General features: G+C 45.9%; 44 protein-coding genes. 22 read left to right on the forward strand and 22 right to left on the reverse strand.

Going from position 1 to position 57,671, the window contains the following annotated elements; translation table 11 throughout:
- The 3 genes from ABW391_RS10345 to ABW391_RS10355 all read right to left on the reverse strand — a co-directional run.
- Window positions 1-1,394 (reverse strand): RtcB family protein (locus tag ABW391_RS10345; RefSeq protein ID WP_353481784.1); only part of this gene is annotated, 1,394 nt, incomplete at its 3' end.
- Between the two features lie 75 nt (window positions 1,395-1,469).
- Complete coding sequence (locus ABW391_RS10350; RefSeq protein ID WP_353481785.1) at window positions 1,470-3,140, reverse strand: ABC transporter ATP-binding protein; 1,671 nt, start codon at window positions 3,138-3,140, stop codon at window positions 1,470-1,472.
- Between the two features lie 21 nt (window positions 3,141-3,161).
- The gene (locus ABW391_RS10355; RefSeq protein WP_353481786.1) at window positions 3,162-4,337 is read right to left on the reverse strand and encodes a ribonuclease D; all 1,176 of its coding nucleotides are present in this window, start codon (window positions 4,335-4,337) and stop codon (window positions 3,162-3,164) included.
- 117 nt (window positions 4,338-4,454) lie between these two features.
- Here ABW391_RS10355 and ABW391_RS10360 point away from each other — a divergent pair, with 117 nt between their 5' ends.
- The 3 genes from ABW391_RS10360 (at window position 4,455) to ABW391_RS10370 (ending at window position 7,137) form a co-directional block, all read left to right on the forward strand.
- Window positions 4,455-5,015, forward strand: a complete 561-nt coding sequence (locus ABW391_RS10360; RefSeq protein WP_353481787.1) for an RNA polymerase sigma factor — start codon at window positions 4,455-4,457, stop codon at window positions 5,013-5,015.
- 1 nt (window position 5,016) lies between these two features.
- Window positions 5,017-5,505 carry an anti-sigma factor family protein gene (locus ABW391_RS10365; protein ID WP_353481788.1) on the forward strand — a complete coding sequence of 163 codons (489 nt, stop codon included), beginning with the start codon at window positions 5,017-5,019 and terminating at the stop codon, window positions 5,503-5,505.
- A 147-nt stretch (window positions 5,506-5,652) separates the two neighbouring features.
- Window positions 5,653-7,137, forward strand: a complete 1,485-nt coding sequence (locus ABW391_RS10370; RefSeq protein WP_353481789.1) for an arylsulfatase — start codon at window positions 5,653-5,655, stop codon at window positions 7,135-7,137.
- Between the two features lie 112 nt (window positions 7,138-7,249).
- Here ABW391_RS10370 and serC read toward each other — a convergent pair whose 3' ends face one another.
- The 3 genes from serC to ABW391_RS10385 form a co-directional block, all read right to left on the reverse strand.
- Complete coding sequence (gene serC / locus ABW391_RS10375) at window positions 7,250-8,320, reverse strand: 3-phosphoserine/phosphohydroxythreonine transaminase (RefSeq protein WP_353481790.1); 1,071 nt, start codon at window positions 8,318-8,320, stop codon at window positions 7,250-7,252.
- A gap of 62 nt (window positions 8,321-8,382) precedes the next feature.
- Window positions 8,383-9,777 carry an aminopeptidase P family protein gene (locus tag ABW391_RS10380; protein WP_353481791.1) on the reverse strand — a complete coding sequence of 465 codons (1,395 nt, stop codon included), beginning with the start codon at window positions 9,775-9,777 and terminating at the stop codon, window positions 8,383-8,385.
- A gap of 132 nt (window positions 9,778-9,909) precedes the next feature.
- Window positions 9,910-10,266, reverse strand: coding sequence for a hypothetical protein (locus tag ABW391_RS10385; RefSeq protein WP_353481792.1), 357 nt, complete (start codon window positions 10,264-10,266; stop codon window positions 9,910-9,912).
- Between the two features lie 292 nt (window positions 10,267-10,558).
- Between ABW391_RS10385 and tesB the strand changes: the two genes are divergently transcribed.
- From tesB to ABW391_RS10400, 3 genes are all read left to right on the forward strand, one after another.
- Window positions 10,559-11,416, forward strand: coding sequence for an acyl-CoA thioesterase II (gene tesB / locus ABW391_RS10390; RefSeq protein ID WP_353481793.1), 858 nt, complete (start codon window positions 10,559-10,561; stop codon window positions 11,414-11,416).
- Between the two features lie 90 nt (window positions 11,417-11,506).
- Window positions 11,507-12,679: a glycoside hydrolase family 130 protein gene (locus tag ABW391_RS10395; protein ID WP_353481794.1), complete on the forward strand. Its 1,173-nt coding sequence runs from the start codon at window positions 11,507-11,509 to the stop codon at window positions 12,677-12,679.
- A 274-nt stretch (window positions 12,680-12,953) separates the two neighbouring features.
- Entirely contained in the window at window positions 12,954-15,662 is a 2,709-nt protein-coding gene (locus ABW391_RS10400; protein ID WP_353481795.1) for a TonB-dependent receptor, read from the forward strand.
- A gap of 302 nt (window positions 15,663-15,964) precedes the next feature.
- On the opposite strand, the gene ABW391_RS10405 is transcribed toward ABW391_RS10400, so the two are convergent.
- A complete protein-coding gene (locus ABW391_RS10405) occupies window positions 15,965-17,212 on the reverse strand; it encodes a DNA/RNA non-specific endonuclease (RefSeq protein WP_353481796.1) in 1,248 nt (415 codons plus the stop codon).
- Window positions 17,213-17,385: 173 nt separating this feature from the next.
- Between ABW391_RS10405 and ytxJ the strand changes: the two genes are divergently transcribed.
- Window positions 17,386-17,766: a bacillithiol system redox-active protein YtxJ gene (gene ytxJ / locus ABW391_RS10410; protein ID WP_353481797.1), complete on the forward strand. Its 381-nt coding sequence runs from the start codon at window positions 17,386-17,388 to the stop codon at window positions 17,764-17,766.
- A gap of 178 nt (window positions 17,767-17,944) precedes the next feature.
- Entirely contained in the window at window positions 17,945-18,865 is a 921-nt protein-coding gene (locus ABW391_RS10415; protein WP_353481798.1) for a hypothetical protein, read from the forward strand.
- A 20-nt stretch (window positions 18,866-18,885) separates the two neighbouring features.
- Here the strand turns inward: ABW391_RS10415 and ABW391_RS10420 are convergent, their stop codons facing one another.
- Window positions 18,886-20,157, reverse strand: a complete 1,272-nt coding sequence (locus ABW391_RS10420; protein WP_353481799.1) for a DUF5690 family protein — start codon at window positions 20,155-20,157, stop codon at window positions 18,886-18,888.
- Between the two features lie 205 nt (window positions 20,158-20,362).
- Between ABW391_RS10420 and ABW391_RS10425 the strand changes: the two genes are divergently transcribed.
- From ABW391_RS10425 to ABW391_RS10435, 3 genes are all read left to right on the forward strand, one after another.
- A complete protein-coding gene (locus ABW391_RS10425; RefSeq protein ID WP_353481800.1) occupies window positions 20,363-20,719 on the forward strand; it encodes a YciI family protein in 357 nt (118 codons plus the stop codon).
- A gap of 30 nt (window positions 20,720-20,749) precedes the next feature.
- The gene (locus tag ABW391_RS10430; RefSeq protein ID WP_353481843.1) at window positions 20,750-21,985 is read left to right on the forward strand and encodes an RNA polymerase sigma factor; all 1,236 of its coding nucleotides are present in this window, start codon (window positions 20,750-20,752) and stop codon (window positions 21,983-21,985) included.
- Window positions 21,986-22,050: 65 nt separating this feature from the next.
- A complete protein-coding gene (locus tag ABW391_RS10435; RefSeq protein WP_353481801.1) occupies window positions 22,051-22,431 on the forward strand; it encodes a glyoxalase in 381 nt (126 codons plus the stop codon).
- 221 nt (window positions 22,432-22,652) lie between these two features.
- Here ABW391_RS10435 and ABW391_RS10440 read toward each other — a convergent pair whose 3' ends face one another.
- Window positions 22,653-23,291, reverse strand: coding sequence for a hypothetical protein (locus tag ABW391_RS10440; protein WP_353481802.1), 639 nt, complete (start codon window positions 23,289-23,291; stop codon window positions 22,653-22,655).
- A 230-nt stretch (window positions 23,292-23,521) separates the two neighbouring features.
- Between ABW391_RS10440 and ABW391_RS10445 the strand changes: the two genes are divergently transcribed.
- The gene (locus ABW391_RS10445; protein WP_353481803.1) at window positions 23,522-24,739 is read left to right on the forward strand and encodes a hypothetical protein; all 1,218 of its coding nucleotides are present in this window, start codon (window positions 23,522-23,524) and stop codon (window positions 24,737-24,739) included.
- Window positions 24,740-24,982: 243 nt separating this feature from the next.
- Window positions 24,983-25,579: a 2OG-Fe(II) oxygenase gene (locus ABW391_RS10450; protein ID WP_353481804.1), complete on the forward strand. Its 597-nt coding sequence runs from the start codon at window positions 24,983-24,985 to the stop codon at window positions 25,577-25,579.
- Between the two features lie 206 nt (window positions 25,580-25,785).
- On the opposite strand, the gene ABW391_RS10455 is transcribed toward ABW391_RS10450, so the two are convergent.
- The 3 genes from ABW391_RS10455 to ABW391_RS10465 form a co-directional block, all read right to left on the reverse strand.
- Window positions 25,786-27,393 carry an OmpA family protein gene (locus ABW391_RS10455; RefSeq protein WP_353481805.1) on the reverse strand — a complete coding sequence of 536 codons (1,608 nt, stop codon included), beginning with the start codon at window positions 27,391-27,393 and terminating at the stop codon, window positions 25,786-25,788.
- Between the two features lie 87 nt (window positions 27,394-27,480).
- Window positions 27,481-30,657, reverse strand: coding sequence for an AsmA-like C-terminal region-containing protein (locus tag ABW391_RS10460; RefSeq protein WP_353481806.1), 3,177 nt, complete (start codon window positions 30,655-30,657; stop codon window positions 27,481-27,483).
- A 199-nt stretch (window positions 30,658-30,856) separates the two neighbouring features.
- A complete protein-coding gene (locus tag ABW391_RS10465) occupies window positions 30,857-31,507 on the reverse strand; it encodes an outer membrane beta-barrel protein (RefSeq protein WP_353481807.1) in 651 nt (216 codons plus the stop codon).
- Between the two features lie 122 nt (window positions 31,508-31,629).
- Between ABW391_RS10465 and yihA the strand changes: the two genes are divergently transcribed.
- The 3 genes from yihA to ABW391_RS10480 are packed head-to-tail and all read left to right on the forward strand — an operon-like array spanning window position 31,630 to window position 34,548.
- Entirely contained in the window at window positions 31,630-32,250 is a 621-nt protein-coding gene (gene yihA / locus ABW391_RS10470) for a ribosome biogenesis GTP-binding protein YihA/YsxC (RefSeq protein WP_353481808.1), read from the forward strand.
- A 15-nt stretch (window positions 32,251-32,265) separates the two neighbouring features.
- The gene (locus tag ABW391_RS10475; protein ID WP_353481809.1) at window positions 32,266-33,981 is read left to right on the forward strand and encodes a 1-acyl-sn-glycerol-3-phosphate acyltransferase; all 1,716 of its coding nucleotides are present in this window, start codon (window positions 32,266-32,268) and stop codon (window positions 33,979-33,981) included.
- 24 nt (window positions 33,982-34,005) lie between these two features.
- Window positions 34,006-34,548: a 3'-5' exonuclease gene (locus ABW391_RS10480; RefSeq protein WP_353481810.1), complete on the forward strand. Its 543-nt coding sequence runs from the start codon at window positions 34,006-34,008 to the stop codon at window positions 34,546-34,548.
- Window positions 34,549-34,551: 3 nt separating this feature from the next.
- On the opposite strand, the gene sufU is transcribed toward ABW391_RS10480, so the two are convergent.
- Complete coding sequence (sufU, locus tag ABW391_RS10485; RefSeq protein ID WP_353481811.1) at window positions 34,552-34,986, reverse strand: Fe-S cluster assembly sulfur transfer protein SufU; 435 nt, start codon at window positions 34,984-34,986, stop codon at window positions 34,552-34,554.
- A gap of 34 nt (window positions 34,987-35,020) precedes the next feature.
- Window positions 35,021-36,217: a molybdopterin molybdotransferase MoeA gene (locus tag ABW391_RS10490; protein ID WP_353481812.1), complete on the reverse strand. Its 1,197-nt coding sequence runs from the start codon at window positions 36,215-36,217 to the stop codon at window positions 35,021-35,023.
- Between the two features lie 141 nt (window positions 36,218-36,358).
- Here ABW391_RS10490 and ABW391_RS10495 point away from each other — a divergent pair, with 141 nt between their 5' ends.
- The 4 genes from ABW391_RS10495 (at window position 36,359) to ABW391_RS10510 (ending at window position 39,494) form a co-directional block, all read left to right on the forward strand.
- On the forward strand, window positions 36,359-37,570 hold the full coding sequence (locus ABW391_RS10495) for an aminotransferase class V-fold PLP-dependent enzyme (RefSeq protein ID WP_353481813.1): 1,212 nt from the start codon (window positions 36,359-36,361) through the stop codon (window positions 37,568-37,570).
- A gap of 48 nt (window positions 37,571-37,618) precedes the next feature.
- Entirely contained in the window at window positions 37,619-38,866 is a 1,248-nt protein-coding gene (locus ABW391_RS10500; RefSeq protein WP_353481814.1) for a serine hydrolase domain-containing protein, read from the forward strand.
- An 89-nt stretch (window positions 38,867-38,955) separates the two neighbouring features.
- Entirely contained in the window at window positions 38,956-39,147 is a 192-nt protein-coding gene (locus ABW391_RS10505; RefSeq protein ID WP_353481815.1) for a cold-shock protein, read from the forward strand.
- A 155-nt stretch (window positions 39,148-39,302) separates the two neighbouring features.
- Window positions 39,303-39,494: a cold-shock protein gene (locus ABW391_RS10510; protein WP_353481815.1), complete on the forward strand. Its 192-nt coding sequence runs from the start codon at window positions 39,303-39,305 to the stop codon at window positions 39,492-39,494.
- An 83-nt stretch (window positions 39,495-39,577) separates the two neighbouring features.
- Here ABW391_RS10510 and ABW391_RS10515 read toward each other — a convergent pair whose 3' ends face one another.
- From ABW391_RS10515 to gatC, 3 genes are all read right to left on the reverse strand, one after another.
- A complete protein-coding gene (locus tag ABW391_RS10515) occupies window positions 39,578-45,232 on the reverse strand; it encodes a T9SS type B sorting domain-containing protein (protein ID WP_353481816.1) in 5,655 nt (1,884 codons plus the stop codon).
- 550 nt (window positions 45,233-45,782) lie between these two features.
- Window positions 45,783-46,496 carry an ABC transporter ATP-binding protein gene (locus ABW391_RS10520; RefSeq protein ID WP_353481817.1) on the reverse strand — a complete coding sequence of 238 codons (714 nt, stop codon included), beginning with the start codon at window positions 46,494-46,496 and terminating at the stop codon, window positions 45,783-45,785.
- A 42-nt stretch (window positions 46,497-46,538) separates the two neighbouring features.
- On the reverse strand, window positions 46,539-46,829 hold the full coding sequence (gene gatC / locus ABW391_RS10525) for an Asp-tRNA(Asn)/Glu-tRNA(Gln) amidotransferase subunit GatC (protein WP_353481818.1): 291 nt from the start codon (window positions 46,827-46,829) through the stop codon (window positions 46,539-46,541).
- A 204-nt stretch (window positions 46,830-47,033) separates the two neighbouring features.
- Here gatC and ABW391_RS10530 point away from each other — a divergent pair, with 204 nt between their 5' ends.
- Complete coding sequence (locus ABW391_RS10530; protein ID WP_353481819.1) at window positions 47,034-47,678, forward strand: deoxynucleoside kinase; 645 nt, start codon at window positions 47,034-47,036, stop codon at window positions 47,676-47,678.
- Here ABW391_RS10530 and ABW391_RS10535 read toward each other — a convergent pair.
- Both ABW391_RS10535 and ruvB read right to left on the reverse strand, forming a co-directional pair.
- Window positions 47,661-48,572 (reverse strand): bifunctional metallophosphatase/5'-nucleotidase, encoded by a 912-nt coding sequence (locus ABW391_RS10535; protein ID WP_353481820.1) that lies wholly within the window; start codon window positions 48,570-48,572, stop codon window positions 47,661-47,663. The genes ABW391_RS10530 and ABW391_RS10535 overlap by 18 nt on opposite strands.
- A gap of 10 nt (window positions 48,573-48,582) precedes the next feature.
- Window positions 48,583-49,611 carry a Holliday junction branch migration DNA helicase RuvB gene (gene ruvB / locus ABW391_RS10540; RefSeq protein WP_353481821.1) on the reverse strand — a complete coding sequence of 343 codons (1,029 nt, stop codon included), beginning with the start codon at window positions 49,609-49,611 and terminating at the stop codon, window positions 48,583-48,585.
- A gap of 119 nt (window positions 49,612-49,730) precedes the next feature.
- On the opposite strand from ruvB, the gene icd reads away from it, so the two are divergent.
- On the forward strand, window positions 49,731-50,996 hold the full coding sequence (gene icd, locus ABW391_RS10545; protein WP_353481822.1) for an NADP-dependent isocitrate dehydrogenase: 1,266 nt from the start codon (window positions 49,731-49,733) through the stop codon (window positions 50,994-50,996).
- A gap of 67 nt (window positions 50,997-51,063) precedes the next feature.
- Here the strand turns inward: icd and ABW391_RS10550 are convergent, their stop codons facing one another.
- The 3 genes from ABW391_RS10550 to ABW391_RS10560 all read right to left on the reverse strand — a co-directional run bounded on the left by ABW391_RS10550 (window position 51,064) and on the right by ABW391_RS10560 (window position 57,505).
- Window positions 51,064-53,418, reverse strand: coding sequence for a T9SS type A sorting domain-containing protein (locus ABW391_RS10550; protein WP_353481823.1), 2,355 nt, complete (start codon window positions 53,416-53,418; stop codon window positions 51,064-51,066).
- A 210-nt stretch (window positions 53,419-53,628) separates the two neighbouring features.
- Window positions 53,629-56,769, reverse strand: coding sequence for a sensor histidine kinase (locus ABW391_RS10555; RefSeq protein ID WP_353481824.1), 3,141 nt, complete (start codon window positions 56,767-56,769; stop codon window positions 53,629-53,631).
- Between the two features lie 97 nt (window positions 56,770-56,866).
- On the reverse strand, window positions 56,867-57,505 hold the full coding sequence (locus ABW391_RS10560) for a response regulator (RefSeq protein ID WP_353481825.1): 639 nt from the start codon (window positions 57,503-57,505) through the stop codon (window positions 56,867-56,869).
- Window positions 57,506-57,671: the final 166 nt, after the last annotated feature.

Below are 57,671 nucleotides of genomic sequence, written 5' to 3' on the forward strand. Positions count from 1 at the left end.
TCCATCCGCACGATCTTCGGATGAAACGTTCCGATCGTTTCTACCAGTTCGGTTTGGGCGGCCATCACCTGATGGATGTTTTTGTAGGCGAATGGTGCTTCATCCAGGCCTCCACCAATCAACTCCACCCCGTGGGTGCGCAAATGCTTGTCGAGCTCGGGCTTGGTTACGGCGCCCATGGCTTGACGCCGCGACATTTGCCGTCCTGCACCATGCGAAGCCGAGTTGAGCGAATCAGCGAATCCCAATCCCCGCACGATGAATGCCGGAGCCGTCATCGATCCCGGAATCACCCCCAAAACGCCTTTGCCTGCTGGAGTTGCGCCCTTGCGGTGCACAATGTACTCCTTGCCATCGGCCAGGGTTTCCTTCCAGGCAAAGTTGTGGTGGTTTTCAACGATGGCCACTGCTTTTTCCCCAATGGATTTGGCCATGCGGTGATGGATTTGGTGGTGACAAGCCGAGGCGTAATCTCCGGCCAGGTTCATCGCAATCCAGTATTCCTGTCCTGCTTCGGTATCCAAACCCAACCAGGCCAGGTGCTGCGCCTGTTTGGGCAGGTTGCAGGTTTCCATGGCCAGTTTGGTGTAATGTTGTGCCAGGGTTGCCCCCAATCCACGCGAGCCGGAATGCGACATCAAGCCGAGGTATTTGCCAAGGGGCAAATTGAACTCATTGGCCTCATCCATGATTTCCACCTCGCCAAATTCGACAAAGTGGTTGCCAGAACCAGATGAACCGATTTGACTCCAGGCTTTGCCTTTCAAAAAGCGGAGTTTTGGCACTTCCTTGAATTCCTTACGTTCCAAAATCGGATCGTCCATGGGCTTGTCAAAAGTGGCGAAACCAAAACGCGTATTTTCCAGCAACAGCTTTTTGTACATGCTGCGTTTGGCCTCCAGATCTCGTGGATCCAGTGGATAGATGGTCAGGCACATGCGGCAACCGATGTCCATGCCTACCCCGTATGGAATCACCGCATTTTCGGTAGCCAATACACCGCCAATAGGCAAGCCGTAGCCTTGGTGCGCATCGGGCATCAAGGCACCTGCATGGGTCACGGGCAAACGCATGGCGATTTCCATTTGCTCGATGGCACCCGCCTCAATTTTTCCTGCGCCGAATACCGGATAAGGTTTGGATTTAGGCGCCAGGTCAATAACAATTGGGGCTTGTACAGTGGGGCCTACCAATGCCTCTACGATGCGGCCCAACACTGGGTCTTCGGCGTAATCGCTTGGGTTGGCCAAAAGCGCTTCCAAGAGTTGATCTACTTGTTCCTGGGTATGTCGTTTGTAGTTTTTGGGGATCAGGTTGATGCACAGACCCATCGCCGGCCCTTCTGGGTAGCCCATTTTGATCAACTCTTTGCCCCTGATTTGAATCTTTGCCATAAAACAGTAAATAAAATTGGTTTGGGAGGATAAGGCAATTTGGTAAGCATAAGTTCCAGCGCAAATGGAATTTGTCTAACGCGTGGCTTCCAGCAAAGCCTGGGTGTAGGGGTGTTCTGGCGCAGTAAAGACCTGATCGGCAAGTCCTTTTTCAACAATGACGCCATCTTTCATCACCATCACTTCGTCGCACATGAAGCGGATGACGGCCAAATCGTGGGAAACAAACAAATAAGTCAGGTTCTTTTTGACCTGTAAATCTTTGAGCAAATTGAGCACCACCGCCTGTACCGATACATCGAGGGAAGAAACCGCTTCATCGCAGACCAAAAAGCGGGGTTGCACTGCCAATGCCCGGGCAATGCACAAACGTTGGCGCTGGCCGCCGGAAAATTCGTGCGGGTAGCGGTGAAAATGATCAGGTTGCAAGCCCACTTGTTCCAGCAATTCAATCGCCATTTCGAGTTGTTCCTGCGCAGTCGCCCCGATGCCGTGCACTTTCATCGGCTCGGTGATGGCCAAACCCACTGGAATGCGCGGATTGAGGGCAGAATAAGGATCTTGAAAAACCATTTGCATGTGTCGACGCACTTGCCTAAGCTCTTCATCGGCAATAGTGGTGATGTCTTGTCCATCAAAAAGGATTTTGCCAGCGGTAGGCTCGATCAGGCGCAAGACGCTGCGGCCAAGCGTGGTTTTGCCACTGCCGGATTCCCCTACCAGCCCCATGGTTTGGCCGGTTTTGATGCAAAAAGATGCCTCTTGCACCGCTTTGACCCAAGTGCGGGGCGTACCCAGCCAGGATTTGCGTTGCGGAAACCAGGTGGATAAGTTCTCAACTTCAAGCAAAATTTCTTCCGTCTCCGCAGTTGAAAACTCACTTGTCGCTGATTCAACTGGATGGATGGACTGCGTTTCAATATAATCCTCGATGGTTGGCAGACGGAGAATCCGACGATCCAGCGGAGGTCGGCAATTGAGCAAGGCCTGGGTGTAAGCCGATTGGGGATTTTGAAAAACTTGATCAGTGTTGCCAATTTCGACCAGTTTGCCCCCCTGCATCACCAATACCACATCAGCAAAATGGGCAACCAGCGTCAGGTCGTGAGAAATGAAGAGGATGGACGTATTGAATTCTGCCTGCAATTCCTGCATCAACAGAATGATCTCTTTTTGCACGGTAGCATCGAGGGCAGTGGTGGGTTCGTCGGCCAACAGCAGGGTTGGGTTGCAGCACATGGCCATAGCGATCATCACCCTTTGTTTTTGCCCCCCGGAGATTTCGTGTGGATAAGCCCGATAAATCCGCTCTGCGTCCTGGATTTTGACTTTTTGCAGCCATTCAATGGCGCGATCGCGGGCTTGGGATTTGTTGAGCCCCAGGTGCAATTGCAAGACCTCGTCGATCTGATGACCGCAGCGTTGGAGGGGGTTCAAGGAAGTCATCGGTTCCTGAAAAATCATGCCGATGGACTTGCCGCGGATGGCCTGTAAATCCAAAGGTGAAAGTTTCAAAAGATTGGAAAGCGACCCAGTTTTAGGTTGAAAAGCCATCCGCGTTGCCGACACTTGAGCATTGTGGGGCAACAAACCTAGCAAAGACAAGGCGGTCAGCGACTTGCCCGAACCGGATTCTCCAACAATGGCCAGGTTTTTGCCGGCAGGCAGCACAAAAGACAATTTGTCCACTACGGTTTGATCACCAAAGCGGATGGAGAGGTCTTGTACTTCCAGCAAATGCTCCATCTCAATTATCGGATACTAGTCTCAATTATCGGATATTAATCTCAATTCAATCACATCGGGTTTGATTTCGATGCTCAAATTATCGGGCTGGCTCAACCAACGGGTAAAGGTGTCGCCAAAAAGTTCTTTGCGCCAACCTTGTTCAAAAACTTCTTCCGCAAAACTTGGGTCGTTTTTGATTTTTTTAAACCAGTTGCGGGGCAAAGCCAGGGCGTGAGAAATGCCTTTTTGCATGCATTGGTGCCGAATGATGAGGTACAACAGCTCGGTCAGAACTTCCTCATTGGGGTTTTCTTCCTCTTCGGTGGGTACCTGGCGCAACAAGATTTTTTCGTCCTCGCTGATTTCGCGGCTGTAGAGGTCATTCATGGTTGGCCACAATTCTCCGGCGAATTTGTCAGGAATGCGGCGGTTTTCGCGCAGGCCAGCTTTGCCAGAGCGCATACTGCGTACAATCTGGCTCATGAATTTGCTGGGCAAAACCATCTCCTTGGAGTAGTTTTTTTCCTCGGCTATTCTGCGCCGCCATTCAAACAAACGCAGCAAAAACAAACGTTCACGTTTGTTGAGGGATTTCATCAAATCGCTGTTCAGGGCTTCGTGGTGTGGATCTTTGGCGTAATACACGTCTCTTTCCAGGGTTTTGAATTCCTCTTTGGCCCAGTGCAAACGGTTGTTTCTCAAGAGGTCAGCTTCTTGGATTTTCCACAAATCGTGTAAAGGTTCGATGTCCTGAATGGCGTATTTGAGTTGATTTTGGTTGAAAGGCCGGGCTTCCCAGTCGGCAACGGTGAAGCTTTTATTCAGATTGATTTTCAGCTCCGTTTCCACCAGTTTTTTGAAGGCCAGTGGATAGCGATAGCCCAAAAAGCCTGCAGCAATCTGGGTATCAAATGTATTTTTGGGTACCGTACCATAGCTGGCGTACAACAAACGGTAATCGTTTTCACCTGCATGGGTAACTTTGACAATATTGGGGTTTTCGATCATTTCCAGGAAAGGATCCAGATTTTTCAGGGGAAAAGGATCGATTAAAAAAAAGCCGTGTACAGTGGCGACCTGGATGAGGCACAATCTGGTTGTAAATCGCTTTTCTCCAACAAATTCAGAATCAAAGCACATCCATTCAATGTCACGGTTGATCTGGTGAAATTGTTCCAATCCTTCTTTGGTAGTAATAAATTCAAAAGCTTGCATGCGTTCTATTTAGGGAGACGGTTGGCGCAAATATATTGATTCAAACCGGAATATTTTTTCAAAAAGTTGTAACCTCACCAAAGCAATGCATCGTCTATCTTTTTGCAAACGCTATACATGGAAGAAGACTTACTTTTGGTTCATCGGGTTCTGAGAGGGGAACAGTTCGCTTTCCGCACCATTGTGGAGAAATACCAAAACTATGTCTTCACCATTGCCATGCGCGTGCTCAATGCCCGCGAAGAAGCAGAAGAAGTAGCCCAGGATGTGTTTTTGAAAGTGCATAAAATGTTGGGGAGCTATCGGCAAGAATCAAAATTCAGTTCCTGGCTTTATGCCATTGCTTACCGAACGGCCATTGACAATGCACGCAAGAAAAAATTACCTTTGCAAAGCATTGAAGCAGATGGCGCCGCGTTTCAGACACCCGATTTATTGAGTAAAACGCCTGTTGAACTGACCCAGGACAATGACTTGCGTCAACACGTTCAGGCGGTAATCAATCGTTTGAAACCCAGCGACGCCAGTATCATTACATTGTATTATTTGAATGAACAATCGGTACAGGAAATTGCCGACATTACAGGTTTGAGTGTGACCAATGTAAAAACCAAATTGCATCGATTGAGAGAGCAACTGCGCCAGGAACTGACGGCCAGTGCTTTGGATCAACACTAGTATGAAAAAAGAAACGTCAATTTTGATCTGGAAATACCTGGATGGGGAATGTACCCCTGAGGAGAAGGAAATGGTTCAGCAATTGTTGGCCACTGACGCTGGTTTTGGGGAGGAAATGAACCTGGCAAAAGAATTGCAGCAAGCATTAACAACCCTGGAGCCAGAAGAGCCTTCGATGCGCTTTGCCGCCAATGTTGCTGAAAGACTGCCTGCATTGTACCGTCCGGTTCAGGTCAGCGCCGATTTGTTGCCCAAAGGGGTCGTGCAGGCTTTTGGTGCATTGGTGGGCGGATTTGGATTGGTCTGTTTGAGTTTGTTTTTTGCCAGCAAGCAATTCATGCAGGGGCAGTTTAATTTTTTCGGTAGATATACTTTGGACTTGGGTGTTTTTTCCAACCCGCTTGTATTTTCTGTGTTTGTTTTTTCTATGGGGGTGTTGGGTTATTTTTTCCTGGATTTTACTTTGAAAAGATTATTTTTGAGGAAATAGGTTGGGCAGCTTCGCTGCGTTTTTTTCACCACCTAAGACACACCTTAGATACACCTAAGTCAATGCGTTTTTTTCTGAGATGAATCTAACGGTTTGTCTTAGGTGGTGGAAAAAGAATGCCTAAAAGTGTTCAGAAGCCTCCAAATCATGCAGCAGAAAATTTACAGCATCCTGTTTTTCCTTCCCTTGCTTTTGGGGATTCATTCCGAAAAACCCCTTCAGCCCGCCCGCAAAAAAGTCAACATCATTTACATCTACGCCGACGATTTGGGTTATGGCGAATTGGGTGCTTATGGTCAGGAAAAGATCAAAACACCGCATCTTGATCAGTTGGCCAGCGAGGGTATACGTTTTACGCAGCATTACTCAAGTGCGCCAGTTTGTGCCCCCTCCCGCTGCATGTTGCTAACGGGCAAACATCCTGGACATGCTTACATTCGTGGAAATTACGAGTTGGGAGAATACAGCGATGACATGGAAGGTGGCCAAATGCCGCTACCGGAGGGAACCACCACGATTGGCCACATGCTGCAAAAAAACGGTTACCACACCGGAATCATCGGCAAATGGGGGCTGGGCATGAACACCACCACGGGCAGTCCCAATTTGCAAGGATTTGATTATGCCTACGGCTACCTTTGTCAGAAACAGGCCCACAACTATTACCCTACCCACCTCTGGGAAAACGGAAAATGGGATACCTTGCAAAACCCTCCCATCACGGTGCACCAGCGTTTGAAACCAGAAACGCCTTTTGACTATTTTATCGGCAAAGAATATGCGGTGGATAACATGACCGCCAAGGCGCTTCAGTTTATGCGCCAGCAAAAAGACCAGCCTTTCTTTTTGTACCTGGCCTTTCCCCTGCCCCATTTGTCGCTGCAAGTTCCTGCAAAAGCGCTGGCGCCATATCTGGGCAAATTTCGGGAAGAGCCCTATATCGGCGATCGGAATTATGCTCCTCAACAATACCCACTTTCCGCCTATGCGGGCATGATCAGCTACCTGGATCAGCAAGTTGGTTTGGTCATGGAGACGCTCAAAACACTGGGTTTGGAGGAGAATACCCTGGTTTTGTTTTCGAGCGACAATGGCACTACCCTCAAAGTTGGTGGAGTGGATGCTGCTTTTTTCAACAGTACCCAGGGTTTGCGCGGACTCAAAATGGAAGTGTACGAAGGTGGAATTCGGGTGCCGTTCCTTGCGCGTTGGAAAGGAAAAATTGCAGCGGGACAAGTGAGTGATCACGTGTCGGTACAGTATGATCTGATGGCCACACTGGCGGATTTGCTCCACACTCAAGCCCCGGTCAATGATGGAATTTCCTATTTACCCACCTTGCTGGGTCTAAAACAGTTGCAAAAACAGCATCCTTTTTTATACTGGGAATACCCGGAGAATGGCGGACAAATTGCAGTGCGCATGGGTGATTGGAAAGGGGTGAAAATGAAAATGAAGGGAAATCCTCAAGCGCCTTGGGAGTTGTACAACCTGGCCAGCGATCGCGCAGAGCAACACAATGTTGCAGCAGAACAAGGGAATTGGGTGAAAAAAATGGATGATTTGGTGAAGGAAGTGCATGTGCCGAGTCACATTAAGGAGTGGGAGTTTGTTAGTCCGAAGTTTAAATGATTTGCAGCTTCGCTGCTTTTTTCCACCACCTAAGGCACCGAAGACACCTAAGAATCACCTAAGAAACTAAGGTGGGTCTTAGGTCTCTTAGGTGGTAAAAAAAACAATATAATTAGTGCCGTTTCGCAAAATCGCGCATCAAATCCACCAACAATTGCACACTTTCCAGGGGCATGGCATTGTACATGGATGCCCGGAAGCCGCCCACGGTGGGGAAACCTTTGATGCCCACCACGTCATTTTGAGCTGCAAATTCCAGGAAAGCTACCTCCAATTCTGGCTTTGTGATTTGAAAGCAAGCATTCATCAGGGAGCGATCAGTGGTTTTTACGTTGCCCACAAACAGGGGATTGCGATCAATCTCGGTGTACAGCAACTTGGCTTTGGCTGCATTGCGGCGTTCCATTTCATGCAAACCACCTTGCGCCTGAGTCCAGCGCAAGGCCAGCAGGGCTACGTAGATGGAGAAAGTAGGTGCAGTGTGGTACAGCGACTGCTCGTTGATGTGCGTTTGGTAGTCAAAAATGGTAGGAATCTGGCGGGGTGTTCTTTGAGACAAAAAATCTTTTCGAATGACCACGCAAGTTGTGCCAGTGATGCCAAAATTCTTTTGAGCACTCGCAAAAATCAATCCGAATTTTTCCTGAGGAATAGGCCGGGTCAAAAAATCGGAGGTCATGTCGGCTACCAATGGTACACTCAATTCGGGGTATTGGTGCCACTGCGTACCATCGATGGTTTCGTTGGAAACGAGGTGAAAGTATTGCGCATTGGAAGGTACGTTCCATTCCTTGGGAATATGGTCAAATTTGGTCGCCTCTGAGGAAGCCAGGACTTCAACTTGCCCCAATTCACGGGCAGCTTTGATGGCCTTGGTAGCCCAATAGCCAGTATTTACGATGGCTACAGCATGCTGTTTGTCCAGTAAATTCATGGGGGCAATGGCCAATTGTGCCGAAGCTCCGCCTTGCATCCAGATGACTTCAAAATCATCGCCAAAACCGTACAAGGACTTTACCAGCGCACTGGCTTCTTCAACCAGTGCCATAATTTCCGGTGCGCGGTGACTCATTTCGGCAATGGACATGCCAGTGCGTTGGTATTCAAGCAAACCCTGGGCAGCTTCGGCCAACACTTCGGTTGGAATGGTAGCTGGCCCTGGGTTGAAATTGTGCTTTCTCATCCAGTGATCATTTCGGATCTATGTAGTGGGGGCAAAAATAAATGTTCATTTGTTTATCGCCTCTATTTGCCTTCCTGGCGCACTTTTTCAATTTCTGCAATTGTTTTGGGGATACTTGGGCCTAGCACTCGCGGTTCGTTTTCTGTAACCAAAACATCGTCTTCAATCCGTACCCCAGAGAAATGCCGGTAGGCTTCCAGGGCAGGATAATTGATGAACTGGGTAAACCGGCCTTCTTTTTGCCAGATGTCGATCAATTCTGGGATGAAATAAATACCGGGTTCTACCGTCATGACAAATCCTGGTTCGAGTTCTCGCCCCATGCGCAAGGATTTGAGACCGAATTGGGTACTGCGTTCCAGACCATCATAATAGCCAGTATGTTCCTCTCCCAGGTCTTCCATATCGTGTACGTCCAAACCCAACATATGCCCCAATCCGTGGGGAAAAAAGAGTGCATGCGCACCAGCCTGAACGATCTCGTCGGTATCTCCTTGCAGTAAGCCCAGCGATTTCAGGCCATTGGTGATGACTTTGGCTACATTCAGGTGGATGTCCAGGTTGCGTACACCTGGTCTAGAAAGCGCGATACCCGCCAATTGGGCATCGAGCACGATTTCGTAAATTTCTTTTTGCTGTTGGGTAAAAGTGGCATCTACAGGCCAGGTTCGGGTAATGTCGGCGGCATAATGCATGGCCGATTCTGCGCCCATATCGGCTAAAACCAATTGTCCCGATTTCAATTGATGGTGGTAGTGGTGGTTGTGCAGCACCTCTCCATGCACGGTCATGATGATAGGGTAAGCCAGATCACCTCCAGCAGCAACAGCTATCCCTTGTGCAATCCCCGCCAATTGGGCTTCTTTGATCCCAGGGCGCGTTTGGCGCATAGCAGCCAGGTACATGGCTTTGGTGGTAACGAGGGCTTTTTCAATCTCTGCAATTTCTTCGCTGGTCTTGACGGCACGTTGTGCCACAATGGCCTGGATCAGCGGAATGGAGACTTCTTTGGAAAGCTCCATGAGTGGCAAATGCAACCAATAGGCCAAATTGATTTTATTGACGGCGCGGTATGGTGGTAAGAAATGAATGGCACGGTTGTGTTTTCTGGCAACATTTAATACCTCCGGCAAAAGGTCATACGCTTGCACTTTGGTGACGCCAACCTGTTTGGCCTGCTCTAGGAGTGAAGGCTGAGGACCCATCCATATAATATCCTCAATGGTGAGTTCGTCTCCAAAAAGGGTACACTCTCCTGTTTCGGCATCCAGAAGTGCGGCCAAATGCGGCTGATCCAGACCCAGGTAGTACAAGAAAGTACTGTCTTGTCGAAAAGGAAAGGTATTGTCCAGGTAGTTTTTGGGGCTGAGTTCATTGCCCAACAAAAGAATCAAACCTCTCTTTACCTGGTGCATCAGTTGCTCCCTGCGGTGGAGATAGGTATTGGCAGAAAACATAGGAATCGTTTACGATGATTAGCAAAAGTCGCTTGATAACGCAGAAAAATTACTTCCTGATTTTTTGCGTCATACTTGGTCTCGTAAAACTAACAAGGATTGGACAAAAAGCTAAAAAATGTATAAAAATTATCATTCATCCAATAAAACTACCAATTGAGCATTGGCGCGACGGATTTTCAGGACATGGCCATTGCTTGGATCGAGTCGAAAAACTCGGTTGTTCCAGGTGGCAAAAAGGCTGCCCCCTTGAAACTTCATGTCGATTTGTTGGGATTCTTCTGCTTTTAAGCCATGGCGGCGCAAGGTAGATGACCATTTCCGATCTCCATTCTCTGGGTCAATCGCAAATACCTTTCCATCCCATCCGATGTAAATCATTCCCCCATTCTCGATGGCAGAGATTTCGGATTCAGGATCTTGAGGTAATCCATAACGTTTGATGGCATTGCGCCAAATTCCTGCTCTTGAATATTCTTTGAATGCCATAACGATCCCTTTATTGGTTTGAAATCTTAGGAATTCCACCATTGTTGAGGTTTAGATTTAGTTTGCCATTTTTCACATGACAATTTTGTGACAATCATACGACCGTTTTCTTTCAAAAACAACCGTTCAGTAATTTAAAACGATTTTTTAGTGCATTTTGGTTCCACATTTGTCATATTTTCTTTACAATAAAGTGTTATGAATAATTTATACCATATATAGGGTACTAAGTCAGCAATTCCATTTTTTTAGTGTATTTTTGCACCAACCCAAACCACAATAAACCGCACTCATGAAGCACATCAACGAATTGTTATCGTTATTGGAACTGGAACAACTGGAAGACAATCTCTTTCGGGGAGTAAGCAAGAGTGTGGGCAGCACCAGCGTTTTTGGCGGACAAGTACTGGCTCAATCGCTGTACGCCGCGATGAAAACGGTACCTGTAGATCGCCAGGTTCATTCGCTGCATTCTTACTTTATTTTGCCAGGCGATTTAGAAATTCCCATCGTGTTTCAAGTGGAAAGTATCCGCGATGGAGGCAGTTTTACAACCCGAAGGGTAAAAGCGATTCAAAAAGGAGAGGCTATTTTCTTTATGTCTGCCTCTTTTCAGTTGGCACAAGAAGGCTTTGAACACCAGATTCCCATGCCCAATGTTTCTCCTCCCGATTGGCTGGTCAGTTGGGAAGATTTGGCACTAAAATTTGGAGACATGCTGCCCGACAACATCCGCAAGTTTTTAAACCTGGAACGTCCCATAGAATTCCGTCCGGTAGAGCTAGTCAATCCCGCTTTGCCAACCAAAAGTCAACCATTTCGGCACATTTGGATGAAAGCCAAAGGAGAAATGCCAATAGATCCCCAAATGCACCAATGTGTTTTGGCCTACAGTTCGGATTACAACCTATTGACTACAGCGCTATTGCCTCATGGAAACGAAGCATCTTTTGGCAACGTTAAAATTGCCAGTCTGGATCATGCCATGTGGTTTCACCGCTCCTTTCGGATGGATGAGTGGTTGTTGTACGCCATTGATAGCCCCAGCGCTTCCAATGCCCGAGGTTTTACGCGGGGAAATATTTTCACCCAGGATGGACACCTGGTTGCCTCGGTAGTACAGGAAGGTTTGATTCGACCAAAAAAATAAACGCTTTAGAACAAGTAGTTTTGGAACTCTGGTGTCCATTGGTAATTTTACACCTCTTTACACCCCAAAACCATCAACCATTCAATAAATATGCAAACGATCTACGAAACCAGACTTTTTCAGCTTGCATCGGAGTACGAGCACCTGATGCGCCGATCCAACAATTACAAAGGCCTAGGCAATGGCATTCTGGATCGTTATGATCATCCCGTTTTAACCATTGGGCATTTGCCACTCACCTGGCAGTACGACCTCAATCCTGAAGCCAATCCCTATTTGATGCTTCGACGTGGGGTACTCTCGATTGCCAATGCGGGTGCAATTGCCATTGGCGACAAAATTGCCTTGATGACCCGTTTGCAGAGTTATGATGGTCAATTCTTTTTTGCTTTGGCAGAAAGTGCTACTGGAGTGGATCGGTTTCGGTTTCGGAACGCCCCCACGACCTTACCGATTATGACTACCGTGCGTACCAATATCTTCAACCTGCGGCTCACCCCACATGAAGATGGCTGGATTTATGCGCTGTACAATTTACGGCAAAAGGAACAACATGGTTCGGCAGCCACTTACCACCATGCGGTAGCCCGCACCAAAGATTTGCAGTCTTGGGAAAGCCTGCCCGATCTGGCTTTTAGTGCTCCAGCCCAACGCTTGTGTTTGCTGCACCCAGCTTTGGTCAACGGCAAATACCTGGTGTATAGCCAACAGATAGACCAGTTGCAAACAGGAGGGTCCAGAATGCAGATTACCATCAACAGTTTTGATGATTGGCCCAATCCAGCCTGCAAAGAAGAAAGCAAAATCCAGGCTATCGCCTTTCCAGATATCGAAACCCCCGCCTACCTCCTGGGGCCTTGCCCCATTAAAACCGAGTTGGGATGGATTCACCTTTGTGCCGGATTGCGCAGAACTTCCTACGGTTGGAGGCATATTTTGCAAGTCTTTCTTACCGATTTGAACGACCCTTCCAAAGTGTTGTCACAGCCGGGTGGGCATTTCTTGGAATTAAATGAAAAAGACAAATCAAGTCCAGCCCTGCGGATGCTCCATTCAAATGGTTGGGCGGTATTCCAAAACAAGGTTTTTTTGTACTATACCAACCTCGACAACCGGGTGCAAGTGGTCAGTACGCCGATGGAGCGACTTTTGGACTACATCACCAATACCCCCCAAAACCTGACCGATGCTTCAACGGGTTTGAAGATGAGAATGGAAATGATCGAACAAAATCAGATTTTTATGAATAAATTCCATTTGTAATAAGTAATATTTTGGTGCTTTCTCAAAATTGGACAATTGGGTGAAATTTCATTTTTATTACTAAAGTTATTGCAAAATCAAAGTTCCATGCTATTTTAGCCGGAGTAAACTATAAATTGCAAAACGCATTTCAGGATTGTTTTTGAGTTATTAAGCGACTTTTTGAGACCATTTGTCTTCCTTTCCAATGCTGCACATTCCTGGTTCTACATTGATAGTTGTGGGAGTGGTATGACCATGCTTTTAGAGTTTTTTTTCAATAAATTTTCAAATTATGCAAAAACGAGTACAAATTTTTTCAGTAGTATGTATGCTACTGATGGCCAGCAGTTCTCTACTGGCCCAAGCCACCTTAAAGGGTAAGGTTAGTGACGATAAAGGCGAAGAGTTGGTCGCTGCCTCAATTGGTGTAGTGGGTTCTACTTTGGGAACCATCACCAAGATTGATGGTACTTACGAATTGCCCCTTCCTGCTGGTACGTATATCATCAACGTTTCCTATACGGGATTTGAAGCGGTAAGCCAAACGGTTACCATTGGCAACCAAGATGTTGTACTGGATTTCGTTGTAAAGTCAACCGTTACCAACCTCAACGAAGTGGTGATCAGTGTTGGTAGCCGCAATACCCAACGTACGTCAACGGATACGCCGCTGCCGATCGACATCATTAGTGCCAGGGATTTGGTTGCAACCGGTCAGGCCAGTTTCGACAAGGCGCTGATGTATCGGGTACCCTCCTTCAACACCGTGAATACTCCGGTGAATGACGCCACATCTTTGCTCGATCCTTATGAAATCAGAAACATGGGGCCAAGCCGTACCCTGATTTTGATCAACGGAAAGCGCAAAAACACCAGTGCACTCACTTACATCCAGACTTCTCCTGGTCGTGGTGAAACCGGGGCGGACATTTCGGCCATTCCGACCGATGCCATCAAGCGCATCGAGATTTTGAGAGATGGGGCTTCTGCTCAATATGGTTCTGACGCGATTGCCGGGGTAATGAACATTATCCTGAAAGACAAGTACGATGCGGGCAGCATTACGCTCAATACTGGCGTAACCCACAAAGGGGACGGCGAATTGTTTGGTTTGAGCATCAACAATGGAGCCAACATTGGGGCCAAAGGCTTTATCAACTACACCGTCAACTTGCAGTATCAGGGTCTGGCCAACCGCCCCGGTAAGGTAGACGCCCAGGGGGAGGCCAACGATTTTGGGGCGGAATTGTCCACTGTTCAATCCTTTTTGAGCAAATACCCAGATGCGGGCAACGTCAATGGTCAACCTGAGAATTCGGCAGCCAAATTTTTGGTAAATGGGGGCATGCCAACCGGCGCCAACAGTGAGTTTTACTACAACGCGGCCTATGTGTACAAAAAGGTAAACAGTTTTGCCAACTACCGTACGCCTTATTGGAGAACGACCGACGAAGGTTTGCTTACCCCTGCCGGACAACCGTATGTGGGTTATGTGCCTACCTTTGAAGGCGACCTCAATGATTACAACGCAACCATTGGGTTCCGCAGCACCAGCACAACCAATTGGAAAACGGATGTAAGTTTCACCACTGGGGGCAACCACCAGTTGTATACCGTTGCCAATAGCCGCAACCGGGGATTGGGCAAAAATAGCCCTATTTTATTCAAACCAGGTGGTTACTCATTTAGCCACAATGTGGGCAACATCGATGTTTCCAAAGCCCTTAGCGACAATATTAGCTTTGCGTTTGGAACCGAGTTCCGGGCAGAGACCTTTGAAATCATTGCTGGGGATACTGCTTCCTATGTAAAAGGAGGAGCTGATTCTTTCCCGGGTATTGGAGAAAACAACGCAGGAACTTCTACCCGTTACAACTTTGGTGGGTATGTAGATTTTGGTTTCGACATCACCAAGGATTTCCTGATTAATGCAACTGCCCGCCAAGAGCGGTACAGCGATTTTGGAGATGCCTTTGTGTGGAAATTGAGTTCCCGCTACAAAGTAGTTGAAAACAAATTGATCCTCAGAGGTTCGGTTTCTACGGGTTTCCGTGCGCCTTCCTTGCACCAAATCAACCTGCAAATTGCCCAGGCGAGTTTCGTACCTGGTCAAGGCATTCAAACCAAGGGCATCGTCAACAACCGGAGTGCTCAGGCCAAATTGTTGGGTGTACCCAGCTTGAAGCCAGAAAAATCAACCAACGTTACCTTGGGGATTGGATTCAATCCAAGCAAAGATTTCAGCTTGACCGTGGACTATTTCAACATTCAACTGAAAGACCGGATTGTATTGAGCTCTGAAATTGGTGCGGTGGGAACACCAGAAGCGGCTGCCCTGGACAAAGTTTTGACCGACAATGGTATCGTAGCGGTGAGCTTCTTTGTCAATGGCATGAATACCGCCACTCAAGGTTTGGATGTGGTGGCCAGCTACCGCAATATCGTACTTGGAGGGGGCAAACTGAACATCAACCTGGCGGGTAACGTCATGCTGCAAAACGAACGTGTGGGGGACATCATTAACCCGAAGTTGATTGCATCTGCCAAGAGAACCATAGTAGATGCTACTCAGGAAGCATTGTTGTTGTCTTCTCGCCCAGAATTCAAATTCATTTTGGGGGGAGACTGGACGCTAAAAAAGGTATCTTTCAACTTGAACAATACCCTCTTTGGCCCAACTACGTTCCGTCAGGCAGGTTTGAACGAGAATTTGAAAACGGTTTTCGAAACCAAATTGGTGACTGATCTTGGGGTAAACATCCGCTTGGGCAGCAATACAGATTTGGGTTTGAATTTCCAAAACCTGTTCAATGTATTGCCAAAATGGAACCTGGTTGCCCTGAATGCTGCTGGTGAAGCAGTGTTGAAGGATGCGGCAGCTGTTAAAAACAACATCAATGCGATTACCTTCAATGGTCGGTATTCCAATGTAACTTATGACGGCTCACACTTTAGCCAATTGGGGCTAACGTTTGCCGCTAGCTTGCGGATTCGTATCTAAAGAGTAAGGAATAAGTCTGAAAGGAATTCCGCAGGTTGGCAGGTAATGGCTGATTTGCGGAATTTTTTTTGTAGTTTGGAGAAAAAAAGAAAGGCTGCTTGTGGCAGCCTTCTGAACTACTAATCTAGCCCGGTAATCAGTCTTTGCAATACAAATTTAAGCGCCTTTCACAGCGAGAACATGTACTCGTTCAAGTGTTTTTTGGAAAAAAAATGTTAAATTTATTTACAAATATCTGTTTATTAAATCATTACATCTATTTTTATTGGATTTTAACATTTAGGTGCATCTAAATAAAAAAATTATTTCACAAGATACTCACTGAGTTGATTCTCTTTTTCAATGTACATCACCGGGATATTGCCCAGCGTATTCACCTTCCCTTTGACCACCATGTATTTGTCTTTCCAGTTGGCAATGGGGTCGTACGAGAAATTGACCAATTTATCCTTGTTGATAAACACCGTAAGGAGCTCATTGGGATATTGCTGATCGAGGTTGATCAAGATGTTGCCCTTTCGGCTCGCTCTGACGCTTACAACTTTGCCACAAACCTTGATTTCTTCATTGCGGCCCATGTACAATCGGGCTTGAACGGTATTGAAATGGCCCGATGGCAAGGTGATGGCACTGAGGGGTTCTACGTCCCCAGTGGCTACTGTTGTTAAAAAAGCGTTTTTATCCACCTGTTTTTCCAGGCTGGATTCCAATTCATCCTCCAAGCCCGGAAAGAAATCAATGCCGGTGAGTTTTTCAATCTCATCGATCGAAGTGGCAAAACTCGTCAAAGGATATCCACCAGGAATTTGGGGTACCAAAAAAGCAACCGCTTTGCGGTTTTTTAGATCCAGGGCAATTTTCCAAAACTTCTCAGGGATGGCCACCTTGTTTTTTGCTTTGGCGATCAAAGGCAAACCCGGTCTAAGCACTGGCCCGGTAAACACATACAATTGGGTAGTGGTATTGCGGAAGAGGTATGCCCGGAGTGTACTTTCCAAATCAGACCAAATGCCCCGGTTAAAACTGGCCAATTGGGGCGACATGTTGGAGTAGAAGTAAGACTCTGAAAGCGCTTTTTCTGACCAGCGGAAATCTGCTGAAGGAGCCAAATGCCCCCGATCGTACCCAAATCCGTCGTAAACGATGGAGCTATCGGGTTGCATGATTTTCAGGAAATAATCCTGCTCAATGGATGACCCCGTTTTGATGAGTGGATCGGGCCTGAAATCATTGGTACGTCCGACCACCCCATTGACCACATCCGGTGTGATGATGTGCCCTACCCATCGGGCTTGTTCGTAGGCTTCGGCATAAACCAGGGTCATCATTTCATGGTGTACCAGCTCCTCTCCTACTTGCAAGGCGGGCAACATAGGCAACAGGTCTGCGTGAACCTTTTGCATTTTTACGTTTTCGATCGCCCCTTCAATTTGTTTTTGTTCTTTCTTGAGGGTTGTTAATTTGCCTTCCAGCTCTTTTAGTTGGTTTTCTAAATTTTGAGAATAAAGAAAACTTTGACTGAGTAAAAGAATAAGCAGTAAAATACGCATAGCCTTGTTGTTTATGGTGGTTTTTTGGTTTTTGAGTTTAAACTTTTTGAATGCTTTCGCGGTTCTTTGTGATTAACAATGCACCTGGAAAACTGCCAGATTTCAAAACGCATTTATTTTGCGTTCTAGCGCATCCTCCTACTGCAAGTCTTACAAAATTTTTAAAATCGGAAATGGGATATTTAGACAATTTCAACCAAGCTCAAAAAGCTGGCATATTTGAACACTGGCTGGAGCTCAACGATGAGCAGCAACTCCAGGAGATTTTGGAAGTTTCCAAAACCAAACCAGTAGTGATTTTCAAACACAGCACCACCTGTGGCATCAGCGAAGGTGCCAAATACGCCTTAATGGACAACTGGGATTTCAGCGATCAGGATCTCGATTTGTATTACCTGGATTTGTTGAAATACCGCTCAATTTCGAATCGCGTGGCCGAGGATTTTGCAATCACCCACCAATCGCCACAAGTTTTGTTGATTAAAGATGGAAAGGTAGCGGCTTACACTTCACACCACCGGATTGGAGTGCAATGGCTGAAAGATAATTTGTAAAGTAATCTAACGAATTAGATATTTCAAGGGCAAGCATCACTAATAACAATATTTGCACTTAAATAATGTGATTTTAAAATAAAAAATATTTGATTTTATTCATTAAAACTTTTAAAACATTTAAACTTTAAGTTATATTTGTGAAGTAAAATAAAACAAAAGACTTAAACAAGCAGCTATGAAAAACTTTAACACCCTATTTTTTTTGATGTTGCTCTCATTAGCACCTTTTCAGCCTCTCTTAAGCCAAACTGGATTCATTGCTCAAAAAACCAGCAACAGGTCAATTACAGGTAGTTTTGTGCAAATTGCCAACACCACTCTTGGCAACACGCCACACTTATCCAAAGACAACCCGGCCTGCATTGGCAATGTGAATCCCGATCACTCCTTCACCATGACTACTCAATCTTCGCTGGGGGTGTCCAATGGTCAGGCGCATACATTTGGTTTCACCTACAAATGCGCAGATTACCATTCTGGCCAATCCATTCCGACGGAATCCATTGCTTTCGATGTGTATTGGGGAGCATCCCAATTTGGCCCCTGGTATTTGGTGGAATCTTTTCTGAATGACAACCTTCAATTGGGCCAAAAACACCTTTGTCCTGTTTTTCAACCCAAAGCTGGAGTATCGGTGTTCATCAAAATGGTGGCTACCGTCAATACACTAAACAACAGTATGGTGGATAGTTGGGTCGTGCTGGACGATTTGATGCTTGCGCCAAGCCAAGGAGAGGATGTTCCGATTGAGCCATTTGTGGTAAACGCCAAAGGGAAAAGCCATAAAATCCGCCTGGAATGGACGAGCAACGCCAGGCATTATGCTTATTTCAGCGTTGAACGTGCTACTGACCATACCGATTTTAAACCCATTGGTAAAGTATGCAGAGGAAAACAGAACGGTGGATTAAGCGCTTATACATTTGAGGATCAAAAGTTAAGTGTGGGCAAAAGATACTACTATCGGATGAAGTATTATGATTTTTACGAGCATTACCAATACAGCCGAGTCATTGAGGTTAAAGTAGCCAAAAGAAATCGGACAATGCCACAATTCAATCCGGTTGAAGCGCTTCAAGCCTATGGATTTCAATAAAAGTGGAGTTATTGATTGCTTTAAGCCAGCTTATTTTCAATCTGAAACTCAGCATAGTATTTCTTGCGGAAATAGCGGTAAGTGAACAATACCAGCACTCCGTAACCTCCGAGCATGGCGTAAACGGCATAGGCAAGGAAGGCCGTATAAGAAATATTGGCCTGGCCAAAGTTTTTGTACAGTTGCAAGCCAAAGCTTCCCATGTACCCCCAGGTATCGGCCAGGGTAACAATGAAACCAACCGTACCAGGGTATTTAAACGCTCCAATGATGCGGTCAAAATAAATGCCATTGACGGGTACATAGGCCATGTACATGCCTGCACCCACCAGGAGCATCCAGGTTTCTACGCCCAAAATGCCAAACTGGAACAACATTGTGCCCATCACAGCAATAAGCACCCCAGAAAAAGTGATGTAATTGATGATCGTAAAAGCCTTGAAGTTGTCTTTGACCCGGATAAGTAAACTAAGCATCAGCAAGATCCCCAGGGCAATGGGGGTTTCGGTTTGAGAGAATACGGCAGGATTGTCTACGCCTTGCTCGTGGAAAACTTCCCGGCCAAAATTGTCGCGAAAATCGCGCAATACAGTGAGCAACACAAAACCAATGATAAATAGGATAACCCCATGATAAAAGTGTTGCACAAACCGGCGGCGCTCTGCACGATCCATCGGTACCCGCTCTGTTTTCAGCGCCAGATCCTGTGCATCAGGTGCGGGCAAACTGACCAATAAATAAAAGAAAACCCCCAGAAAAGGCAGGAACACTGCCGCAGTAACCATGGGCATCATAAATTCAGAAACGCCCCAGTTTTGCACCACATACAGCGCAATGGTTTTGACAAATCCTGATGCAAAAATAAAAGAGGCGGTTAGCGCGGCGACCAGGATATCGGTTTGTTTGCGTCCTTCAAGATAGCCTAAGACCAGTCCAAAGATCATCCCCAAACAAAGACCATTCATGAAAAAGAAAATCATGTTAAACGGTGGGGGTACAAACGCAAAGCCTACCAAACTGAGCCCCGCCCCGCTGATCAATCCTGAAATCAGCCAACCCCTTTGACTTGATTTTACTTCGGAAACGATCTTGATGCCGATCATTTTGGAAAGTGCATACCCAAATACTTGCAAATTGAGCAGCCAGATCTTGTAACTCACCCCCCAATACTCCATGCCTTCAAAGGTGGCGGCGGTGATGCCTTTGCGAAAAGCATACATACAAGTGTAGGTTCCGAAAGCGGCCAGGGCTGCCCAAAAGGTGATCAGGATATCGCGGCGGGTATTTTGCATGGTTTGGTGCGTTAATTTTTGCAAAATGGGCATTTCAGCGCGAAAAAAGAGCAACAGTAATAAAACTTGACATAAACTTAACCTTGGGATTCAATGAGAAATTTTTTAAAAAAAATGTCCGATTGCATCAACACCATTCGTCTCTATCCAGTCGGTTTTATTGAAAAGACCAAACTCAATTTTTCATACCTTTAAATCAAAAAAAATGGAAAAGTACTTGCTGTTGTTTCGCAATTCTACGGTAAGTGAAGAAGCTTACCAGGCCATGTCGCCAGAAGAGATGCAAGCCAACCTTGATCTATGGAATCAGTGGATAGGCGGCATTGCAGCCCAAGGCAAATTGGTAGGCGGTGAAGCCTTGAAAAATTCAGGAAAAGTGATCAATGGATCCAAACACGTGGTAACCGATGGGCCCTTTGCAGAAAGCAAAGAACTGGTCAGTGGTTTTTTGATGGTACAAGTAGACAATCAGGAAGAGGCCATTGCGTTATCCACCGGTTGCCCAATTTTCGACATCGAGGGAAGTGTAGAAGTACGCCCCATCACGTCGACGAACCAATAAATCGTGATTGACCTACCTGCAAATACTACAGTGGAGCACCTTTTCAGGCACGAATCTGGAAAGATGCTCGCTGTTTTGGTAAAATTATTTGGCTTGAGTCAGGTGGAAATTGCAGAAGACATTGTACAAGAAACCTTACTCAATGCCCTGGAAACCTGGAAAATAAAAGGCTTGCCCGACGATCCTCGTGCATGGTTGTACCGTTCTGCCAAAAACCGCACCATTGATTACCTGCGAAGAGAACGCAACTTCAAAGAGCGGATCGCCCCGCAATACCAATCCAACGCGCAACCGTTGGAATCATCCTGGCTGGATGGCTATTTTCTGGATAGCGAAATTGAAGATGCTCAATTGCGCATGATGTTCGCTACCTGTCATCCGGACATTCCCCTCGAATCTCAGCTTGCCTTGATGTTGCGTACGTTGTGTGGCCTGAGTACCCAGGAAATTGCCGCTGCATTTTTGATCCCCACGGATTCCATCATCAAACGGCTTTACCGCGCCAAAGAAAAAATCCGGGAAGAGAAATTATCGCTGGAAGTACCGATGGGGCAAGAACTACTGTCTCGATTGGATGCTGTTTTGCAGGCCATTTATTTGCTTTTCAACGAGGGTTACAAATCTGCTTCCAGCGACAGTATCGTGCGGCATGAACTGTGTGCTGAAGCCATCCGTTTAGGGACTTTATTGGGCAAAAATCCCCTTAGTGATTTGCCCAAGACCCACGCATTGATGGCTTTGATGTGTTTTCATGCTTCACGTCTCGATAGCCGCATGAATGCGGAAGGAGAGATCATCTTATTGGAACACCAGGATCGGAGCACCTGGAATCAGCAATTGATTGCGCTAGGCAACACCCATTTCAAACAATCCAGCCAAGGCAACGACATTTCGGTGTATCATGTGGAAGCAGCCATTGCTTCTTACCATGTTGGCGCGCCCGATTTTACCCACACCAATTGGCAAGCCATTTTTTATTGTTACAATTTGCTTTACAACCTGAGTCCCTCCCCCGTCGTTGCCTTCAATCGAGCTATTGCCTTGGGGTATGCAGAAGGTGCAAATGCGGGAATTGAGGCCATATTAAAAGTTGAGGGCTTGGAAAAAAGCCATTTGTACCATACTGCGTTGGGAGACTTTTACCAAAAAACCGGAGATGCCATTTCAGCAAAAATGGCCTATTCACGGGCCCTAGAGTTGGCGGCTTTGCCTGCGGAGCAAAAAGTAATCAGGCAAAAGCTGAATAACGAGCAAAAGAACGGCTGATTGCGTAACTTTGTCCAATTGGAAGGAGATTTTCCCCTTCCCACACTTTTATCAATATTTCCATCTTGCGCGATCAACAATTGTTGGGCATTCGCCCTGAATTACAGCTCGATACCACAGCATCTACTCCAGCCGAGCTTTTTCAAAATCAGACCTTGCGTCAAATTCTCAAGTTTCAACACGATTTGCTCGTGGCAGGTTTTCGGTCTTACATCCGCAAGCGCCATGGCGTGTACAAGGCCCTCTCCGAAAAAGGACGCCAAGATTGGATAGCCAATAGTTTGCAAAAAGACCAGCAACTGCGGCAATTGATGGCAGGGATGGTTATTGGGCAATTTACGATTGGAGAGTGGGAAGAATTTGCAGCCAACGAAGCGGAATACTTGCGGCGTTTGATCGCCATGATGATCCAACGCTTGCAATCGGTTGCTGATGAATTGGGATGAAACCCATGTTGTGAGCTATCGACTTAAGTTCATTTGCGCAGCTCCGCTGCATTTTAATTCACCACGACGAAACGACGAACACGACGTTAGCTCCGCCCAACCCGACGCAAGCGTCGTGTTCGTCGTGTCGTGGTGGTGAATTAATGTTTTGGCGCAGCCAAAATTCCCTTTTTTTCCTTTTCATTGGAATTTAAATGAAGATTGGAGAAAGTAGACACAGATTATTGCCCTTCTCCACCTTCTACCAACTGGCGGCCAGCTTCGGTAAAGGCTTCCAAATCAGCCAGCAAGACCTTCGCTTGCTCGGCGATGTTGTGTAACTCGTCTACGTTCTGGTTCAGTTTTTGGCGAATACTGGAAGCCACCAATACCATTTGGAAATCATTGCCCGACTCCAGTACGCTGGTGACTTTGTCGATGCTTTCGCCAGCTTCTTTAAAGGTTATGTCCCATTTTTTGCGCAACTCTGAGTTCTTAGCCAATTCTTCCTTGCGCAATTTTTCATTGTGGATGCTGCTGCTCAATTGATCCAGGGTAGCAAAGTAAGCATCGGAGCTTTTGCCTACGCGCTCAAAATCATTTTTGAGTTTGCCATAGCGAGACTGGATACCCGTCCATTCTTTTTCAAAGTCTTTGGAAACTTCAGGCAGATCCGGGTTGGGTTGGGTCAAGCTCTCTTCTGCTTCTTGCAGGGTTTCTACCACCTGGGTGGAAAGTTTTACCCGGTTTTTTTCAAAAGACTCGATGGAGCTTTTCAACACTTCCCCGTGTTTGAGGGCTTTTTTGGTTGTTTCCCAGCGGCAACCGCCCAGGGTAAGCACCAACAAAAGTAGGGTGCCAGTCATTGTTTTACGGATCATCTTCGGTTGGTATTGCTTAGCGTTTGAAAAACCTTCGAAAGGTAAACAAAAAAGCAAATAAACCTAAAACACAAAATAAAAAGTCGGGAATGAAATGGTAATTTTCTCTCCTCATAAAGGGGGAGATTTTTCAATTCCTCTTTGAGGGCGAAGCGAAAGGAAGAAATAAGCCCGATCTTTGAACCATCAATTCAACCAAAGAACTCAGTCGTATGAAATCGCACCAAATCATGGCACTCCTAACCACAATGTCTTTTTTCCAACTGCTGAATGCGCAAAGCACCGAAGACCATTACCTAGGGACTTTCAGCAATCAGCAAACTGGCCTGGTCTTGTCCATGGGTAAAACGGCCAATGGCAGCTACCAGGGGTTCTTTCAACTACAAGGGCAGCAATTTCCTTTCGCCAATGGCCAAAAAGTGCTGGGTATGATCAATGCGGAATACCAGTACAATGGTTCGGCCTTTGCTTTTTCCTTGTCGCGGTTGTTGGGTGAATATTACGTAACCAGCGAAGGGGTGAGCATCCCCGTGGTCAAAACATCCGATCAACCCGTTGCGGGTAATAAATCCACCCTGGGTGCAAATGCGCCTAAAACCAGTACCCTTCCAACAACCTCCACAGGAGCAACCAATGACAAAGCTACGTCTACCGCACCTGTAGCTACCGGAGCCCGGGTGAGCGATCCTTACAGCGGATTCTCCTTTCAATGCCCTAGCGGTTGGCAAAGTCAAGCGCAAGGAGGCGGGTTTGTGTTGAACAAGCCGGGTGCAGAGGTTCCTTTAAGCGTGAGTACCCATGACTACAATAGCCTGGCCGAAATCCGTGCCCAGGTCATGGATGCCAATGACCCCAGCACCAATAGTTACCTCAAAGGGCAGACCCAAGCTTATGGCAGCAATGCTTTACTGATTCGCTTTGATGGTACGGTCAAAGGTCAGGCAGTGGTCATCGAAATGATCAGTATGCTTTCACCCAATGGAGGCGGAATCAATATTGCGGCAACCGGTGCAGCCAATTTGTACAACGCCACGTATACTTCCTCATTGAAATCTGTGGCCAACAGTATACAGTTCAGCAAGCCACAAGTGTCCGGTATTGCCGAGCAATGGAAGCAAAAAGTAAAAGGCAAAAGATTGGAATATTTCAAAACGGGCAATGGGCTGGCCGATCATTTCACCATTCATGTGTGTTCCAACGGCGCTTTTGTGTACAAAAACGACAGCTCTTACAGCTCCAACAATACCTCAGGTGATTTTTCATATGCCAGCGCGGGAGCAGATGAAGGCAAATGGCAGGTGATTGCCAAAGGAACGCAACCCACTTTGGTACTGAAGTTCAACGATGGTCGGGTTTGGGAATACCCCCTTGCCAATGGTCAGGCAGGCAATGAAATCCTGCTCAACGGTAAAAGATATTTTGTGCAAGCGGGTACGGTATGCAATTGAAGCAACAGAATGGCAAGTCACATTACGCAGGCAGCTACGCTGCATTTTTATTCACCACGACGCCACGACGAACACGACGTTAGCTCCGCACTACACGACGCAAGCGTCGTGTTCGTCGTGGCGTCGTGGTGAATAAATCAAGCAGCGAAGCTGCTTACCGCAAATTATGAGTGAGTAAAAAATAAGTGCTACCTTGAGTGCTACACGATTGGTTTTATGCCAATTTGACCTCAACTCCACTGTTTGCAAACCCAATTCGACTGCCTCATCAATAGTTTTCTGGAACACAACGTCGGCCTGGCCGAACATTTTTTGCAAGAACCCCTGGCCATTCAACTCAAAGCAAATCTGCTCGCGCTGCACCATGACCAACAACTTCGGGAAGCGGGCATTGGCAATCGGACAGTGCATGTACAGGATAAATTGTTGCGCAGCGACAAGATCTACTGGCTGGATCGATTGCACGAGAATGTAGCCGAGAATCTCTTTCTCGATCTGATGGACAATTTTGTGGTTTACCTCAACAGTACTTGTTATACGGGCATCACCGGGTATGAATTTCATTATGCACTGTATGAAAAAGGTAGTTTTTACAAGCGCCACCTTGATCAGTTTCGGAGCGACAACAGCCGGGTGTTTTCCATGATCATGTACCTGAATGCCGATTGGCAAAGTCAGGACAGTGGCGAGCTGTGCATTTATCACTCCGATCATACGCAAACCATCGCGCCACTCAATGGTCAATGTGTGTTTTTCAAAAGCAATGAACTGGAGCATGAGGTGCTGGAAACACATGCCGTTCGGATGAGCATTACGGGTTGGTTGAAAGTTGGAAGTTAGAGAGGTTTTCAAGTTAAGTAGATCTGAAAATTTTGGCTTCGCCAAAAACAAACATTCACCACGACGACACAACGAACACGACGTTAGCTCCGCGCAACCCAACGCAAGCGTCGGGTAATTGGGGTGCGCAGCACGCCAATCGTCGTGTTCGTCGTGTCGTCGTGGTGAATTAATATGCAGCGGAGCTGCTTACTGTATAATGAGAGTTAATTCACCTCCAAGACCACTTCAACCCTGCGGTTTTTTGCTTTGTTTTGATCCGTAGAATTTGATACCACTGGCACCAATTCGCCCTTAGCCGCAATTTTTGCAATCAAACCCTGGGTTGCAAAAAAATCAGCGACAGCCTTGGCGCGGCGTTCCGATAATCTTTGATTGTAATCCGAAGAACCAGCGTCATCGGTGTGGCCAACGATGGTCAGTTCATAGCGGTTGGCTTTTTTGGCGGATTCGGCCACTTGGCGCAAATCTTCCTTGCTACTTTCGCTCAATTCTGCCTGATCAAATGCGAACAATATGGTAGAACTGGTTTTGCTGCTTTTTACCGGGATTTCAACCACTGGTTCCGGCTGTTTGGCCACTGGTTCTTCCAAATTTGCAGGATCAATTTCAAAAGAAATGTCCAGTACTTCCGGGGTATTTTCATCGATGACGATCTTCTTTTCGATGGAAGGATAGCCGTCGGCAAAATTAACCCGGATGGTGTATTCTCCTGGATAGCGGGGAAAAGACATGGAATAAGCTCCACTCAGAGCATTGCTGCGGGCTTTGCCAAAAATCTCATCGGATTCGTCGTGCCGAAAAAACAGGTTGGACTCCAAAAAACCTTTGCCTTTTTCCTTCACCAAACCGTTGACAATGAGTACGGCTTCCGGCTTGATGCGGGCATCAACTTTATCGCCCAAATTGGCATAATAAATATCGCCATCTCTTACAAAATAAACATCATTGCGCGGGGCATCCAGCACAAAACCGTAATCTTCATTGGGGGTATTGAATGGCTTGCCGATGTTGATCAATTCTCCGGTGGTGGCTCCGCCTTCGAGGGTAGTTTTGAAGATGTCCAGTTTGCCAAAGCCACCCCAGCCATCGGAAGCGAAGTAGATGGTTTTGCTGTCGGCGCCAATAAATACGGAGCGTTCATCGCCCTGGGTAGACACATCGAGTTTTTGGGGCAAACCCCAAACGCCTTCTTCATCTTTGCGGCTGATGTATAAATCCATTGGCCCATCGTAAGACCTTCCACAGGCAATGATCATGATTCGGCCATTTGGGGCGATGGACATGCCATCGGTAGCCGAAAACTGAGACATCTGAAAAAAACGGGTGATACCAGAACCCAGTCCGCGAGGATCTTCCCAACGATCTCCATGCAGTTCCGCCCGGTAATACGGGCCGCCAGAGTAAGACCAATCGCCACGCCAGCTTTCAAAATAAATGGTTTGTCCATCGGCGGAGATATTTGGTTCGTCTTCGCCATTGGAAGTATTGATCGAGGATTGGAGGCAAGTTGGGGAAGTCCAGTTGCCGTTCTTTTTCTCAGCATACCACACATCGCCATCGGCTTCTCTTACGCCCCGGTAGCTGGTGGTAAATTGCGACCATTCCTGCCCACCTCGGCCGCTCATGAAATACAAATACTGGCCATTGGGGGTGATGGAGAGGTTGATGTCGCGCTGGGGCGAATTGAGTACACTTAACGCGCTTGGCTTGATGGACCAATCCTGGAGGGTAATGGCCTTTTTCTGGTTCTGAGCAAAAAGTGATTGCAGACCAAAAAATACCAGGAAGCAAAGGTAGAGTGGGGTACGCATATGGATTCTTTTTTTCAATGACTTTAGAAAAGGCAGCTTAAAAAGCCCGATTTTGCCAATTTTGCTGCCTTTCCTAAAGTCTAAAGTTTAATTTTTCTTGACTCCGGTTGTATCCGCAGGCTTATTTTTTTTCTTGAAAGGGTTGAACTTCTCCAACTCTTTTTTTGCTTTGTCGATTTCTTCCTGCGCTTTGCCTTTGTCGATTACATTGCCCAATTTTTCCTGGGCTTTTTTGGCCAAGGTGTCGGTTACTTTTCCGCCAATTTCTTTGCCCAATTTTTCGCGGGCTTTGGCTTCCAGCTCGGCTTTTTTCTTTTCGTATTCGCGTTGAGCGGAGTTGCGCAGGGAATCGGCAGCTTTGCCCGCCATGTCTTTGGCTTTGTTTTCTACCTCGGCAATTTTTTTCTTCGCCTCCGCTTCCAGTTTTTGTTTTTGCTCATCCAATTCCTTGTTGATAGCATCTTTGGCGACGTCGGTAGCCACGGATTTTCCATCACCTGCCAATAGCTGAAACTGGGCTTTGGGATTGCCTACATTGCCCGTCAGGTTGACCAATACATTGACAAATTCGGATTCCTGCAATTCCAGGCCAATTTTTGACGCCTGAGATTTCAATTGCTTCAAACCAACTGCAGCGGCTTTGCCCACTGCGTTTTGATCCAGGTATTTGCGTGGAATTTTCATTTTCACCGTGTAATCGATGACCTGATTGATGGTGTGCCGCCCAGCGATGGTCATTTGAATGTCTTTCACTTTGACATCAAAGGCACTGACGTCTATTCCACCTTCGCGGATGGCGACCCAGTTTTTGGTGTTCAAGAATACGTCCTTTTTGATCTCGGCTATATCGAGCGCTTGGCCAATCATTTCGAGGGGTTTGAATCCTTTGACTACCCCGTTGACCGTCTCCAGAAATCCCTTGGCATCCACGGTGGCCAAATCAGGCATCATGTTGTCTTTAAGACTGCCTTTCAGCACCAGGCTGGTATTGAACAAGCCGTTGATGTAAGCACCGATAGGAGCCAGAATGCGGAAGGAATTGAAAGATTTGAACGACTTTTGAAAGTCCATCTTGTTTAAATCCAAGCGCATGTTGTAGAGGGGGTTCTTTCCATTTTTGGTATCGTACAAGCCAGCAAAGCCAATGTTGCCGCCCAGGGTATTCGCATTTACGTCGCGCAACTCCACCGTTTTATCTGCTACCTGCAAATTTCCATTGAGGTTGTTCAGCGTCATATTGGTGTATTGTACTTCGCCTACTTCAGCATTGATGCTGAGGTTGATGTTGTCTGGAACGAGGATGACTCCATATTCGGCGCTGGACGTTTCGGGTGCAGGCGCAGTAGAAGGAGTGCCAGCAAAATCAGACATAAATTGATTGAGGTCGAGCTTGCGCGAGTTTAGGTTGACGTTGCCGCCCAGATTGCCCCCTTTAAACAGGTAATCAAACACATTGGTGATGGTGCCATCCACCGCCATGTCGCTGTCTTTGATTTGCGTAGCTGCCGAAGTGATGGTCATGCGGTTGGGGCTGATTTGGCCTTTGGCTGTACTGTTCAGGAGCTCGTATTTGTCATAAACCAGTTTGTCTACTTGTGCATCGATGCCAAAGTCGAAACGGTCAAATATTGCTGTCGTAGCAGGAGTCGAGCCCGACAAGGATGCGGCAGTTACTGTACCACTGGGCGCTGCGGCTGGGATCCACTCGTTGGCGTTGAAGTAGTGAGAACGCGCGGTGAGGTTGCCGGTCATGGTTTTATTGGGCGAAAAATAAGCCAGAATATTGTTGATGCGGCCACTGGCCTGAAGATCGCTTTTGCCCAGTGTACCCACAAAACGCGCCAAATCTACAAACTGCGGGCTGAAACTCATTTGAGCATCCTGGATATTGATGGCAGGGTAGCCCATCCCGCGATAGGTCATGCCTTGAATGCGGGCATTGCCCTGCATGGCAACTTGCTCGTACTGCTGTTTTTCGATTTGCGATTGACGCGCGCGCATCACCACATCTGCCGTGATTTTTCCGCGCAGTTCGTCCAGTCCTTGCATGGGGAAAGCCTGAGCCAGTTCTCCCAAATTCAAAATCCCCTTCACTTTGGCATCCACATCGGGATCAGAAAGTGGAGTTTTGAGTATGAATCGAGAATCGATGGGATTGCTGCCGATTTTGAGGGCAAATTTCGAAAAGTTGATCTTCATTTGATCCAGGTCACTTCCGGGGCTGGAGATATTGCCTTTGGCGTTGATGTTGGAAATTGCCAGGGGCAAATCGGGGTATTTTACGCGGCCATTGTCTACGCCCAGGTTGATGCTGAAGCCGGGCATTTGCTCCCGAGTGCCATTGTAGGTTCCTTTGACCTCGCCATTGAGGTCAAATTTACCATCCACTTTTACCTGCTCGTAGCCCTTTAGGTAAGCACCAGGAATAATCGAAAACAGGTTGCGGAAATCGTTCTCAGGGGTATTGAATGTGAGATCCATGAGCACATCTTCCTCATTGGGCAGTTGAACCCATCCATTGGCGGTCAAATGCAGTGCATTCAGCAGCAGGTTATTGTCTTTGAGGGTGTATTTGCTTTGGTTTTGATCCACGTGAAATATGGCGTCCAAATTGGCAGTGGCGTTGTTCAGGTATCCGATGCCGCCATAAGTGACGTTCAGTGTATCGATTTTGGTTGTGGTAACCAGGTCATAAATGGAGGCAGTTAGGTCACCAGAACCCTGGTGGTTGATGCCATTTGCGACAGCATAAACGCCCATGCTGGCATCGTCATAAATCAAGCGCCCATTGGATACCTGGTAATCTTCGAGGTTGATTTTGAAATCAGTGGCGGTGGTAGAAGTATCTGTGGTAGGCTTAGATACGTCGTAGTTGGCGAGGCCATCTTTGGTGACCAGGACGTGAATTTTGGGGTCAATTACCTTAACGGAAGTGATTTTGATGGGATTCATGCCATTCCAAACCGACCAAAAATCCAGGATAAGGGTCATTTTTTTGATTTCGGCCAGTTTGACGCCCGAAAAAGCGTCGATCCCTTCAACGCTAAAACTGTCCATGCTCAAGCCCAGGTTTGGGAAGGTGCTGAACATGCTCAAATTGGCATCCGAAAAATCGACTTTGGCATTGAGGTTGGCGTTGATGGCCGCTTTGGCTTTGGCAAGGATTTGATCTTTGAAAAAATAGGGGATCGCAAACGCGGTACCAATAAACAGCAACAGGAGCACACCAAGTGCAAGCAATACCCGCTTCAAGATTTTTTTCATTTGGAAAGAAGTTTTTACTTTAGATGCGTAAACCGCAAAAAAGTAATGCCAAAGATAAAAACATCTCTGGTTTTGGATCTAGGACTTCGTTATGAAGGCATGTTGATATAACGAAGAATTCAAAGACAACATTGGGTTTATTTTGAAAAAACACCCATTGCCGTAAAAACTTTTCGAAATCCTAGATCCTTTGTCCGGATTAGTTGCGCTTTCCAAATAACCAGCCTACCGTCAATGTCCATTGGTTGGGGTGTTGAGAAAACGCGTACTCTTTTCCAAAGAAGTTGATGTGATCCCCGAATTTGCTAAAATTGCCTTGGTATCGGAGGTCGATCATCAAATTCCAGATGTCTAACCCGCCACCCACGGCGTAACCTATCGTTAATTCCTTGAAATTTTGCTTGTAATTGCCAAAGTCAACCAGATCGGAAGTGCTGTTCAAAAACAAATGACCTTGAGGTCCACCCTGAAAGCGCAACGGCCCCAGGCGGTAACCGATCATCACGGGGATATTCAGGTATTGGTAGCTCTCTTTCAGGACGGTTTTTGCGGTATTCGGGTTGCCAAATTCGTCTAACTTGAAGTTGGCGGAATTGGACTGAAAATTGAGTTCTGGCTGAATGAAAGCCTTTCCCAACTCAGCACGAACCAGAAAGCCAAAATTCACGCCATAATTTCCATCTTGCAAGGCAAGTTTGAATTTGGATACCCCTCCTTGATCTGTGATCAGTGGAAGATCTTCTTTGTTCAGACTGGAGGTAACCAAGCCTCCTTTTACTCCAAAACGGATTTGGCCGAAGCCAATCGCTGCTGTTGCCATCAGGGCGAAAAACAAAACGTACTTCTTCATGGTTTTAATTTTTTAATTACGGGTATTTAAAGTATTCTTCGATCCCATTCATTACAAAAGATGCAATTCTTACGCCAAACCACCATTACTTATTACTTTTACCTCCAAATGTGGAAAAGAAAATGACGGAAATAGCAAGTGCGGAGTTTAAAGGGAGTTTTCCCAATTATTCCCAATGTCCAAAAGCGGAATTCCCCGAGTTTGCATTCATTGGACGATCCAATGTAGGCAAATCTTCCTTAATCAATATGTTGTGTGACAAAAAAGAGTTGGCACACACCTCTCAAAAACCGGGAAAAACCCAGTTGTTGAACTTTTATTTGATCAATCAGCTTTGGTACATCGTCGATTTGCCGGGGTATGGGTATGCCAAAATATCTCAGGCCAAACGCAAGGAATGGCGCAAAATGATTCAGGATTACCTGGTTTTGCGGCCCAGTTTATGCTGTGCGTTTATTTTGGTGGATTCGAACATCAAACCCCAGGAAAAAGACATCGAATTCATCAATTGGCTGGGTGAAATGCACATCCCTTTCGTACTGGTTTACACCAAAATGGACCGGATGAAGCCGCATGAAATTGATGAAAACATCAAATTGATGCAAGAGAAGCTGCTGGAGTATTGGAATGAATTACCGCAGCAATTTTACACCTCCTCTACCAAAGGCATCGGAAAAACGGAAATTCTGGCTTACATCGACGGGCTTGCCCGCGCTGGAATTCTGAAGTTCAGGCAAAAATAGACGGCTACCTCAAGCATGAAAAACAGACTCAAAACGCCCGTATTTCCATCCGTCATTCCCGATATTGAAGAATGGCCCATCTATAAATTGAGTGAAGACCGCCGTGCTTTTATTCAAGACATTGAGGTGTTTGCGCTAGATCGACTCACCCGCAAATCGACTCAAAAAGTAACCGATCTCATTTCCGAAACGGTTTTCCAGGAGCGTATCCGCATCAAAGAAGAGCGTTGGAAGGTTGACCCTCCTAAGGAAAGACAATTTTGGAGCCGCATTCGCAGCAAATTGATCAAGTACTCCTTGGACAAACCCGACGCAGAGGCAAACATGAACAATGCAGAGATCCTACAATCCATCATTCACCGCTATGCAGAGGAAATTGTCGGCACTTTTCGCATTTCCACTTTTCGTTTCGCCCGTCGGTTTTTGACCCTATTTTTCAACAGTCTCCTGCAAGCCCGGCAACGTGGTTTTTGGCGCGTTGGCGGACAAAAAAGGAGACTACTGGTTGAAAAATTGATCGTGCAGGGTGAATTGGAAAAAATTCGCGGACTGGCCACCAAAGGTACGGTGGTGGTGGTACCTACACACTTCAGCAACCTGGATTCTATTTTGATTGGTTATGTGTTGGACTTGATCCTGGGACTGCCTTCTTTCTCCTACGGTGCAGGTTTGAACTTGTACAATACGGGCTACACAGCGTACTTCATGAATCGGCTGGGGGCATATCGCGTGGATCGGCGCAAAAAGAACAACATCTACCTCGAAACCCTGAAAACCATGTCGAATCTCTCTTTGCAAAGAGGGACGAACAGCTTGTTTTTTCCCGGCGGCACGCGCTCGCGCTCTGGAAAATTGGAAGAAAAACTCAAATTGGGTCTGTTGAGTACCACAGTAGAAGCGCAGCGGGCCTTGTACCAACAGGGCAAAAACGAAAAATTATTCATCGTCCCGGTGGTATTGGGGTATCATTTTGTGCTGGAAGCCCCATTTTTGATTGAAAGTTATTTGCGGGCAATGGGCAAGGAGCGTTTCATCAAATCCAAAGATGATTTTTACAACCCATTCCAAATCATCCGCTTCATTTGGAAAGTGTTGTCAGAAGGCAATGACATTGCGCTCTCCTTTGGGCAACCCATGGATGTATTGGGCAACCCGGTAGACATTGATGGCAACAGTTACGACAAATATGGCAACCTGATCAATGTGCGAGAATACTTTATGTCGGAAGGCAAAGTAACCGAGCACCTTCAACGCGAATCTGAATACACCAAGGATCTGGCTGAAAAAATTGTAGCCCGGTACCATTCCGACAATATTGTTTTAAGCAGCCATTTGGTGGCTTTTGCCGCTTTTCAGATGTTGCTCAAAGAAAACTTGCGCCTGGATTTGTACGGCGTACTGCGCTTGCCCCATGAAGATTATGTTTTCAAAGCCAACGTCCTCAAAGACGTCATCGAACAAATTCGCCAGGAATTGTACCAAATGGAAGTTGTCGGAACGATCAAATTGTCGGATGTCATTCGAGGAGATATTGAAGTCCTCATCAAGGATGGATTGTCCCATTTGGGCACTTTTCACTTGAAAAAGCCGTTGAGATACAATAAGGCCAAAGAGATCGTCAGCGAAGATTTTTCTTTGTTGTACTATTACCACAATCGCCTGGACAATTACCATCTGGATGAGGTGATCGACTTAAAGAAAGACGCCATGCTTACGCTGGAGCCTGTTTGATTGTAATGCATAAAACTCAAGACCTTGAATTTCATCATTTTTGATCTTGAAGCAACTTGTTGGGAAGGCAGACCGCCGTCCAAAGTGCAAGAGATAATTGAGATTGGTGCCGTTCTTTTGAATGGATATGGTGAGGTAGAAGATGAATTCAGCCGCATGGTACGCCCTATTCTGAATCCCCGCTTATCGGCTTATTGCCAGGAGTTAACCAATATTGCCCAAACTGAAGTAGATCGGGCTTCGCTTTTTCCGGTAGTGGTAGAAACTTTTCAGGACTGGGGCTTGATGCTCGACGAAGATTACATTCTGTGTTCCTGGGGTGGAATGGACAAAAAGCTCTTGCTGCAAGATTGCCAATTGCACGACGTGGAAGACGATTGGGTGCATTCACACATCAATGTCAAGCATCAATACATGGAAATGAAGCGCTTGCGCAGGCCACGAGGATTGAAAGCCAGCGTTGAAGCCGAAGGTTTTGATTTTACCGGGCCTCAGCACCGCGCCCTGGCAGATGCTCAAAATTTAGCCAAGATTTTTGTGAAGTACCTGGATATGTGGCAGTTTTGAGCATTATTGCTGGATATTGTGCAGGTGTTCAGCACAGGCCTCCCAGGACAACACCGCGCATTTTAACCTTCCGGGGAATTTTTTTGCGGCAGCAAAAGCCAATAATTCTGGATCGGTAACCCCTAAGTTTTCCTGATCGGTTTTGGTAATGTCAAAATAAGTTTGAATCAAGTCTTGAATTTCCTCCAGGGTTTTGCCCTGAATTTTTTCCATCAACACTGAAGTAGCTGCTTTGGATACGGCACAGCCATAGCCCGAAAAAGAAGCGGCCACTACCCTACCCTCCTCGATGTCCAGGTACAATTTGAACTTGTCGCCACACAAGGAATTGTAGGCATCCAACACTACTCCTGCTTCTGGCCGTTTGAGGTAATGTTTTGGATGTTGATTGTGTTCCAGAATCAAGGGGTGGTATAATTCGTTGAGTTGCTGTTCCATATCCAATCTTAGTATGACGCAAAAAATTATACAATTATCGGTAGCGGTAGAGTGGAAAGGCTTCTCCTGCCGAAAACTGCGATTTTTCTTTGGGCAATTCCAAAAAGCCATCGGCATCGTTGAGGTTGGTCAGGTCGCCAGAACCATGCCCTTCCAATGGTGTCGCCAAGATTTTGCCATCTGCCGCGTTGTCCAATACCACAGGAACAAAATAAGTGAGTTCCGGTTTAAAAACCAGATCCCGACTCAGGATGGCACTTGTTTGGGGCCAGTTTTTGAGGCCCAATGATTGGCGCAACCAGGGCAAAATGTAGCGGTAAGTGCCCACAAAAGCAGAAACCGGATTGCCGGGCAATGCAAACAATACAGCGCGATCGGCATAGGTACCAAACCAAAACGGTTTGCCAGGCCGCTGACTGACTTTGTGAAAAACTGGCGTTACCCCGGCGGCAGCCAAGGCCTGGGGCACAAAATCAAATTTCCCTTCGGAAACCGCTCCGCTGAGAATAACCAGTTCAAAAGTTTCCAAAATTTCTTGTACTCCAGTTCGAATCAGAATTTCATCGTCGATAAAATGAAAAGTTTGGGCATCAATTTTCCATTCCGCCAAGGCAGCCTGGATGGCATACACGTTGGAGCGACGAATTTGGTGGGGCAGTGGCGTTTCATCAACAGCTACCAACTCATCACCTGTAGAAATGATGGCGGTGCGCGGCAATCGGGCGACCTGCAATTTTGCTTTGCCCAGGGTAGCTGCCGTGGCTATTTCCGCAGCCCCGATTTTGCGGCCAGCAGAAATGATCAAGTCGCCCGTTCGACGATCGATGGCACGGGGATGGATATTTTGACGGCAGGTGATGTCTTCAATGTTTATTTGTGCAACTCCGTTTTCGATACTGAGGTCTTCATAACGGATCACGGTATCTGTCCCCGCTGGAAGCGGTGCGCCAGTCATTACCTCCAGGCAGGCATGCGCATTTTCCAAAGTCAATTGGGTCGCCCCCGCTGCTTGCACAGCCTTAACGGGAAACTCGCGCTGCCCACTGGCAAAACTGGTGTAGGCGATAGCTATCCCGTCCATGGTTACGCGATCAAATGGCGGGAAATCGCGGTCGGCGTAAAGGTCTTCAGCCAAAACGCGACCCAGAGCCGAATGCAATGCAACCAGTTCTGTTTGCATGGGTAAAACGTGGGAAAGAACAATATTTTCAGCTTGGACTACAGTTACCATTTTGAGTATTAAAGTTTGGGCAAATAAAAACCATTCATTTCTGCAAGGTAGTTGAATTGAGATTTTGATTTTAGCAACTTTTCACTTTTTCAAGCATTAAACTTTCCAACTTTCTCTAACTTGAAACCCAAATTCTGTCTAATGTTTAATCCTGTAGAGGTACAAAAGCAATTTCCCATATTCACACACTATCCGGATCTGGTTTATTTGGATAACGCGGCAACTACCCAAAAGCCATACATCGTGCTGGCTTTAGAACAAGAATATTACGAACGGCACAATGCCAATGTACACCGGGGCATCTACCGATTGGCCGCTGAATCGACGGCATTGTACGAAGGCAGTCGGGAGCGGTGTGGCCGCTTTTTAAATGCGCCCAACGCACGGCAGATTATTTTCACGAGTGGCACTACGGATGGCATCAATCTGGTAGCGCAGTGTTTTGCTATGCCTCGGCTGGAAGCTGGCGACCAATTGCTGATCAGTGGCATGGAACACCATTCCAATCTCATTCCCTGGCAACAAGCCTGCCTGGCAAAAAAAGCAGAACTTAAAGTCATACCCTTCCATGAGAATGGTGAACTGGATGTACAGCAGATCAAGGAAATGCTCAACCCTAAGGTCAAACTCCTGGCCATTACCCATATATCCAACACCCTGGGTACCATCAACCCCATTGCCGAAATCATTGCCTTGGCGCACGCTGCTGGCATTCCTGTACTGGTAGATGCCGCTCAAAGTGCGGCATCCCACAAACTGGATGTACAAGCGCTGGATGTCGATTTTTTGGTTTTTTCGGGACATAAAGTATTTGGCCCTACCGGAACAGGCGTGCTATATGGCAAAGAAAAATGGCTGAACGAGATGCCGCCTTACCGCTTTGGTGGAGAAATGATTCGGGACGTTACTTTTGAAAAAACGATTTTTGCGCCCATACCTCAAAAATTTGAGGCTGGAACTCCAAATATTGCGGGGGTGGCTACGCTGTCCAGTGCACTGGATTTTGTGGAAGAATTGGGGCAAGACAACATTGCTGCTCACCTGCAAATACTCTTGGCGCAAGGAGAAAAACGATTGGCCAATATACCTGGCATTCAGTTTTATGGACAAGCTGCGCATAAATCGGGCATCATTTCTTTTACCCTAGCGGGGGTTCATCCTCATGATTTGGCCACCATTTTGGGGCAAAAAGACATTTGTATCCGCGCTGGCCACCATTGCACCCAACCAATTATGGATTTTTATGAAATTCCAGGAACGGCCAGGGCATCTTTCTCCGTGTACAATACCGTGGAGGATGTAATCAAACTGGAACTGGGATTAAAGGAAGTACTGACGGTTTTAGGCAATTAAATTTACGAAAAACACTTTACCTTTTATCAATCAAACAAACAGCTAACCATGAAAACCAATTTTTATAACACCTTGTTTATCTTGCTTTTGCTACCCGTTATTGCTTTTGCCCAAAAGAAAAAAGAAATAGCCCCTCCTCCCCCACCTGAAATCTATTTCCCGACTGCACAAAACTGGGAACACCGCAGCCCGGAAAGCATGGGATTGAATGCAGCAAAAATCAAAGAAGCCATTCAGTACGCGATCGAGCAAGAATCCGGCAATCCGCGCAGCATGGAGCAATCCCATTATCAAAGTTTTGGGAAAGAACCATTTGGAGAGGCAATCGGGCCATTTAAAGACCGTGGAGCACCCACCGGATTGATCATTTACAAAGGGTACATCGTTGCCGAGTGGGGCGAACCAGCGCGGGTAGACATGACCCATAGCGTGACCAAAAGTATGCTCTCCAGTACCGCAGGGCTGGCTTTTGACCGGGGGATGATCAAGAGTGTTTTCGATACGGTTTATCCTTACATGGCGCCAATTTGGGTATTGGAAGCTGGAAAACGCTTTGACCAGGCCGAATCCTTTGGCCAACCCAAACTGCTGGATTTGTTCAATACCCCTCACAACCGCAAAATAACCTGGGATAACCTGTTGCGACAAACCAGTGCCTGGCAAGGTACCCTCTGGGGTAAGCCCGATTGGGCAGATCGCCCAACTCCAGATCCCAAAGAATGGCTGAATCCGGCTCGTCCAGCTCCGGGTACTGCCTACGAATACAACGATACCCGGGTAAATGTACTTTCGCTGGCCATGCTCAATATTTGGCGGCGGCCACTTCCTCAGGTACTCAAGGAATACATCCTGGATCCAATTGGCGCTTCCAACTCCTGGCGTTGGTTCGGCTACGAAAATTCCTGGGTGCTGATGGACGGCCAAATGGTACAATCGGTAAGTGGCGGCGGCCATTGGGGTGGCGGTTTGTTCATCAATACGTATGATATGGGAAGGTTTGGCTACTTGAGTTTGCGCAAGGGCAAATGGAAAAACCAGCAATTGCTTTCGGAAGAATGGTTCAAAATGGCCACTACTCCAACCTCAGTTCAGCCAGGTTATGGTTTTATGAATTATTTTTTGAACACTGATCAGAAAACCCTACCCAGCGCCCCTGCTAACGTATTTTGGCATTTGGGGAACGGCAACAACGTTATTTTTGTACTGCCAGACCAGGATTTTGTGGTGGTTGCCCGCTGGATTAAGAGTGAAGGAATGGATGGTTTAGTTAAAAAAGTGATGGAAGCCAGGAATTAAATTCCAAAAATCAATGAAAATCAATTTTTTATAAAATAAAGCTGTATCTTTGTTCCGGCAAATTGCCACATCACCATTTACTTTTTGAAATGCATACTGGTACCGTTAAATTTTTCAACGAATCCAAAGGTTTTGGGTTCATCGTAGACGACGCCTCAAAAGAGGAGTTTTTCGTACACGTTACAGGTTTAGTTGACAATGTCCGTGAAGGTGACGCCGTCACTTTTAAAGTTGAAAACGGAAAAAAAGGAATGAACGCAGTAGAAGTTAAACTTGCTTAATCGCAATTTTAATTTTTCTTGATAAGAGTCCTTAACCCCCGGCAAATGAATTTGTCGGGGGTTTTTATTTTTACGCGTGTGTTTAGGAACAAATATTTCTGTTAAGGTTGTATCTTTGATCTGGCAAATCGCCATATCACCATTTACTTTTTGAAATGCATACTGGTACCGTTAAATTTTTCAACGAATCCAAAGGTTTTGGGTTCATCGTAGACGACGCCTCAAAAGAGGAGTTTTTCGTACACGTTACAGGTTTAGTTGACAATGTCCGTGAAGGTGACGCCGTCACTTTTAAAGTTGAAAACGGAAAAAAAGGAATGAACGCAGTAGAAGTTAAACTTGCTTAATCGCAATTTTAATTTTTCTTGATAAGAGTCCTTAACCCCCGGCAAATGAATTTGTCGGGGGTTCTTATTTTTTACCACTTTCGCTATCGAATTAGGGTTACATCTCCTTCTTCAAAAAACTCTACCCCATCCACGCCCATTACTTTAATGTACCATGCAAATACCGCCGATTCCTTTTTCTGTCCCTTGTGGGTACCATCCCAGCCGTGAGGCCGAATGAGGCGAGGATTAAAGTTTTCCCGACTGAACATCTTGTTGCCCCAACGATCGTACACCTCAAAAATGACCACTTTTTCAATGTCTGGTCCAGCTTCAATGTCAAAGAAATCGTTGATGTTGTCTCCATTGGGTGAAAAAGCATTGGGTACATAAAAGCTTGGATTGGGATCTACGGTAACCGTCGTGACTGCCCGCGCAGTACATCCATTGGTATCGGCAATAACTGCTGTAAAATCTGTCGTTTCAAACAATTGAATTTTAAAGCTGCGACAAGTATCGCAGGCCAATTTTGCTTTAGGATTTGTAGTTGTCCATTTGAAATTTTCGACCGATTCCGGATTCAGGTTACTTGACGATTGCAAACGAACCGTTCTGCCCCGCAGAATAAATTGAGGTGGGGTCACCTGTAAGTCTGCTTCCACTCCTGGATTGATGGTTACGACCTGATTCCATTCACAACCACGTACGTCCTGCACTGCAACGACATAATTGCCATCCTGGAGGTTTTTGAAAACCGTACTGGTTCCAAAAGTACCTTGTTTTCCCAAGCGGTATAAAAATGGACCTTCTCCACCATTGACATTGATCACATCTATCGCGCCGTTTTTTTGCAGTGCACAAGAAACGTGTTTTACATTGATCTCCAGGCTATCTGGCGAATTATTGAACAAGGTCACTTCCACTGTATCGGTTTTTCTACAACCATTCTTCGTGTTTTCCACTTCCAGAATATAGGTGCCGGGTTCATCCACTGAAGGTTGTGCATCTTTTCGGGTAAAAAATGTATTCCCAATCTGAAACCAGCGGAAATTTGCATTGGTCTGATTATTCGAACCAATAGTGATGCTAGGATTGGAGCAATCCAGTTCCCGATCCGGTCCAGCGTCAGCCGAAGGAGCAAGCGTATCTGTTACAATCTGGACAGAATCCACGGCAAAACATCCATTGAATTCACTTTTCACATAAAAGAGGTAAGTTCCGGTACTCCCTAAAGTGAGGCGAGGCTCAGTGGTTAAGGTGTCGGTTTTTACGGCATTTCGTCTTTCCCAACGGTAGGTCCAGATTTCATCTGGCGGCGCTTGGGTCACACTGAGGGTAACCGAATCGCGGACACAACTGAGGGGTTCAACACCATAAATAGCTGCAACGGGCTTTTGAATATCCCGAACCGCGGTATAACTGGCTAAACTGATGCATCCCGAGCGGGTATCGATGAATTGGAGCGTATATTTGCCTTCACCCCTGATCACCAATTGATTGGTTTGCTCATCCAGAAGATCCCGGCCTGATGCATCCAGCCATTGATATTGGTAGCGATTGCCCACTTTATTTCCACTGCCAATCAAACGCATCGTGTCTATTTTACAGGTCAATTGACCTATGCCACTTACGGTGATTTCAGGGTAAATAGATAGATCCTCCACATCAACAGAGTCCTTTGGCGAATTGCAACCATGCAGGGTATCTTTGACAATCAAAGTATACTTTCCTGGAAGGACAATGTTTGGCATTTGCTGCCCCTGATTGGATTTATTAATGCCTGGGCCTGTCCAAACAAACTGGCCTTGGCCTGAAATTGGCGTTCCGAGGTTGATGCTGCGCCAAATACAGCTCAACACCGTGTCTGGGCCAGCATCGGCAATCGGAATTTCAAACCTTTCCACGCGAATAGAATCCAATTGCTCACAACCTCCTGCATTGGCCACGCGCATGTAATAAGTACCTGCGGTATCAATCACCCTGGTCGTTCCCTGATAGCCATCCAACCAACTGTATTGCTCAAATTTCGGGCTAATTTCAAGGGTAGTTTGACCTCCAGCACAGAAAAACGGGTTGCCCAAAAATTTAAATACCGGAATTTGCCCTTGATTCAGTAGAAAGGTATCTCGGTTGTAGCATCCATTTTGCCCCAGCACCCTCAAACCATAAAGTCCCGGCTGGGTCGTTTTAATGACCCGAGTGGTATCACCAGTACTCCATTGGTAAGCAGGAAAAGTGGTAGAGCTTTGTATCGTGGCAGTATCGCCTGGACAGATTTGATCCGGACTGATGATCTCAATCGGAGGAGCAGGTTTCAGAAACACGGTAATCAATGCATTTCCAACACAATTCAAACTATCGGTAACCGTCACTCCAAAGATGCCTTTATCTGTAATATTGATGCTGCTGCTGGTTTCGCCAGTACTCCAGGAATAGGTAGCAAAGTCAGTACCAACGTCCAAGGAAATGGTATCTTTTTCGCACAAAAAGCGTTCGCCATCAATAATTGGAAAAGGCAATTTACTTTGCAACACCAATACTTGAGCACTACCTGGGCAGCCGTTTTTACCAAAAACCTGAACCGCGTAAGGCCCTGCAGTCAAAACCTCGATTGAGCGGGCTGTATCATTGTTGCTGTTTGTCCAAAGGTAAGCGCTGTAGCCAGGGCTAGCGGTGAGAATGGTTTTTTCATTCCTGCAAATGATCAAATCGCCAGTGATACTGATGGGGGGTGCAGGTTTTTCGAAGATGTTTTTTTCACCGTAAGCCTTACACCCATTTCGATCAATGGTATTCAGGGTAATCTTTCCACCCTTTCTGATATTGATACCCGCAGTGGTAGCTCCAGTAGACCATTGATAGCTTTTGAAACTACCATTTAAGGAAAAAAGCAGAATACCTTGTCCTTCGCAAATCTCAGTTGGCCCGGAAATGATAGGTGTATCTACATCGACTGGCCTTACTGGATAGAACGTATTGCTTTTGCATCCATTGCTGTCTACCACTTCTACATCATAGCGTCCTTCCTTACTTACATTGATGGTTTGAGTGGAAGCTCCATTCGACCATTTGTAACTATTAAATCCTGAACCAGAATCCAACAGCACTGAGTTTCCCCGGCAAAGGATTTTTTCCATGCCCATACCTTGGGGAAGCTTGGGCGTAACCAGGGGAAGATTAATAGAGTCGCGGTTTATGCAGCCATTCGTGCCGGTAGTGACCAGAATGTAAAGCCCTGGACTGCTAACGGAGATAGTAGGAGAAGTTCTGCCATTGAACCAATCGTAAGTTGCAAAACCTGGTGTACCGATCAGCGTTGCCCTGGTTCCATTGCAAATGACTTTATCTCCGCTAATTTCAGGTTTTGGATTGGCAAGCAACTGCACCGTAAGGGAGGTATCTTTTGTACAATTGTTGAAATCCGTAACGGTCAGTCTATAAACGCCTCCTGTAGCAATTTGAATTTCGGTAAGGGTATCTCCAGTAGACCAACGGTATTGCTGGTAACCCAATACACTGCTGAGTATGGTTTTTTCACCTGCACAAAGCTGGGTAAGCCCTTGTATCGATGGGATGGGATTTGAAACCCGAATTACATTGACCGAATCCTTAGCACTGCATCCATTGCCATCAAAAACCCTGACCGTTAAAGGGCCGGATTGATTGATCAAAACAGAAGAATTGGTGCTGCCATTTGACCACTGGTAGGTCAAATAGGCCCTTGATAATCCGATGGAACTGGATTCGCCAGGGCAAAGAACCAAATCCCCTTGAATATCAGGTGTAGGGTTTGAAAATACTTGCACTGCAATGGTATCCACACCTTTACAACCATTAGCGGAGGTAACAATCACCGAATATTTACCGGGTAAAGTCACTGGAATGCTGGAATTCGTAGATCCATTTGACCACTCGTAAGCACTATAGCTCCCTGGTGTGATGTCTGATTTTTCGCCACTGCACAATTTGGTTTTGCCTTGAATAACCGGTCTCGGATAGGGAATGGTATCAATGGTTGCAGCAGCAACTCCTTGACACCCAAATCCATCTGTAACTGAAACGCGGTAAGTACCCGGGGTAGTTATTTTAATGGTTCTGACCGTGTCTGTAGTAGACCACAAATAAGCCCGAAAACCTGGGTCAGCGATGAGTACAGCTGAACTGTTGCCGCAAAAAAACTTGTCGCCTCCAACCTGGATGGCGGGATTGGAGCGTTCGATAACACTGAAACTACTTGATGCGGTACAGCCAAATTCACTGGTAACGGTAAGATTTACAGGGCCGGGTGTTGAGATTACATCTTCCTGAGTCAATGTGCCTGATGACCATTTGTACGTAAATTTATTGCCCGCTGGGCCGCGCAAAATGGTATTTGAACCCTGGCAATAAAATCCTGGGCCGGAGATATTCGCCGGTGGGTTGCTTTTTAATTCTACCAGTTTTGATCCTTGAATGATACATCCTTCGGGATCTGTTATTGTGATGGTGTAGGTTCCTGCGGCATTGACGACAGTGGAATTTCCTGCCGACCCCGTAGACCAGCTATACGTTCCCAGGTTAAGCGGCACTTCAAGACGGGTTATTTCTCCGGGGCAAAGGATAGAATCTCCGGTAATCAATGGATTGGGCACTGATTTCTGGCGAATTTGAATGGAGGCTTCAGCCTGGCATCCATCTGTAGTGGTAACCGTAACGCTGAACAAACCAGCCCTTGCTCCAAAGTAAGTATCCCCTTGCTTGCTATCTTGCCAGCGGTATCCGGCATATCCCTTGGGGGCTATGATGTCGGTGCTGAGATTTGGACATAAAAAGGTATCCGCCATTAGTTTTACCACTGGTGCTGGCGTAACATTGATGACCACTGAATCTGAATGGATACAATTGCCTTCTTCAACAATAAATTCATAGACCAGGCGGCCTGAAAAACTTATGGGAATTTTGAGAATAGCATTGGTGCGGCCGTTTGCCTGTACAAAATTGGCACCTACCCCGCCTTTGGCCTTCCAAATGTATTTCTCCCCTTTGTTGGTAAAAGTTGCCGAACCCCTCAAGTTGAGCGTAGATCCGGCGCATACGGTGGTATCGTTGCTGGTGGTAAGCCGAACCAAATCACAGTTGGGGTTGGCGATACAATTGAGGAAAGGGGCAGCTGGGCCGTCCCAATCAAATATATAGTTTTTTACCTTAGTGGAATCAAACGCACCTGGGCAAAAGCCTACAAAAAAGTCGATCAACATGAAAAAGCCTTGTCCGGGTTGAACGGTCATCGGCTTTAACCAGCCGTCAACCAATGGTCCCGACAAGGTTTCGGTGGTATCCGTTTCATTTGGCCGCATTCCACCCACAATGGGGGCTCCCAGCGTACTGGTTGGAGGCTGATAAAAGGAACACCGAATGGGTTTGCCCAATTGGTCACAATTTACATCCGAGGGGTAAATTGCAAAGTCAAAATCTTGAATGCAATTTTGGTTGACTCGGTCGGTAATGCTGAACCATACTTGGGTGTTGGGAGGCATATCTTTACGAAACTCAAAGTAGAACCAGCTACTGATGTTTTCGCGACGTTGCAAGCAACCCTGGTCATTTTTAGGGTTGGCAAAATCATCGATTCCTCCACCCAATGGCAAGAATGGAAACGTGGTGTCGCTACAGATAACTTTGGCTGTCCGACAATCAACGTTTGGCCGTTGGGCTTGTGCATAAAATGTAAATAAAATGGGTAAGACCCAAATCGAGTTTTTGAGATAACGAATTCCCATGCGTGTTTTTTTAGTTGCCCTACAACTCCAGAACAACAGTTTTGGAGTGCCAGTGTTCTAAACAATAGCTTTGACCCGGGATAGGTGCAAATTCAGTACAATATGTTCACAGGAATACTAAGGCTGGAATGCAGACCAAAATGGATAAATAAATCTCCTTTTTACTAAACTAACGAAAAAAAGACCAGAACGGTACGTGAGGGGGCCGTACGAAAGCAAAAATAAATTATATTTCTAAAATGGAGAGGGAATTTTTAAAAGAAAGAAAAAATGTTGCCTTGGTAGTGGGGCAAAAATAAGTGATCATTTTTCTTGAGCCAGAGGATTAGATAAGACACTTGAAATGAAACGTTTACTTATCTAATCCTCTGGCAAAATGATCACTTATTTTTTTATCGCCCCTTGGCAACTACGCAGAAAAATTAACTTCCCGATTTTGGGTTTTGAATAGGAAGCCTAACGGTTCATTTCAAGTGAGCTTTCTATTCAAAAGCCTCTAAAAATTGGGAAGTAATTTTTTGCGTCATCCTTATTTCCAAGGCAACATCCTTTATTTTAGGGCAACCGCAGTCGTTATATTTTCATTTTTATAATCTCTTTCAATCAGTCCATCGCGCATCCGTACAATCCGGTGGGCATGGTCGGCAATGTCTGGTTCGTGGGTTACCAAAATGATGGTATTGCCCGCTTTGTGGATTTCTTCAAACAAGATCATGATCTCATAAGAGGTGTTGGTATCCAGGTTACCTGTGGGTTCATCTGCCAGGATAATGGAAGGATCGTTGACGAGGGCGCGGGCAATGGCTACCCGTTGACGTTGTCCGCCAGAAAGTTCGTTTGGATTGTGGTCTACCCGATCTCCCAAACCTACGGCTTCCAGCATGGCCCGGGCTTTTTCCAGGCGGGTGCTTTTGTTGATTCCGGCATAAACCAGGGGCAAGGCCACATTTTCCAATGCAGACAAACGAGGAAGCAAATTAAAGGTTTGAAACACGAAACCGATTTCCTTGTTGCGCACTTCTGCCAATTCTGCATCTGACATGGAGCTTACATTGACCTCATTGAGCAGGTAATCTCCCGCCGTTGGGGTATCCAAGCAACCCAGGATGTTCATCAAAGTTGATTTGCCAGATCCAGATGGCCCCATCAGCGCAACATATTCATTTTTGAAAATGCTTAAACTCACGGACTGGAGTGCATTCACCGTGGTGTCACCCATGATGTAGGTTTTCTTTAAATCGCGAAAAGAAATGATCGGTTGCATGTATAAAATTTGAGGGTGTAAGCGCCAGCAGCGCCCAATCAGCTAGAGGTTAATCACCTTTGGCACCATAAAAAATGTACCGTCTTGTTGGGGGGCATTGCGCAATGCATCTTCTTGTTCGACTTGATTTTGCACTTTATCTTCCCTCCATACATTGACGTCTTCGTTGAGGTACACCAATGGAACGACCTCATCGGTATCCAATTCCTGAAGCTTTTCAACCATCGTCAGAATGTTGTTCAAATCTGTTTGCAATGATTGGCGTTCAGCATCAGACAATTCTAAACGTGCCAAATGTTCTAGCCTCGAAATTAAAGTTCCTGTGATGGTCATAATAAATTCTTAGATAAGTGGGTTGATTTGTTCGACAGCGGCAAAAATACACCCAGGATTGAAGAAAAAACCGTAACCAAAAACAAATTTCCAAACTTCTTGAAGGATAATTCGCTCAAACTTACAAAAACCGTATTTTAGCCCCATAACTTAGCGCTTGCTGATCTTTTGCTGCAGCGCCTTGAAAAGCCATCACATCCGGGTATGAATCAAAAAGATCAAGTGTCCAAAATCAAACACGTTGCCATTGCCGGAAACATTGGCGCTGGTAAAACTACCCTTTGCACGCAATTGGGCAAAAGTTTCAATTGGGAAATCCATTACGAATCTGCCGACGACAATCCCTATCTCGTTGATTTTTACAACGACATGAACCGTTGGTCGTTCAATTTGCAGATTTATTTCTTGAACAGCCGCTATCGCCAGATTTTGTCTATTCTCAGTGGAGAAAAAACGGTAATCCAGGATCGAACCATTTACGAGGATGCCTATATTTTTGCCCGCAACCTCTACGATATGGGGCTGATGACAGGCAGAGACTACCACAATTACCTCGATCTGTTTGAAACCATGTCTTCCCAAATTCAACCTCCTGATTTGCTGATTTACTTGCGGGCAGGGATTCCTACCCTTGTAGACCACATTCAGTTGCGCGGCAGGGATTATGAAGGCAGCATTAGTTTGGACTACCTGCGCAGGCTCAACGAAAAATACGAGTCCTGGATTGATACCTATCGCAGTGGCCGCTTGTTGATCATCAATTCTGATGAGTTGGATTTTGCCAACAATCAGGAAGATTTATCCACAGTAGTCAACATGGTTCAAGCCGAGTTACACGGCTTGTTCTGATGGTTCAACGGATACGTCTCCTGCCCCAACCAGGGTGTTTTCTCCTTTAATACGGTGAATTGTTCCGTTGGAATACTGGAGATCAATGCGCCCCAACAACAATCCACCCCATCCGGCATGATTGATCAGCACTTCTTTGCCATCCAGGTTATTCGCAACCACTGGCTCAGGCAGAAAAGTATGGGTATGTCCTCCTATCACAAGGTCGATATGGCGGGTTTGCGCCACCAAGCTCAGGTCAGAAACTTGCTGATCTGCATAATGATAGCCCAGGTGAGACAAACAAATGACGATGCTGCACCCTTCCAATTGCTTCAGGTGTTTGGCCATTTCATTCGCTTTTTCGACGGGGTTTTGGTGCACCAAACCTTCTCGCAATACTGCTGGAACCAAGCCCTGAGGGTTGATGCCCAATCCAAACACGCCAACGCGCTGCCCCCCTTTTTCAAAAATGCGGTATGGTTTCACCAAACCTTGAAGGGGGGTATTGCGTAGATCGTAGTTGGCTGCCAAAGCCGAAATGCGGTTTTGCTTGATTTGCCGCGCCAAATCGGGCATGCCGCGGTCAAATTCATGATTGCCCAACACAAAAGCGTCATAACCCATTGATTCCAGCCAGCGCAATTCATCTCCGGCGCCCATCGAAGGGTGCAAGATGTCTCCGGCATCCAACAAAAGTACGTGTTCTTGACTTTGACGCACTTTACGGATCAATGCACCTGCCTTCATGCCAAATGCATTAAATTTTCCGTGGGCATGCACAAAACGACCGTGTAAATCGTTGGTATGCAATATGGTTAGTTCAAAACCTGTAGAAGAATGGAGCTGGGGTATTCCTGCACCCAGTGCAACTGCACTCAGACCAAAATGGTGGATAAAGGTACGTCTTTGCATAGGTTTGTTTTTATTCGAACAAGGTTTTTTGAAGTGCCGGCGGCACTATTCCAAGGTGTTGATACGCTTTTTCGGTCGCTTCCCTTCCACGGGGGGTTCTATGGATAAAACCCTCCATGATCAAAAACGGTTCGTGGACTTCTTCAATTGTGCCAGCCTCTTCCCCAATTGCGGTGGCGATGGTAGAAATACCTACCGGTCCCCCTTTAAATTTCTGAATAATGGTGGACAAAATCTTGTTGTCCATTTCATCCAGGCCATATTCGTCCACATTCAATGCTTCCAGGGCATATTTGGCGATTTCCAAGGTAATGGTTCCATCTCCTTTGACTTGGGCAAAATCCCTTACCCGACGCAGCAAGGCATTGGCAATTCGCGGTGTGCCCCGGCTGCGTCTGGCGATCTCAGAAGCACCTTCCTTTGAAATTTCCAATTTAAGGATTGCGGCAGAACGGTGGATGATTTTTTTCAGCGTCTCAACATCGTAATAATCAAGGTGGCAATTGATGCCAAATCGAGCGCGCATCGGTGCTGTCAACAATCCCATACGGGTAGTAGCGCCCACTAAAGTAAACGGATTCAGGGTAATCTGGATACTCCTTGCGTTTGGCCCACTATCGATCATGATATCGATGCGGTAATCCTCCATCGCAGAATAGAGGTATTCTTCCACCACCGTATTGAGCCGGTGAATTTCGTCGATAAAAAGGACGTCCCCTTCATTAAGATTGGTCAGTAAACCCGCCAAATCCCCCGGTTTTTCCAAAACAGGGCCAGAAGTCATTTTTAATCCTGTCTCTAGTTCATTGGAAATGATGTGAGAAAGTGTAGTTTTGCCCAATCCTGGCGGGCCGTGCAATAAAACATGGTCAAGGGCTTCTCCACGTTGCTTGGCAGCAGTGATGAAAACCTTGAGATTGTCTACAATTCGGGGCTGTCCACTGAACTCTTCCAAGGCTTTGGGGCGCAACGCTCTCTCCACTTGTTGCTCCTCCGTACCCAATTGCTTTCCCGAAGCGTCCAATATAGGATTTGCCATTTAAATATTTTTTTAATTTTGCGCTGCAAAAATAATCCAGCGGTAATTCACCAAACGCAATTCTTGTGTTTTTTGGTTGTCGCTCGTTACTTAAGCCATAAAAATACAATAATACAACAATGAGTGGATCAAAAGTAACCATTGAGAATGGAAAATTGACGGTACCCAACGACCCGATCATCCCTTTTATCGAAGGTGATGGTACTGGAGCCGATATTTGGGCTGCTTCCGTACGCGTATTGGACGCTGCGGTAGAGAAAGCGTACAACGGAACGCGTAAAATTCACTGGAAAGAAGTTTTGGCTGGTGAAAAAGCTTTCAAACAAACGGGCAGCTGGCTTCCTGACGAAACCCTGCAAATCATTGATGAGTACCGCATTGCCATCAAGGGCCCTTTGACTACCCCAGTTGGTGGCGGCATCCGCTCTTTGAACGTTGCGCTCCGCCAAATGCTGGATTTGTATGCTTGTGTACGTCCTGTTCATTATTTCAAAGGTGTGCCTAGCCCAGTTAAAGAACCTGAACTGGTAGAAATGGTGATTTTCCGCGAAAACACGGAAGACATTTACGCTGGAATCGAATTTTTGGAAGGTACCCCTGAAGTTGAGAAACTGAAAAAGTTTTTGATCGAAGAATTGGGCGTTAAAGGAATTCGATTCCCCGACACAGTTTCCTTAGGGATAAAACCCGTTTCGCAAGAAGGGACTGAACGTTTGATTCGTTCGGCCATAGAGTATACCATCGAAAACAACCTGCCTTCCCTTACGATTGTACACAAAGGGAACATCATGAAGTACACCGAAGGTAAATTCAAGGACTGGGGTTATGCGCTTTTGGAACGGGAATATGGCGATAAAGTATTCACTTGGACCCAATACGACCGCATTGCTGCCGAACATAGCAAAGAGGTTGCCGATAAAGCGCAGGCTGATGCCCTGGCTGCTGGAAAAATCCTGATCAAAGACGCCATTGCGGATGCATTTTTGCAACAAATCCTGCTGCGCCCGGCGGAGTATTCGGTGATTGCTACGTTGAACCTGAACGGTGACTACATCTCTGACGCCTTGGCAGCAGAAGTGGGTGGAATCGGTATCGCTCCAGGTGCCAACATCAACTACATCAGCGGAAAAGCCATCTTTGAAGCAACCCATGGTACCGCTCCAAAATATGCAGGATTGGATAAAGTGAACCCAAGTTCAGTGATTCTGTCTGGCGAAATGATGTTCCGCTACATGGGTTGGAAAGAAGCTGCCGACCTGATCATCAAAGGTGTGGAAGGTGCTATCCACGACAAACGTGTTACTTATGATTTCCACCGCCTGATGGAAGGAGCTACTTTGTTGAAGTGCTCTGAATTTGGCGATGAGATCATTGCGAATATGTAATTTAGTTGAAAAGTTGAAGGGTTGAAAAGTTTAACCCTTCAACCGTTCAGCTTTTCAACTCTTCAACTTATTTACCTGCTACAACGAACTTCTTCGTTCCAGTTCCATTTTCGGTAGTAACCTGCATCAAGTAAGTACCTGAAGGCAATCCTGCCACTGACATTTGGAATTGATCCCGTCTTACGTTGTTGTATACTTTCTCGAGGATTTGGCGACCCGACAAATCCATGATCCGCACATTTGCTTGCTTCGCAACCTGGTTGAGCGCCAATTGAACGTTCACAAACTCTCGAGCTGGATTCGGTGATACTGCAAATTCATTGGTGATGGAAGGCAGATCGCGCTCGCTGGTCAGTACCAGTGGCCCAACGTTCATGCGCATCACGTACACATTTTCCAGGCCATAGCCAGTTGGGCTATAAGATACGGTAGGCAAATCTGAATCAAGGGCAGTAAAGCTGGCAAATCGAGGTTTATTCGCATCAATACCAGCCAAAAGCATCGGAAGGCGATCGTAGTCGTCATTGAGTAATAATTCCAAATCGGTGTCATCACTGGCAAAATACTCACACATCAGCAAATAGGTAGTTGTATCTGCCAATTGAACCGGAGCTTTACCCTGTTCTGGGAAAGGCACGGTGATTAATCTTGCACCGGTTTCGGTTCCTTTGATGTCGTAGAAGTTATCTGCGATCAAGGTTCTTTCTGTTGCCTGAACATTGAGGTCAAAATTTTTATCAACCCATTTGTACAAGCTCAACAGTAAGGAGGTTCCTTTTAGGTCAGATCCATTGTTGATGCCAAATGAAACACTACGGAGGTAATTTCCCTTGCCTTTGACCACATAGTAACTGTTGCCATATGCAGCAGAGTGCGGTTCACTGGGATCCCAGTTGTCCCCAGGTAAGGTATAAAACGAAGCACCCAATTCCTTGGCAAAGATGGTATCGGTCACCTTGTAAAAAAAGGCCTGCAAGTTGTCAAATCGATCGTAATCCGCTGAATCCGCAGATGCCTGGTAGGCCATAACATAGGTACCTTTTTTTGCTGGTTTGTACTTGGCGCCAAAAAAGAAGGTATCAATCTGGTTCGGGGCAATGGTTGTAGTAACCAGGGAATCCCGGAAAACTCTGCCACCCGTCAGCGAATCTATTACACTTACCGCCATTTTTAGCTTGGTCTGTGCTTTTGCACCGATGTTTTCAACGGCTGCACTAAATGCAATTGGCTCAGCTTGTGACAGGGGTTGCTGAATATTGGGTGCCAAGGCATAGTATTCCGTTACCGCAAGGTTATTGGATTCGCGCTTGACCAATTTCACATCGTCAATGGCCCAATGGTAGAAATTTCCATCGTAGCGGAATTTGATTTTGATGCTGTCTGCGGTTTCACTGCCAATTAAACGCACGGATTTGTAGGGATCCTCATTTGCATCAAAGGGACGAATTTCTTCGTTGATTTGAGTAGAAACCCAGGTTTTTCCCCCATCCTTTGACCAATCTACAAAATACTCGCTTCCATAGAAATGGGTCAATTCCTGGTAGAAATTAACATTCATTGCTGTTCCTTTGGTTACCTTGATGGTAGGCGAAACCAACTCCGCAGAGTGGGGAGCAGGGCAAGGGCCAGCGCCAAAATTGGTACAAGCAGTGGAAGCTGCCAAATCCAGGGTAGCCGCGTTCATGATCATTGAACCGTTGCAACGAGATGGCGAAAAGAATACCAATTGGCCAGTAGACAAACAAGGAGATGGGTATGCGTTGGCAGGAATCCAGGACCAGGTAGTGGCCGTATTGGGCTTGCCAGTACAAGAAATGGTGTTGCTTTTCCAGGAATTCAAGCCACCATCGAAATCGCCTTCTTTGGCTTTCCCACCCCAAACTACCAAACTTGGGTTGACAGGATCAGGAGTAGCTGATTTGATCGAGACTTTAACTGCGCTGCCCAAAAGTGGCTTGATTTTATTGCCCGTTGCCAACGAAACCATGAAACTCGGAATCGTAACCTGGTCTCCACCCGCTCCAGTTGCCATTGAAAACAAGATTGGCGCCGTACTAGTGTTGTTCACTATAATCACAGCAATAGCACCCTTGTTTTGGGCATTGAGCACTTTTTCGGAAAAGTTGCAAGTTCCGCGATCGATCACGGCTATTTTACCCGTCAAGTTGGTAACTATTGGAGATGCTGTACAGCCCAAAGTTCCATTTGCAGCATCTTTGGCCTGGATCAACTCACCGGTCACCGTACAAAAATTGCGACCAAAAGTAGCCATTTCAGCAGCATAATCGCCGGCAATACTTGCTGGTTCTGTAACCGTCAAAGTATGGCTGGTTTGAGCTTTCAACTGAAAAGAAAGGGTCAGCAGAACAAAAGCTGTTACAACAGAACCTACTGCTGAGCAGAAATACGTAAAACTCCGCATATGCGAAAATTTATTTAGGTGATGAAATGAATACAGATGCATGCTAGTGCCACGTCCAGTAGAAACTGATAGGCGAAGATGATTTGTAAAAAGCATGAGCTATTGAACGGAAAATTACGCTTATAATGTAAAAGATCAAATTCTAAGGGGTATTTTGTAGGAAAGGGGACAAAATAAGAACCGAATGGGCCAATTGCAGGATGGGAGCCATTACAGCCGTTTTTTGCGCAGCAATACTTTAAATCCTTGATCATAGGAAAAGAAAATTTCAGCTCCGATCCTTTCAGCGCGCATTTTCATGTTGAGCATGCCTTGTCCTGCCCCTTTGGGTTGGGACTTGAAATTTTGTCCGTCATCCATAATTTCCATTTCAAAAAACCATCCATTGTGTCTCAAATGGATTTTCACCATGGTTGCTTTTTCGGCATGCTTGGCAACATTGTTGATCGCTTCCTTAAAAATGTAATACAGCTCCTGCCGAATCTCAATGGGTATTTCAAGATTCACATCAAGATACCGGGCTTTGACCTGGAATTGAATGTTTAACGGTAGCAATACATCAGAAGCATGCTCTTCCATGTGCAAAACCAGGTCTTTAAATCGGTCTTTTCGCGAATCTATAGACCAAATGACGTCGTGCAATCTGGACATGGCCTTGCGGGAGATTTCAGCAATTTTTGCCAACTTTCCTTTATCCAGATCAGGTGTTTTTGACAACTGCAAAGCTTCCGCTTGCATCGCAATCCCTGCCAAAAGGCCACTTACCTCATCGTGAATGTCCGAGGATATTTTGGTGCGCAGTCTTTCTACTTTTAGCTTTTGAAATAGTCGATACCGCAGCAAAAAATAAATGCTTGTACACAAAACCAGGACAGAGAGGATTAAAAACCACCAGGTGTAGTAAAAGAACGTTGCTACATGAAGCTGAATTACGAGGCTTTTTGACCAATTCCCTCGAGGATCTGCCCCTTGTATCAAAAGCTTGTATCTGCCTGCCGGTAATCGATGGTATTTGATTTGGTTTCTGTTTTCCAAATCTATCCATTGATGATCCAGGTTTTCCAGTTTATAGCGGTATTTGGTTTTGGAAATGTCCCAATAGATGGGCAGGGTAAATTCCAATTCCAGATTTTGTTCAGCTGCCGCAAGTTCAATCAGGTTCAAATGCTGCAAGTTTTTGGTAAACTCAATTAGGGTATCTCCCATACGATTGAATTTGCTAACCCGGGTCAGTGCTACGTGGGGAACCTCCTCAACTTTGGTCAAGTTTTCTGGTTTGAAGGCATTTACGCCATTGATGGTCCCGAAATACAAGATATTTTCTTCATCACGAAAAAATGAATACCGCGTAAAAGAGCTATGGGAGAAGCCATCCAAATCATAGAAATTGGTAAATTTTTCTTTTTGGGGATCAAAGCAAGAAATACCATTGTGGGTACTTATCCAGAGTTTGCCGCGGTGGTCTTCCAAAATCCCAGAAATCGTGTTGCTGGCCAAGCCATCTGCTTGCGTATAAGATTTCTCCTGAAGGGTTTTGGGGTTAAAGCGGATCAAACCCTGGGAAGACCCCAACCAAACTGTTCCTTGCCGATCTTCGTAAACACAATAGATCAATTGAGTCCCCAACTGAGTCTGCCCCACATAGGTTTTAAATTGGTTATCCTGAAGGGAATTTCCAACGATTACTTTGTACAAGCCTTTATTGGTGGTCACCCAAAAATTATGGTCTTTGCTGGCAGCTATAAAATAGGGAAACATGTTGCGGAGGGGAGTGGGATCTTCAGCCGTGTAAAAAGGCCTGAATTCTGCGGTTTCTTTATTAAAAATCAGCAGCTTATAGTCACCATTCGGGTATTCGGTCAACAGCCAAAGCCGGTTTTGGCCATCTGCTTCAAATGCCCGAAAACGTGCAGGGTAACGGTAAACTTTCGCCTTTTTGGTACTCAAGTCGTAGCGAATGAGCAAACCTTTGTCTCTCCCTTGGCAGGCAATTCCCCATAAGAAATTAGGCGCTTCAAACTGTATGTCAAAGCAGCAATTGAACTTAAGTATGGTATCACTTTTTTCTTCAACAATCCGAATGGTGTCGATTTTATTTTCAGACCTGTTTTTATTGAGTCTATACCAAAAGGTATTTTCGCTGGCAAAATAGATGTTTCCTTTTTGATCACTGGCCATTCCACGCAGAATACGACCAAAATCATCCGAATCAATTTCCTTTTGAAGGTAGTTGTTGACGATATTTTGATTGTTTTTAAAAATTTTAAGCCCGGTATCTACACCAAAGAAAATAGTGCCAAAAAAATCATCGCTGTAAACATCAACAATTTCTTTACTGATCGTAAGGAATTTACTGAAATCATGGACAACTTGCTTTTTAGTAATGCAATACAAGTTTTTACTGATCGGAAACCGGGTGCTGCCGTCTGTTTTCGAAACCAACACATTGCCTTTCTTGTCTTGCCACCACAACGAAAATTCACCATCATTCGGTAATCCTGAAACTGCACGAAAGGTTCGTAGCTTGGCATTGTACCGAAATAAATAGTTGCAATGCGCATAGGCAAACCAGACTTTCCCCCGTCGATCGCGTTTTAGAATGGAAATCCGCTCCCCAAATGCGGTAGCAGGCAACTGCTCTCCCAAAAAATCCAGCCTGGAAAAGTGTTTCAGAATGCGCCCTCTTTTCACCAGTAGCAGCGCTCGATCCTTATTGTTTCCCAATAACCACTGGTGTTTGTCTACTTTGATGGCATCAAACAATTGGTCATTGGGTTCTCCAAGATAGTCAGATGTCATGGTTACGATTGCTCGAAAACGTTTTAGTGAATAATTAAATTCATACAAATGAACCATTTTGCGTTGTCGCAGGACGGAAATGGTAAACACCAATATGTTTCCATCATCGTCTACTTTGATGCTTTGTACCTGTTCAGCAGCATTGATCCCACTCTTCTTGAGAAAAATCGTTTTCTTTTCAAAGTTTTTGCAATCGATCAAATCAAAAAACTCTGCGTTGCGCAAGTAGGTCACTAATAATTTACCATCTTTTAAAAGTTTTAACGACTGAACATAATGATCAGAGATGGAATAGGGATTCTTGGTATTGGTATTGAAGGTCAAGAATTTGTAACCGTCGTATCTTTGTAATCCATGGGCTGTTCCGATCCAAAGCAATCCCGTGGGATCCTTGACCATCGCCGTGACCGTCCAATCGGCCAAACCATCTTGAATGGAAAAATAGCGAAAAGGAATTGCGCTTTTTTGCGCGCATAGCAAGCTTGGCCATAAAATGGCTACGATCCAAACAAACTTTCGGCTAGCTAGTTTTAGCTCATTAAATACATACATGAAAATCTACAACCCTTTAAACCATGCTAAATTAGAAAAATTTCAACGTCCAATAAAATGAAACATCAGACAGGATTTGCCATGGCAACCACACATGTCAAATGTTTTTATTTAACAACATGGACACCAATTCTCCACGGCTGTTGATTTGCAATTTTTTATAAATTTTTTTGATGTGATCTCGTACAGTTTCCAGGGTAATGTCACAGGAATCTGCAATCATCTTATAGCTTTGCCCATCCATTAGACAATTCAAAATTTCTTTTTGTCGGATAGTCAATGCAACCTCTGGTTTTTTATTCCGCTGCGGTGCACGGAAAAAGTTGACAACATGTCGGGCAATAGAGGGCGACATGAAAGACCCACCATTGGCTACTGTAAGTATGGCTTCCTTAATGGTTAGCAATGAAGTACTTTTGGATAAATATGCTACTGCGCCACCACGAAGTGCTTCAAAAACGTGCCGTTCATCTTCATAAGAAGTCAACATTACAATGTCGATTTGGGGGTGTTTTTCGCGGATTGAATCAATCCCTTCTAAACCAGACATTCCCGGAAGATTAATGTCAAGCAATAGAATGTGGGAATCAATGGCCTCCGCAGACAACAAAAAACTTTCAACTGATACATTGATCGAATGCAGTTCAAATTCTGGTTCTGCGCTGAGAAAGTCCGCTAAACTTTCCCTTACAAGCCCTTCATCTTCAACAATACTTAAATTGATTTGTTGGGACATTTTCGGGTTAGGTTTTAGATCTGCATCATTTCCAGCACTTTTGCCTCTTGATTATCAGATCCTGAGTGATTATGAAGTTTAAAAAGTGAAAATATAAAAGATTTATTAAAAAATCAGGATGCTTGATCAAAAAAAATAATTTGCTAACTAAAGTTATATATAAACC

This window comes from Haliscomenobacter sp. (genome assembly GCF_040403615.1).
Taxonomy (GTDB): domain Bacteria; phylum Bacteroidota; class Bacteroidia; order Chitinophagales; family Saprospiraceae; genus Haliscomenobacter.

Excerpts from the sequence above, each read along its gene's own strand:
- ABW391_RS10560 (WP_353481825.1), bottom strand. The coding sequence starts at position 57,505 with ATGTCCCAACAAATCAATTTAAGTATTGTTGAAGATGAAGGGCTTGTA.
- ABW391_RS10455 (WP_353481805.1), bottom strand. The coding sequence starts at position 27,393 with ATGCGTACCCCACTCTACCTTTGCTTCCTGGTATTTTTTGGTCTGCAA.
- tesB (WP_353481793.1), top strand. The coding sequence starts at position 10,559 with ATGAAGCACATCAACGAATTGTTATCGTTATTGGAACTGGAACAACTG.
- ABW391_RS10530 (WP_353481819.1), top strand. The coding sequence starts at position 47,034 with ATGAATCAAAAAGATCAAGTGTCCAAAATCAAACACGTTGCCATTGCC.
- yihA (WP_353481808.1), top strand. The coding sequence starts at position 31,630 with ATGACGGAAATAGCAAGTGCGGAGTTTAAAGGGAGTTTTCCCAATTAT.
- ABW391_RS10505 (WP_353481815.1), top strand. The coding sequence starts at position 38,956 with ATGCATACTGGTACCGTTAAATTTTTCAACGAATCCAAAGGTTTTGGG.
- ABW391_RS10370 (WP_353481789.1), top strand. The coding sequence starts at position 5,653 with ATGCAGCAGAAAATTTACAGCATCCTGTTTTTCCTTCCCTTGCTTTTG.
- ABW391_RS10550 (WP_353481823.1), bottom strand. The coding sequence starts at position 53,418 with ATGCGGAGTTTTACGTATTTCTGCTCAGCAGTAGGTTCTGTTGTAACA.
- ABW391_RS10510 (WP_353481815.1), top strand. The coding sequence starts at position 39,303 with ATGCATACTGGTACCGTTAAATTTTTCAACGAATCCAAAGGTTTTGGG.
- ABW391_RS10490 (WP_353481812.1), bottom strand. The coding sequence starts at position 36,217 with ATGGTAACTGTAGTCCAAGCTGAAAATATTGTTCTTTCCCACGTTTTA.
- ABW391_RS10465 (WP_353481807.1), bottom strand. The coding sequence starts at position 31,507 with ATGAAGAAGTACGTTTTGTTTTTCGCCCTGATGGCAACAGCAGCGATT.
- serC (WP_353481790.1), bottom strand. The coding sequence starts at position 8,320 with ATGAGAAAGCACAATTTCAACCCAGGGCCAGCTACCATTCCAACCGAA.
- ABW391_RS10515 (WP_353481816.1), bottom strand. The coding sequence starts at position 45,232 with ATGGGAATTCGTTATCTCAAAAACTCGATTTGGGTCTTACCCATTTTA.
- icd (WP_353481822.1), top strand. The coding sequence starts at position 49,731 with ATGAGTGGATCAAAAGTAACCATTGAGAATGGAAAATTGACGGTACCC.
- ABW391_RS10420 (WP_353481799.1), bottom strand. The coding sequence starts at position 20,157 with ATGCAAAATACCCGCCGCGATATCCTGATCACCTTTTGGGCAGCCCTG.
- ABW391_RS10380 (WP_353481791.1), bottom strand. The coding sequence starts at position 9,777 with ATGTTTTCTGCCAATACCTATCTCCACCGCAGGGAGCAACTGATGCAC.
- ABW391_RS10350 (WP_353481785.1), bottom strand. The coding sequence starts at position 3,140 with ATGGAGCATTTGCTGGAAGTACAAGACCTCTCCATCCGCTTTGGTGAT.
- ABW391_RS10360 (WP_353481787.1), top strand. The coding sequence starts at position 4,455 with ATGGAAGAAGACTTACTTTTGGTTCATCGGGTTCTGAGAGGGGAACAG.
- ABW391_RS10440 (WP_353481802.1), bottom strand. The coding sequence starts at position 23,291 with ATGATCCGTAAAACAATGACTGGCACCCTACTTTTGTTGGTGCTTACC.
- ABW391_RS10475 (WP_353481809.1), top strand. The coding sequence starts at position 32,266 with ATGAAAAACAGACTCAAAACGCCCGTATTTCCATCCGTCATTCCCGAT.
- ABW391_RS10495 (WP_353481813.1), top strand. The coding sequence starts at position 36,359 with ATGTTTAATCCTGTAGAGGTACAAAAGCAATTTCCCATATTCACACAC.
- ABW391_RS10520 (WP_353481817.1), bottom strand. The coding sequence starts at position 46,496 with ATGCAACCGATCATTTCTTTTCGCGATTTAAAGAAAACCTACATCATG.
- ABW391_RS10425 (WP_353481800.1), top strand. The coding sequence starts at position 20,363 with ATGGAAAAGTACTTGCTGTTGTTTCGCAATTCTACGGTAAGTGAAGAA.
- ABW391_RS10500 (WP_353481814.1), top strand. The coding sequence starts at position 37,619 with ATGAAAACCAATTTTTATAACACCTTGTTTATCTTGCTTTTGCTACCC.
- ABW391_RS10365 (WP_353481788.1), top strand. The coding sequence starts at position 5,017 with ATGAAAAAAGAAACGTCAATTTTGATCTGGAAATACCTGGATGGGGAA.
- gatC (WP_353481818.1), bottom strand. The coding sequence starts at position 46,829 with ATGACCATCACAGGAACTTTAATTTCGAGGCTAGAACATTTGGCACGT.
- ABW391_RS10555 (WP_353481824.1), bottom strand. The coding sequence starts at position 56,769 with ATGTATGTATTTAATGAGCTAAAACTAGCTAGCCGAAAGTTTGTTTGG.
- ABW391_RS10355 (WP_353481786.1), bottom strand. The coding sequence starts at position 4,337 with ATGCAAGCTTTTGAATTTATTACTACCAAAGAAGGATTGGAACAATTT.
- ABW391_RS10395 (WP_353481794.1), top strand. The coding sequence starts at position 11,507 with ATGCAAACGATCTACGAAACCAGACTTTTTCAGCTTGCATCGGAGTAC.
- ABW391_RS10400 (WP_353481795.1), top strand. The coding sequence starts at position 12,954 with ATGCAAAAACGAGTACAAATTTTTTCAGTAGTATGTATGCTACTGATG.
- ABW391_RS10445 (WP_353481803.1), top strand. The coding sequence starts at position 23,522 with ATGGCACTCCTAACCACAATGTCTTTTTTCCAACTGCTGAATGCGCAA.
- ABW391_RS10415 (WP_353481798.1), top strand. The coding sequence starts at position 17,945 with ATGAAAAACTTTAACACCCTATTTTTTTTGATGTTGCTCTCATTAGCA.
- ABW391_RS10535 (WP_353481820.1), bottom strand. The coding sequence starts at position 48,572 with ATGCAAAGACGTACCTTTATCCACCATTTTGGTCTGAGTGCAGTTGCA.
- ABW391_RS10405 (WP_353481796.1), bottom strand. The coding sequence starts at position 17,212 with ATGCGTATTTTACTGCTTATTCTTTTACTCAGTCAAAGTTTTCTTTAT.
- ABW391_RS10460 (WP_353481806.1), bottom strand. The coding sequence starts at position 30,657 with ATGAAAAAAATCTTGAAGCGGGTATTGCTTGCACTTGGTGTGCTCCTG.
- ABW391_RS10385 (WP_353481792.1), bottom strand. The coding sequence starts at position 10,266 with ATGGCATTCAAAGAATATTCAAGAGCAGGAATTTGGCGCAATGCCATC.
- ytxJ (WP_353481797.1), top strand. The coding sequence starts at position 17,386 with ATGGGATATTTAGACAATTTCAACCAAGCTCAAAAAGCTGGCATATTT.
- sufU (WP_353481811.1), bottom strand. The coding sequence starts at position 34,986 with ATGGAACAGCAACTCAACGAATTATACCACCCCTTGATTCTGGAACAC.
- ruvB (WP_353481821.1), bottom strand. The coding sequence starts at position 49,611 with ATGGCAAATCCTATATTGGACGCTTCGGGAAAGCAATTGGGTACGGAG.